The organism is Sphingomonas sp. PAMC26645 (genome assembly GCF_004795835.1).
Classification (GTDB): domain Bacteria; phylum Pseudomonadota; class Alphaproteobacteria; order Sphingomonadales; family Sphingomonadaceae; genus Sphingomonas.
In genome coordinates this window covers 2,063,271-2,119,714 of sequence record NZ_CP039249.1, presented here as the reverse complement: position 1 = coordinate 2,119,714, position 56,444 = coordinate 2,063,271, and the positions used below count along the sequence as shown (strand labels likewise).

Sequence of the window (56,444 nt, the reverse complement as noted above, 5' to 3'; positions counted from 1 at the left end):
TCGCGGTACTTGTCGTTCCACTCGGCGAAACCGGGGGGGAAGTTGCCGAGCTGGTAGCCGCCGGGGCCGATGTCCCAGGGCTCGGTGATGAGCTTCAGCCTGCCGAGTACCGGGTCTTGGCGGAGCACGTCAAAGAAGCCTGCGCCGGGATCGAAGCCGGTATCCGTACGGCCGAGCGTCAGCCCGAGATCGAAGCGGAAGCCGTCGATCCCGAAGCTGGTCGCCCAGTAACGGAGCGAGTCCGCGACCATCTGGATGACGCGCGCTTTGGTCAGGTTCAACGTGTTGCCGGTACCGGTGTCGTTAATTGAATAGCGGGGGTCGTCCTTGACGAGGCGGTAGTAGCTCGCGTTGTCCAGGCCGCGCCACGAGAGCGTCGGGCCTTGTTCGGAGCCTTCGCAGGTGTGGTTGTAGACGACGTCGAGGATCACCTCGATCCCGGCCGCGTGGAGGCGGCGGATCGAGCGGCGGAGTTCGTCGTGGCTGTCGGTCGCGAAGAACGAGCGCTCCGGCGTGAAGAAGTTGAGGGTGTTGTAGCCCCAATAATTGCGCAGGCCCTTCTCCTGAAGGAAGCGGTCCTGGATGTAGGTGTGGATCGGCAACAGCTCGATCGCGGTGACGCCAAGGCGCTTGAGGTGATCGATGACCTTGGGGTTGCCGAGCGCCGCGAAGGTGCCGCGTTCGGAGGGCTGGACCTCCTCGAACAGCTTGGTCAGGCCCTTGGTATGCGCCTCGTAGATCACCGTCTCGGACCAGGGCGTGTTAGGGCGCACGTCGCGCGACCAGTCGAAATGGCTGTCGGTCACGACGCCCTTGGGCATCGTCAGCGCGCTGTCGCGCTTGTCGAAGCTCAGGTCCGCGCGCGGCGACTTCACCTGATAGCCGTACATCGCGTCGGTCCAGCGAAGTTCGCCGATCATCTGCTTGGCGTACGGGTCGAGCAGCAGCTTGTTCGGGTTGAAGCGGTGGCCTTCCTCGGGCGCGTACCGGCCGTGGGCGCGGTAGCCGTAGACGAGGCCGGGTTGCGCGTCGGGGAGGTAGCCGTGCCAGACTTCATCGGTCCATTCGGGGAGCGGGTAGCGCTTCAGCTCGCGGCGGCCGGTCTCGTCATAGACGCAGAGTTCGATCTTCTCGGCATTGGCGGAATACACCGCGAAATTGACGCCGAGGCCGTCGAAGGTCGCGCCGAGGGGATAGGCCGAGCCGGCGTCGAGCGTGTCGGGCAGTAGATGCAATGCGAGGACCCTTTTCGTGTCGCCGACCGAGCTTTATCGCGGTGCAGCATTCCTTGCCGTGAAACCCGCCCGCCCGTTCCTATGTTCCGCAAGCAGCAGCGAGTTTTCGCCGCACCTTCTCACAGATCAAGGGACACGCGCATGCCTTCCACCATCCGATCGATCGCCGCATGAGCGGGCCGAAACTGTTCGAGCCGCTCAAGGTCGGCAACCTGACGCTCGCCAACCGGATCGTGATCGCGCCGATGTGCCAGTATTCGGCGACCAACGGCTGCATGAACGACTGGCACCATATCCACCTAGGGCAGCTCGCGCTGTCGGGCGCGGCGCTGCTGACGATCGAGGCGAGCGCGGTGCTGCCCGAGGGGCGGATCACGCATGGCGACGTCGGGCTGTACGACGACGCGACCGAGGCGGCGATGGCGGGCGTGATCGAGAGCGTGCGGCGTTGGTCGGACATGCCGATCGCGATCCAGTTGTCGCATGCCGGGCGCAAGGCGTCGTGCGAGGTACCTTGGAAGGGTGGGCTGCAGATCGCACCGGGTGAGCCGAACGGGTGGCAGACCGAGGGGCCTTCGACGGTGCCGTTCCTGCCGGAGGAGAATGCTCCGGTCGCGCTCGACCGCGACGGGCTAACGCGCGTCCGCGATGCGTTCGTGGCCGCGACGGTGCGCGCGGCGCGGCTCGGGATCGACGCGGTGCAGTTGCATGCGGCGCATGGGTATCTGCTGCACGAGTTCCTGTCGCCGCTGTCGAACCGGCGCGAGGACGAATATGGCGGCAGTCTCGAGAACCGGATGCGCTTCCCGCTTGAGGTGTATGACGCCGTCCGCGCGGCATTCCCGGCGGAGCGCGCGGTGACGATGCGCGTGTCGGGGACCGACTGGGTCGAGGGCGGCTGGGATTCCGACCAGACGGTGGCGTTCGCGAAGGCGCTGGAAGCGCGGGGTTGCAGTGCGATCCACGTGTCGAGCGGTGGGATCACGCCCGCCCAGCAGATCCCGGTCGGGCCGAGCTATCAGGTGCCGCTCGCGCGGGCGGTGAAGCAGGCGGTGTCGATCCCGGTCGTCGCGGTCGGGCTGATCACCGATTTCGAGCAGGCCGAGGCGATCGTCGGGACGGGCGATGCGGACATGATCGCGCTGGCGCGGACGATCCTGTACGATCCGCGCTGGCCTTGGCATGCGGCCGCGCATCTTGGGGGTAAGGTGAAGGCGCCGAAGCAGTATCTCAGGTCGCAGCCGCGGCAGTTTAAGGACTTGTTCGAGGGGTAAGGGCCTGCTTCTGCAATCCTCCCCCGGCAGGGGGAGGTGGCGCGGAGCGACGGAGGGGGAGGAACACGCAACATCGGTTGCACCTGCCTCCCCCTCCGTCAGGCAAGTGCCTGCCACCTCCCCCTGGCGGGGGAGGATTTCTTAGTTACGCGCTGGCGACGCCTGAGCGTTTACCCTGCCACCGTCATCACCGAGCCAGAATCGACCCGAATATCCGCGCCGTTGATGAAGCTCGCCCGCTCCGAGCACAGGAACACGATCGCCGACGCGACCTCTTCCGCCGTCCCGCGACGCTTCAAGGTCATCCCCGGGCGCTCCTCCTCAAGGAACGTCTCGATCGCCTCGTCGAAGCTCGTGCCCTTCTCGTCGGCGCGTTTCTGCATCATCTTGTCGGTCATCGGCGTCGCGATGAACGCGGGCGAGACGGTGTTCACCAGCACGTTGTCACAGCCATAAGCCTTGGACAGCCCCTTCGAGAGGCTTGAGATCCCCGCCTTCGACGCGCAATAGGCGAGCTCGTCGACATAGGGCTGCACCGCATCCTCCGAGCTCATCAGCACGATGCGGCCCCATTTCGCGGCGCGCATCGCCGGGATCGCCTCGCGGCAGACGCGCACCGCGCCCATCAGGTTGATGTCGATCGTCGACTGCCATCCGGCATCGTCGACGTCGAGGAAGTCGCCGGTCGCGCCGGTCACGCCCGCGCAATTGACGAGGATGTCGGGTTCGCCGAGCTGTTCGCGGACCTTGGCGAACAGGGCCTTCACGTCGTCGAGCTTGGTCAGATCCGCCTCGACCGCGATCACTTCGCCGTGCGCCGTCAGCTCCTCGACACTCGCGTCGAGGTCGCCGCCGGGCTGGTCGGTAATCGCGACGCGGACGCCTTCCTGGAGCAGCATCCGGGCGGTTTCCTTGCCCATGCCGCTGTCCGCGCCGGTGATGAGCGCGATCTTGCCTGTGATATCGAGGTTCATGCTGTCGTCCTTACGTCAGTGAAAAAGGTCATGCCCATTCCCGCGGACCGTCGCTGTCGAGCGCACGGTCGAGGTAGAAGGCCGCGCTGATCAGCGCCAAATGGCTGAAGCCTTGCGGGAAATTGCCGAGGAAGCTGCCGTCCTGCGCGATCTCCTCGGCGAACAGGCCGAGATGGTTGCCATGCGCGAGCAGCTTCTCGAAGTTCAGCCGCGCCTCGTCGAGGCGCCCTGCTCGCGCGAGGCATTCGACGTACCAGAACGAGCAGGCGACGAACGTCCCCTCCTGCCCCGGCAGGCCGTCGTCGATCCGGTAGCGATAGACCTGCCCATCGTCGGACAGATCCTCGCCAATCGCCTCCAGCGTCGCGAGCCACTTGGGATCGGTCGCGCCGACGAAGCGGACCAGCGGCATCATCAGCAACGCGCCGTCGACCGCCAGATCCTCGGGCGCCTCGCCAATCGCGCGGACGAAGCGGCCGAGATCGTCGTTCCAGAAGTTTGCCCAGATATCGTCATGGATCGCCGTCCGCGTCTCGGACCAACGGACCAGCGGCGCGGGGAGCGAGCGTTTCTGCGCCAGCCGCACCGCGCGGTCGACCGCGACCCAGCTCATCAGGCGCGAGTGGAGGTAATGCTTCTTCGGTCCGCGGACCTCCCAGATGCCCGAGTCCGGCGTGTCCCACGTCTCGCAGACCTGATCGACGATCCGCCCGATCGCGACCCACGAGTCATGCGCGATCGGCTCGCCATATTTGCTGCCGAGATAGGTCGCATCGAGCAGCGCGCCGTAGATGTCGTGCTGCGTCTGGTCCTTCGCCTCGTTGCCGACCACGATCGGGGTCGCGCCCTCGAACCCGGCAAGGTCGAGCTTGCGTTCGTCGGCAATCTCGCCGCCATCGAGCGCGTACATGACGCCGAGATGGCCCTTCGAACAGGCCTGCGCGCGGTCCATCGCCCAGTGGAGGAAGCCGACTGCCTCGCCCTGATAGCCGAGCCGGAGCAAGGCATAGACGATGAAGGATGAGTCGCGGACCCACGTCGCGCGGTAATCCCAGTTGCGGACGCCGCCATGCGCTTCGGGCAGGCCAAAGGTGGCGGCGGCGGCGATCGAGCCGTGCTTGCGCGAAGTGAGCAGCTTTAGTGCCATTGCCGAGCGCTCGACCGTCTCGCGCCAGCGGCCGCGGTAGCGCGACTTGCGGCTCCATGCGCGCCAATAGTTTAGGTCCTTCTCGACGATCGCGTCGAGCGCTTCGGTGTCGAGTGAGACGTCGTCGGGGTTGCTGAGGATCAGCGAGACGGTGTCGCCTTCCTCCAGGTGGATCTCGACGGTCAGGTCGCAGCCGTCCGCGACCAGCGTTGCCGCGCCGTGAACTGCGAGCGCGAGCCCGCTCTCGTGATCGAACCGCCCGCGCGATACGTCCGCCCCCGACGTCGTGACGGAGGCCGTGCGGCCCATCACGCCATAGTCGAACCGCGGGGCGCAGCGGACCCGGACCGTCGCCGACCCGCGCGTGCAGGTCAGCCGCCGGACCAGCCGCGACGGCGCGTCGTCCTTGTCGTTGCCGACCGGCATGAGGTCGACCAGATCGACGCTCGCCGCGTTCGCCATCCAGCGGGTCAGCAGGATGTTGGTCTCGGGCAGGTACATCTGGACGATGTTCGCGTCGGGCAGATCGGGCTCGACCGAGAAATGGCCGCCCTTGTCGCCGTCGAGCAACCGCGCGAAGACCGACGCGCTGTCAAGGCATGGCCAGCAGAGATAGTCGATCGTCCCGGCGGTATCGACCAGCGCGATCGTCTCCAGATTACCGATCGCGCCGTGGTCCGCGATCGATATGCCCTGCTTATCCATTATCGCGGAAGCCGGGATACAGGCTCATGCCGCCATCGATCGTCAGCGTCGAACCGACGATATAGTCCGCCGCATCCGACACGAGGAACAGCGCGGCGCGCGCGACATCTTCGGGGTCGCCGATCCGGCCGTAGGGGATCAGTTCGAGCAGCTTGTCTCGGTCCGCGGTCGCGTCCTCGTTGATCTCGGTCGCGATCGCACCGGGGGCGATGCCGTTCACGCGGATGCGGTCGCCGGCGATTTCCTGTGCGAGCGTCCGCATCAGCATCCCGCTGCCGCCCTTCGACGCGGCGTAATTGGCGTGGCCCGCCCAAGGGATGACTTCGTGCACCGAACTCATGAACAGGATCTTCCCGATCGACCGGCTAAACCCGCGGTTACCCTGCTTGCGGAACCGGCGGACGGCCTCGCGCGAGACGAGGAACTGGCCGGTCAGGTTGACGTCGATGACGCGCTTCCAGTCCTCCAGCGTCAGGTCGGCATAGGCCGCGTCCTTCTGCATGCCGGCGTTGGCGAAGACGATGTCGACCCCGCCGAAGCGCTCGACCGTCTCGTCGAACAGTTTGAGCACCGCTGCCTCGTCCGACGTATCCGCCTCGCAGGCGAACGCCTCGCCGCCGGCCTGCTCGATCGCCTCGACCACCTCGCGCGCCTTGTCGGCGCTGCTGTTGTAGTTGACTGCCACCTTCGCGCCGGCCTTGGCAAAGGCGATGGCGGAGGCGCGGCCGAGTCCGGAACTCGCGCCGGTGACGATCGCGGCCTGGCCCGTCAGGTCGATGTGCATGGCTGGTCTTTCGCTGGGGATTGTCGCGGCTTAACGCGCGCCCTCCTGCATTTCTCCCTGCCCCCGCCCTCCCCCCGCAATCTTGCTGATCTGCGTTAAGTCACCGTTTCCGGTGCAACTCTTAGCCCGCCCCGCGCGCTGTGGGTCCTGAGAAGCTACGAGGACGGCACATGACCAAGACCATCGCCAAGGATACCGGCACACCACCGCAGGGCTCCAAATTCGAAACGCAGGTCGGCGAAGGCGGCGAACTCCATCAGGTCGCCAGCGGCGACGGCGACGTGCTGACGACGCAGCAGGGCATCCCGGTGTTCGACGACCAGAATTCGCTCAAGGTTGGCGATCGCGGGCCGACTCTGCTCGAGGATTTCCACTTCCGCGAGAAGATCTTCCACTTCGATCACGAGCGTATCCCCGAGCGCGTCGTCCATGCGCGCGGCTATGGCGCGCACGGCACGTTCACGCTGACCGAGAGCCTGGAAGAGTTCACCAGCGCCGGCATCCTGACCGAAGTCGGCGAGCAGACGCCGATGTTCCTGCGTTTCTCGACGGTCGCGGGCAACAAGGGCTCGGCCGATCTCGCACGCGACGTACGCGGCTTCGCGGTGAAGTTCTACACCAAGGAAGGCAATTGGGACGTCGTCGGGAATAATATCCCGGTGTTCTTCATCCAGGACGCGATCAAGTTCCCCGACCTGATCCATGCCGCCAAGCAGGAGCCCGACCGCGGTTTCCCGCAGGCGCAGACCGCGCATGACAATTTCTGGGACTTCATCAGTCTGACCCCGGAATCGATGCACATGGTCATGTGGATCATGTCCGACCGCACCATCCCGCGCGGCTTCCGCTTCGTCGAGGGCTTCGGCGTGCACACGTTCCGCCTCGTCAATGCCGAGGGCAAGGGCACCTACGTCAAGTTCCACTTCAAGCCGAAGCTGGGTCTCCAGTCGGTCGCGTGGAACGAAGCGGTCAAGATCAACGGTGCCGATCCCGACTTCCATCGTCGCGATCTTTGGGACTCAATCGACCAGGGCAACTTCCCAGAGTGGGACATGGGCGTCCAGCTGTTCGACGACGAGTTCGCCGACAATTTCGAGTTCGACGTGCTCGATGCGACCAAGGTCATTCCCGAGGAGCAGATCCCGGTCCGCATCATCGGCAGCTTCAAGCTCGATCGCCTGGTCGACAATTTCTTCGCCGAGACCGAACAGGTCGCGTTCTGCACGCAGAACATCGTGCCCGGCATCGGCTTCACCAACGATCCGTTGCTGCAGGGCCGCAACTTCTCGTATCTCGATACGCAGTTGAAGCGCCTCGGCAGCCCCAATTTCACGCATATCCCGATCAATGCGCCGAAGATCCCGGTGAACAATTACCAGCAGGACGGTCACATGGCGATGCATGCCCGCAAGGGTCGTGCGAACTATGAGCCGAACAGCTGGGCCGGTACGCCGCGCGAGAGCCCATCGAAGGGCTACAAGCACTTCCCGTCGCAGGAGACAGGGCGCAAGGCACAGGTGCGGTCTGCCACGTTCGCCGATCACTACAGCCAGGCGCGGCAGTTCTTCATCAGCCAGACCGCAATCGAGCAGAAGCACATCGGCGATGCGCTGACGTTCGAGCTGTCGAAGGTCGAGCGCGTCGACATCCGCGAACTGATGGTCGGGCATCTGCTCAACATCGACGAGAAGCTGGCGAAGACGGTTGCGACCGGTCTCGGGCTCAAGGCGATGCCGCCAAAGGCCAAGGCTGCGGTCGAGACGCGGACCGACCTGCCAGCTTCGGACGCGCTCAGCATCCTGAAGAACACCAGCGGCAGCTTCGAGGGTCGCAAGCTCGGCATTCTCGTCACCGACGGTGCTCCAGCAACAATCGTGCAGGCTCTGGTCGACGGGATCGTAGCGGCGAAGGCCACGTACGAGATCATCGCACCGAAGGTTGCCGGTGCGACGCTCGACGACGGGACGCTCGCGGAAGGCAAGCAGAAGATCGATGGCGCGCCGTCGGTGCTCTACGATGCCGTCGCGGTCATCGTGTCGGCGGACGGCGCGAAGAAGCTCGGCAAGGACAAGACCGCGAAGGACTTCGTCAGCGACGCGTTCGGGCATGCCAAGTTCATCGGCTTCAACGCCGACGCGAAGCCGTTCCTCGAAAGGGCCGGCATCGAGGACGAGGACATGGACGACGGCGTGATCGCGCTGGGCGGCAAAGGCGACGTCGACGCGTTCCTCAAGACGCTCGGCAAGCTCCGCATCTGGGAGCGCGAACTGAACGTCGACCTCGACGCGCCAGCGTTCGAAAACCCCGAGGCGGCTTGATCGCTTCGTTCAAACCCGGGTCGTCGCCACCACACGCTCAGCGTGCGGTGGCGATCGCCATTCCGGTCAAGAACGAAGACCAGTATCTGCTTGGCTGCCTCGACGCGCTGGATCGTGCGGCGGGGCGCTACGGCGGCAAGGTCGTCATCGTTGCGATGGCGAACGACTGCACCGACGGCACGATCGATATCCTGACGAACTGGCGGCCGACGCATGCGACGATCGCATGGTCGGCCGTTTCGCTTCTTCCAGGCGCGCGTCATGCCGGCTGGGCCCGGCGGCTAGCGCTCGACGCTGGTGCCGCGCTACTTACGCATCATACCGATCTGCTGCTGTCGACCGATGCGGACACGAACGTCTCCGCGGACTGGATCGTGCGGATCGCCGCGCATGTCGATGCGGGCAACGACGCCGTGGCGGGTCGCGCGCTGACGCTTCGGTCCGACCGTGCGAGCCTTGGCGCCGCGGCACGACGGCGGCTCGATCAGCTCGGGCGTTATTACACCGCTCTGGATTATCTCCGCGCGCGCGCCGAGACCGAAGCGCATGATCCCTGGCCCCGCCATTTCTATGAAGGCGGCGCGAGTATCGCGGTGACCCATGCGATGTACCGCCGGATCGGTGGCGCCCCTACCCCGCCCGTTGCCGAAGACCGCGCGCTGTTCGATCGGATCCGGGCGCATGGCGGGCAGGTTCGCCACCCGCTAGACGTCCGCGTCTTCACCTCATGCAGGATTTCGGGCCGTGCGCCAGGCGGCATGGCGGACACGGTCGCGCGGTGGATCGACCAGCCGGTCGACGCACCGCTGCACGAGACCTACGCGGTGACGGCGGCGCTAAACCCCGCCTCCGCGAACCCCAGCGACCAGCTCAGCTTCGCAACGTTGCCCGCTGCGATCCACGAGGCGCAGGCGCTCATCCGTCTAACGCGCGTCTTCCAGCCGCCAGAGGTCGAGCCGATACGCTTCGTGCCGATCGCTGCGAACGACCGTGACGCAGGGCCCGAGCGCAGCGTGCAGTTCGGCAACGGCATCGTCCCCGCTTTTGGGATAGTCGGTCTCGCCGATCCAGTGGACCAGCATCACATACCCGCCTGACGCCGCCGCCGAGCGGACGTATGCGGCCAACCGGACGATGTCGGCGCTGTCCCAGTAGTAGACTACCTCCGACAGCAGGATCAGGTCGAACGTCCCTGCGGGAGCGTCTTCGGGAAGCCGGCGCTGCTCGATGCGAACATGGGGTTGGTCCGCGCACCGTTGGCGCGCCGCTGCGACCGCGGTTTCGGAGACGTCGAGCGCGAGCAATGCATCGCATCGACCCCCGAGCCGTGCGGTCAGGACACCGTTCGCGCAGCCGACTTCCAGCGCACTCTCGAACCGCTCCTTCGGCAACGCGGCCAGTGTCTCGTCATACTTCGCCGCCTCGTACGGACTGGTCTCGAACTCCCAGGGGTCGCCCTTGTCCTTGTAGAGCGCCTCGAAATATTCGGGTGCGATCGAGTGTTCACGGCGCATGGGGAGTCTCCAACAACAACGTGTTCGGTCGGTCCATCAGACGCATCATCGCGTCGGGCAGCCGGAAGTTCTCGCGCGCGCCGACGATTCGCCCGCCGCGCTGGCTGCGATGGCACGCCATCGCGCGACGCTGTCTGGGCCGTCCGAATGCGGTGACGATCGAGACTATGCGCGCACCGCGCAGGCGCTCGGTCAGGTCGGGGACAGTCCAGCCCCAGACGAGATACTGGAAGAGACAGCAATGCGAGCGCCGTGCCACTGCCTCGGCTAAGGCGGCTGCGGCTTCGTGGTCGCAATGCGGTTCTCCGGACCATGTCACGGCGATCTGGCGGACGCCGCGGGCTTTGCACCATGCGGCTAGTCGGTCGACACTTCGCCCGAACAGCGGATCGCCCTTCGAAGCGGGCGACGCGTCGGGCCAATCGAGATAAAGCGCGTCCTGCTCGCCGCCCAGCGCCTTCAACGCCGCTCGAGCCTCGCCGCGCCGTAGCCCCGCGATCCGCTTGCCGCTCCAGCCCGGCGCATCGGGATGCGATCCTGCGCCATCGGTCAGGAACGCGGTATGCACCCGGCCGCCGGCCGCCGTTACCGAAGCAATGAACGCGCCGCAGCCGAGCGTCTCGTCATCGGGATGCGGCGCCAGCACGAGCCAGGGGCCCTGCCCCGCCGCCGTCCTGGCCGACATCCGCCGTGCACGCCGCGTAAGGTTGCTCCAGGCCTTGCCGCCCGGTGCTACCACCACCGATCGTCGCCCCAGCAATCATCCTCCAGCCACGCCGCCGCCGCCCTATCACGCGCCTGATCCGGGACCGGCTGGCGCAGGTAGAGCCCGAGATCGCGCGTGATCCGGTCGATCCGGCTGGCCGCGAAGAACGACGCGGTGCCGACCGAGCGCGCCGCCGCTTCCATCGTCTTCAAGCCCGCTTCCTCGACCACGCCGCGTGTCATCAACACCAGCGGGATGGCGTCGCTCGCCTGCGCCTCCGCCAGATGCGCCGCCTGGCGCACCCACAAGCCTGCGCTCCGCGTCTCGGTCAGGCAGGCGGCAAACCGCGCGCGCTGGATCGGGCCCGCCCCCTTTCCGGTCGTGACGAGGTGATCGCGCAGATGCCGGACGAGCGCCTCGACCGCGCCGAGCTGGACCGCCGTGAACCGCCACGCGCCCGCGCTGAAGCGTGGCTCACGTTCATAGTCGTTCGGCGCACCGATCACGCCCTCGCGGCCGATCTCCATACCTGTGAAGTCGAACCGCCCGCTGCACGTGCCGCGCATCCCGCGCACCTGCCAACCGGAATTGTCGGTCCGCGCGGTCTCGCCCGCGATCGGGACCAGCACGAGTTGCTTGTCGCCGTTCGCATCGCGCGCCGTCACCAGGATGCGATCGAGATGCCCGGCCCCGGTCGCAAAGCTCTTCGCACCGTCAAGCGTCCAGCGACCGTCGCCAGCAGCGTGGATCGCGAGTCCCGGCGCCGGTTCGGTATTCCAGACTCCGAAGACCTTGCCCGCCGCGAGATCCGCATCGAGCGCCTTGCGCTGCGCGTCGTTGCCGTAGGTCGCGACGAGCTGGACGGCATTCACATGCCCTTCGAACACGCGCCCAAGGCTGAGATCGGCGCCCCCGATCGCGCGCAGAACGTCGAGCAGCGCGTCGGTCTGCACGCCCGTGCCAAGCGTCTTGAACGCGGCCAGCGCGCCCGCGCCGTGGAGGTCGGCTATCCGCTCCGCCGGGAATGTCTCGTGCGAATTGTCCTGATCCCATGCCGCGGCGAGGTGCCGGACGGTCTCCAGGACGGTCCAGCCGGTTGGATATGTGGTCAGTGGCCGACTCCCCGTGAAACCCATGGCGGTACGCCAGCTTCGTCACACAGAACGCGGGACAGGCGCCAGCGTTGCGTATCGCCATCATGGAGCGCGGAACTAATTTACGCGTCCGACACCGCAGCCGAACCTTTGGTTAATGCTTGGCCGGCATACTCCCATCCAACGGAAAGGATCGGACTCGATGGCACGCAAACAGGATGTCTTCACGCTGCTCGGCAAGCGTATGCAGATCGACCAGCCGTCGCTTCGCGGGCGTCGTTGCGATAGCGACATGCCGCCGATCGCGGACCTGATCCGGCGGATCGACCGTGCGCTGCTGGAGCGCCGCGCGGCCTGACCATTAGTCGTCCGCGCCGGCTGCCCCGATCGCGGAGGCATACATCTGTGCCGCCCGCTGTTCCCGCGGATCCTTGAACGCCCGCATAGGGTCGGGCGCATCGCCGGTCGCGCGCAACACGGCCCAAAGCGCGAACCGCCGCCCAGCATCCCGCTCGGTGCCGAACGCGATCGACACGCGCTCGCGACCGGCCTCCAGAGCCCCCGAGCTCAGCGTATCGATGTCGGTCGTGCCGAAGAAGTGGTGCGAAATAGCGTCTAGGTCCATCGCCGCCCCATGCCGGTATGGGGACGCAAACGCAAACTGACCCCGACGTAGCGCCGCCCCAAACCATATGGTTGCGATCCGACGAACCACCGCTTAGATGCGCGTCGAGCAAGCATCCGGACGGGTGGCCGAGTGGTTTAAGGCAACGGTCTTGAAAACCGTCGTAGGGGTAACTCTACCGTGGGTTCGAATCCCACCCCGTCCGCCATTCCATACAACCCGAACGCACTCGGAGATCAGTTCGCCTTCCCCGGCGGAATAATCGGCATGGGGAGCGGGGCGACCGGAACACCTTCGTCGACCAGCGCCTTCGCCTCTGCGAGGCTGGCCTGACCGTGGATGGTCGCCTGTTTCTCGTCCCCGAGATGCATCGCGCGGGCGCGGTCGGCGAACGCGGTGCCAACCCATTCCGAGGATTCCAGCGCCTTGGCCTGCCGGGTGGCTAGCATCTTCATTGCCGCCTTGACCGCTTCCGGGGTCGGCGGCGCCGGCTTGCTATTGCCCTTGGCCGGGATCGCAGGCGCCATCACCGCCTTGGAGATCGTGTCGTCATCGCAGACCGGACAGCGGACATGGCCCGCCGCGCGCTGACTTTCATAGGCTGTGCTCGATCCAAACCACGCCTCGAACACATGGCCACTACCGCACTTCAGGTCGAAGACGATCACTCCACGATCGAGACGGGCGGAATTGTCCGGCGGTGCGCGAGGACCGGAATACGCGACCGCACCTGCTCGATCCGAGCGAGATCGATCTGCGCGAACGCCAGCCCTGCGCCTTCATCCATGTCGAGCAGCACATCGCCCCATGGATCGATCACAAGCGAATGGCCGTGGGTTTCGCGTCCGTCCTCGTGAACGCCGGTCTGCGCCGCTGCAACGACGAACGCGCCTGCTTCGATCGCCCGCCCGCGCAGAAGGATTTCCCAATGCGCTGAGCCAGTCGGTCGCGTGAACGCGGCTGGGACCGACAGGATAGTGGCGCCCGCATCGCTCAACGCGCGATAGAGGTCGGCAAACCGGAGATCGTAGCAGATCGACGTACCGAGCTTGCCCGCGGGCGTATCGACGACCGTCGCCGTCTCGCCCGCGACATAGGCTGACGATTCCCGCCAGCTTTCACCGGACGGGAGGTCGACGTCGAACAGATGAAGCTTGTCGTAGCGCGCGCGGATCGCGCCGCTCGGGTCGATCACGAACCCACGGTTGGCGAATTTGCCGTCCACGCGTCGTACCGCAAGCGATCCAAGGTGGACCCAAATGCCGGCCGATGCCGCACCGTCACGGACGGCCGCCAGCACCGGGTCATTATCCTCGGCGACGATCGAGTTGGCAGCGCGAGCCCGATCGCGATCGATCAGACCCGACATTTCGGGCGTGAACAGCATTTCCGCGCCCGCCGCTGCGGCGTCCCTGATCGCGTCGACCAGAGTCGCGGCGTTGACGGCGGGATCGATCCCGCTCGTCATCTGGAGGACGCCGATCTTCGCCATCAGGCGAGCAGTGCGTCGAGGCCGCCCTTTGCGTCGAGTGCCGCCAGATCGTCCGACCCGCCGATGTGCTTTCCGTCGATGAAGACCTGCGGCATCGTCATGCGACCACCCGACCGCTCGACCATCTCGGCCTTTTTCGGGCCCCCCATCGTGACGTCGAACTGTTCGGGCTCGACCCCCTTCGATGCGAGGAGCTTCAGCGCGCGCGTGCAATACGGACAGAACGCCTTGGTGTAGATTTCGACTTTAGCCATGCAGCGGGAAATGTGGTCTCGGTTTGCCGTTGTCAATCGTCCGACGCCGGCAAGACCCGCGCCCAGCATAGGATCACGACCGATCGCGCGCCCGCCTTGAGCAGCACGCGCGTGCACGCGTCGGCGGTCGCGCCACTGGTGTAGACGTCGTCCACCAACGCGATCGCCTTGCCCCGCACGCGGTCGCGCGACGGGACCGCGAACGCGCCCGACACCGCCTTTGCTCGCTGTCGTCCGCCGAGCCCGCGCAACAGGATCGTCCGCCGGGGCCGCGTCAGAACGGTGCGATCGTGCCCTACTCCCGACAGCTTCGCGATGGCGTCGGCGATCAGCGCCGCCTGGTTGAAGCCGCGCGACCATATTCGCCAGCGGTGCAGCGGCACCGGCACCAGCAAGTCGACCTCGTCCGGCAACAAGCGCCGCATCTGTCGCGCCATCGTCTCCGCAAAGGCGATACGCCCCCCATACTTCAGGCGCAGCGCCAGCGTCCGCGCGATCGGACCGTACGCGACGGCAGCGCGGACGCCGGCATGGCGCGGCGGATCGGCGAGGCATGCCGCACATCGTGCGTCGTCACCGCGGTCGAATGCGAAAGGTTGGTTGCAGCCGGCGCACCAGGGCGGCCCCAGGAACCGCAATCCCGTCCAGCAAATCGCGCAAAACCGGTGATCCTCGGCAACCGGCGTGCCGCAACCGGCGCACCGCGGCGGCAAGGCGATCCCGGCGATGAAGCGGAACGGGGCGAGTATCTTCATCCAGCCCCCCATGAGTGCCAGCCCTTGTCGGAGGCGACCGACCACGGCACAAGCGAAGACGTGTCCGATATCGTTTCAGAAAACTCCGCCCCCGAGATCTTCGACCGCGCCGCGCGCCGTGTCCGCCGGGACCGCGCCGCGCCGGGCTATGCCGAGCATGACTTTCTGCGCGCGACTATGCTCGACGGGATCGGCGAACGGCTGGATGCGGTGACGCGAGACTTTACCGACATCCTCGATCTCGGCTGCTTCGACGGCGCCTTCACCCCGCCGCCGGGTGCCCGCGTGGCACGCTGCGATGCGGGGTTCGCGTTTGCTGCCACGCCAGGCGGCGTGCAGGCTGACGAGGATAGCCTTCCGTTCGCCGATGCGTCGTTCGATCTCGTGGTAAGCGCCGGCGTGCTCGATCAGGTCAACGACCTGCCCGGCGCGCTGGCCTTGATCCGCCGCGTGCTGCGTCCTGATGGCCTGTTTCTCGGTGCGTTCGTCGGCGCCGGGAGCCTGCCCGCCCTGCGCAGCGCACTGAGGTCCGCGGAAAGCGAGCGGCCCGCCGCGCGTCTCCACCCGCAGATCGACGTGCGATCCGCCGGCGACCTGCTGATGCGCGCAGGGTTCGCCTTGCCCGTCGCCGATGTGGAGACGCTCAACGTCGGGTACCGCGATCTCGGCCGGCTGTTCGGTGATCTGCGCGGAATGGCGGCGGGTAACATCCTGGCCCAGCGCCAGCCTCTCGTGTCGGCGACGGTGGGACGGACCGCCGCTGCCTTCGCTAGCGCATCCGACGATCGTGGCCGGACCCACGAGACATTCCAGATCGTGTTCCTGACCGGCTGGTCGCCAGACCCGTCTCAGCCCAAGCCAGCGAAACGCGGCAGCGCGACTGCATCGCTCGGCGCGGCGCTCGGGCGCCACGGTCAAAGCGACGCCTAGACGATCAGGCCGTCGCCGTCCGCGCCCCGTGCCAGGATCATACCCATCGCGTCGAACAGTGAATCCATCGCGACCGGCTTGAAAATAACGTCGTCTGCACCCGCCGTCAGACAGCGCTCCCGCAGATCTGGCGCGATATCAGCGGTCACGACGATGATCGGCACCTTGGCTTTGGCGTCGCCCCGGGCACGGATATGCTGGATCGCCGTGATGCCATCCATGCCCGGCATCCGCAGATCGACAAGGATCATCGCGAACTCATGTTCATCGAGGATCTCGAGACCGCGTTCCGCGCTTTCCGCCTCGACCATCGATACGCCGGCAACGTCGAGCATATCCTTGACGACGCGGCGGTTCATCCGGTCGTCCTCGATGAACAAAACGTTCACCGCACCCCCCGCTTAACATAGATCAAAGGAGGATATATCGTGGCCATATGGCCGCCTCTACGCCTCATGCAGCATGCGATACAAGGTCCGGATTCACGCCATTGGTCGATACCGATCCATCGAACATTCTCGCAATCAGCGTGCCTCCGCTCACCGGCTTCGCGACGACCCGCGTGATCCCCGTACCCAGCAGTTCCTTACGCTCTTCCTCTGCGGCAACTGGCCAGAGCAACGTCGTTTCGGCACGCGAAATATACGCCGCCTCGGCAATCCGCGACAGCCCGCCCAGCGCGTCGTCGCTGGCGCGCACCGACGCATCGTCGATCAACACGCGTGCGATGTCGCCATCGGCAAGACGCGTGACCGCTTCGTCGACCGACGCCGCGAAGGCGATCGGGCCGCCGTGCGGTGCAAGCAAGGTCTTGAACATGCTGCGCGTGATCGGGTTGCGATCGACGATGAGCGTACCCGGTCGCGTATCCGTTTCGACGATATCGACCACCTTCGAGTCCGCACGGACCAACGGCAGGACGAGCGTGAAGGTCGCCCCCTGCCCCACGATGCTGCTGACGGACACGTCACCGCCCATGGCACGCGCCAGATTGCGACAGATCGACAGTCCCAAACCAGTACCACCGAATTGCCGTGTCGTCCCGGCATCGGCTTGGCGGAACGATTCGAAGATTTCCTCGATCTTGTCGGCGGGAATACCGATGCCGGAATCGGTGACGCCAACGCGCAACCGGTCGTCGTCGCCGACTTGGATGCTCAGTGCGACATGGCCCGTCTTGGTGAACTTCAGCGCGTTCGACAGGAGATTGAAGACGATCTGCCGAACCCGTGCGGCGTCGCCCATGATCATCGCAGGGCAACCGCCGACATCGACGGTGAAGGAGAGGCCTTTTGCGCGCGCCTGCTCTTCCCACATCCGCGCCGCGTCCTTCACTGTCGCGCAGACGTCGAACGCAGCAGCCTCGATCGTAAGGTTGCCGGTTTCCATCTTGGCGATGTCCAGGATGTCATTGACGAGCGCACGCATCGTGATCCCGGCGCCATGCACCACCCCAAGCCGATCGCGCAAGTCCGCCGGCAGCGTCGGGTCCGCCAGCATCACCTGAGTCATGCCCAGGATACCGTTAAGCGGCGTCCGGATTTCATGACTGGTCGTCGCAAGGAACTCGGTCTTCGCGGCCAGTGCCTTGCTCAACGCGCTGTTCGTCACCGCGAGATCGTCGTTCGCGGCGCGGACCTGATCCCGGCTGCGGCGGATCGTAACCAACCCGATCGCCAACAGCGCGATAACGACCGCGACCGCCGCGCCCGTCGCGATGAAAATATTTCGCTGCGTGCGCGCCTGTGTGCGCTCGAACGCAATGCTGCGCTGCAATTCGCTGGCCTTGAGTTGGCTGATCCGCAACTCCTGATTGGCGAAATCGAATCGCGCCGCCATCAGCGCGGTCTTCGTGTCGGTGGCGAGCTTGGTGCCTGCGTCGTCGAGGCGCTTGAGGGCTTGGAGATGGACGAGCGCTGCTGGTGAGTCGCCTGCCGCCGTAAAGATATCATAGGCCGTCAGGTGAGCATCGCGGTACGCCGTGTCCGTTGTCGTCGGATTGATCCCCGCGAATGCGCTTTCGATCAGCCGTTGCGCGCGCGGTACGTCACCGTGCTGCAGCGCAGATTGTGCGGCGGTTGCGGTAAGACGTCCAGCAAGTCTGGTATCGGCAGGGTCGGCAATCGCCCGTCCACTCGCAATGGCACGGTCCGCTATCGTCAAATTTCCGAGTGCGAGCTGCACACGCGCGATATTCATGTGGATAAGTTCTAGCAGGTTCTTGCTATTCAATTGCGTTGCTAAATCGAGCGATTTCTTGAATTGAACAGCCGCCTTCTTGTACTGCTTATCCTGAGCAAGCACCAAAGCCCTGTTATTGTAAATCGATACGGCGATATTTGCATCAGCGTGATAGATTTCCAGAGCTTGCTGATAATATCTATCCGCCGTGTCCGGATCTTTAGCCTCGGTATACAGCATTGCAATGAAGACCAAGGTACGGGATTGTCCACGCGCATCCCCGAGCCTGCGATAAATCGCAAACGCCCGTTGGTAATCGATCAAGGCGCTGCCGGCGCGGCCTTGCGAACTGTCGAGCCAGCCCATCGAAATCAACAAGTCGGCGTGCAGCTTTGATTGTGGTTGAAACGTCTTTACCGCGGCAAGCGCACTTCGGATCGGTGCGTCGGCCTTGTCGGTATCGTTCGTCCGGAGATACGATTCCCCCTGGAGCCATTGCGCCTTCGCGATCGCGATACCACGGGCCTTCTGGTCGGTGATCGTCGCAGCAAGGTGTTCGGCAGCCACCGCTTTTGGCAATGCCTTGGCAGGATCGATCAACATCGTAGCATTCACGTCGGCGACGGTAGCTTCGTACCTGACGGCAACGGTATCGCCATCCTGACCCGCGGTGGATTGCCCGGATACCGCCGGTCCGATCACCGCGAAAACTACGGCAGCAACAGCTACGATCCAGCGTTGCGCCATTGCGGTCAGGCACGCTTCCAGACGGTCGCGAGCCGATTGAACGGCGCGCGCATGTCCGCCGCAATAGCCTGATACTTTCCATCATCGAGAAAGTGGATCAGCGCATCAAGATTGATCGGTCGGCTGATGAGGAAGCCCTGGATCATGTCGCAGCCCATCACCGACAACAATGCCATCGCCGCCTGGCTCTCTACACCCTCAGCGACGACTTCCATCTCGAGCGCGTGCGCGAGATCGATCGTCGACCGGACGATCAATGGGTCGCGATTCGAGCTGGCGAGTTGCGTGACGAACAGCTTGTCGATCTTCAGTTCGCGTGCCGGCAGCTGCTTCAGATACGCCAGCGACGACAGGCCTGCCCCATAGTCGTCGATCGCGATGATGATCCCGATATCCGCAAAGATCTTGAGATTGGCGATCGCACTTTCCGGATCGCGGATCACCGACGTTTCGGTGATCTCGAACCCGAGTTGTGCGCCACTTGTCTGAACCAGCGCACAGGCGCGGCGAACGAACCGCTTGTCCGCGAGCAACGCCCCCGCAATATTGATGAAGATGCGCAGGTCGTGACCACTGGCGGCGAGCGCCTTCTGGTCCGCGATTGAACGACGGATCGTCCACAGCGTCAGCGCGACGATATCCCGAGATTCCTCGGCCAAGGGTATAAAGTCGTTAGGCAATACGAGCCCGCGTGTCGGGTGGTTCCAGCGGACCAGTGCCTCGACACTCGTGACTTCCTGACGACGTAAGTGAACCTTAGGCTGATATTGAAGGAACAACTCCTCCTTTTCGATCGCACGCGTCAGATCCAGCGACAGCTCCGCACGATCCATCGCCGCTGGGGTGCCGGTCACATCGCGCGCGATTGCGATGCGTTCGTCGCGGGCTTCTCGCAACGCGTGTTCGGCCTCCTCGATCAGCAGCACTTCGTCGCGGTGCGCAGACGCGGCGGCGGCGCCTAGCTGAACGTGAATGACATAGGATTCGCCGTCGATGTCGAACGGTTCTTCGAACGCGACCTCCAGTGCGGCGATCGCGACGTCCAAGGCCAGCCGTGCCTCGCTCTCGAAGACGATTTCCGCCGTGTCGCGTCCCGCGACCATAATCCGCGCGTCCGGCAATGTATCAGCGATTCGCGCCGCCACGTCGACGATCAAGGTGTCCGCTCTTGAGCGTCCCAAGTGACGGCGCAACACGGAAAAATTCGAGATCTCGGCAAGCACGAGGAACCGCCACGAAGCTTGCGATGCCTTGAAAATGGCGTTGCGCGTACGCTCGACCGACGAGTCGACGTCCAGCAGACGCATGGCCGCAAAGTGCGGGCTGCCTTCGAACTGACCGTGCGGAATGTCCCTCATTCCTGACCCAATAGCCCGGACGCATAAACATACCCTTAAGCACGTAGCATGCACGAGCCCGACAAAGATGGTTAACAAATTACAAATGTTATTGTTTAACGTCTCGTTAACCTATAATCCCGTGAAGCACCTCATGGTGCCAATTAGGGAGAAAAACATGCTGAAGTTTCTTATCTCGCTGGTTTACGGCGAGAACATTCGCCCCTGGTGAATGCCGAATCGGCTCGAACACTGACGCGTTGAATAAGAACGCGTTTCGGTGTTCGAGCCGACACTTTAAGGTAGCAGTGCTTTAGCAACGCGACACCGCTGCCGTGGCTCGTCGATCGACACTCAGTCGCTGCGAGATCCCCGAGCGTCACGACCTGACGAACCTAGGCTTACGGATACGGTCGATGCCGTTTGGCACTACGCTGATCGCGGATGCCGGCCTGCAAGATTTCCATCAGGCGGTAACGTCCTCCCGCCGTGCCGGAGCCCGCACCGGGTTCGAGAACCGCATCGCATCATCGATCGAGCCGAACTTGAGCGCAAGCACGTCCAGGGCGTAATTCTGGTTCAGCTTCCACGGCTTGCGCTCTCCCTGCGTCGGTAAAGCCGCAGCGGCGCGCTGCACGTACCCCGATGTGAAATCGAGGAACGACTCGCTCTTCATCGTCGGATCATTGTTGAACGGCATCGCCTGACGCAGGCCGCGCTTCTTCATCGTATTCAACAGCCGGCACATGTAGATCGCCGTCAGGTCCGCCTTCAGCGTCCACGACGCGTTGGTGTAGCCGAAGGTCGAGGACAGGTTCGGCACGCCGTCGAACATCATGCCCTTGTACTGGAGTCGCCCGGCGAGTTCGATCGGCTTGCCGTCGAGGCTGAACGCGACCCCGCTCATCAGTTGCAGTTCGAGGCCCGTCGCGGTGACGATCACGTCGGCAGGCAGGTCCTTCCCCGAATCAAGATGGATGCCGTCAGGCGTGATCCGCGCGATCGTGTCGGTGACGATCGAGGCTGTGCCGGCATTGATCGCGGTGAACAAGTCGCCGTCGGGAACCAGGCAGACACGCTGGTCCCACGGGTTGTAGCGCGGGGTGAAGTGTGTCGCGACGTCGTAGTCCGGGCCGAGATGATCGCGGACCATGCCGATCATCCGCTCCTTCACGACAGCCGGCTTCTTACGTGCCATCCGATAGAAGAACATACCCATCAGCACGTTCTTCCACCGCGTGATGCCGTAGGCGGCCTTGGCCGGCAGCTTGCCACGCAGCCAGTTCGCCACGCCGTCCTCGCCGGGCCGCGCGACGATATAGGTCGGCGAGCGCTGGAGCATCGTCACGTGCGCCGCGGTCTTCGCCATCGTCGGCACAAGCGTCACCGCCGTCGCGCCGCTGCCAATCACGACGACTCGCTTGCCGCTATAGTCGAGATCCTCGGGCCAGAATTGCGGGTGGACGATCTGCCCGGCAAAGCTGTCCGCGCCCTCGAACTCGGGCGAATAGGCCTTGGCGTAATTATAATAGCCCGCACACATCGAGAGGAAGTTGCAGGTCATCGTGACCGGGCCATCGGGGCCGGTAGCCTCGACCGTCCAGCGCGCGTCCTCGGTCGACCATGCGGCGGACTTGACGTGGTGGCCGTAGCGGATCTTTCGGTCGATTCCGTACGCGTTCGCGGTTTCCTCGACATAAGCGCGGATCGAGGGGCCGTCGGCGATCGACTTAGCCGCGGTCCACGGGTGGAAGACGAATCCCAGCGTGTGCATGTCCGAGTCGGAGCGGATGCCGGGATAGCGGAACAGGTCCCACGTCCCGCCCATCGACTGCCGGCCCTCGAGGATCATGTAGCTGCGGTCGGGGCAGCGCGTCTGGAGGTGGTAGCCGGTGCCGATCCCGGAAATGCCGGCGCCCACCACGATCACGTCGACATGTTCGGTCATGCTGCATCCTCGCGCCCCGGCGTTACGCCGTAGGTTTCATAACCGAACCTATCCTGTTGTGATCTTTACTCAATAGTCCTTCGTATATTTCACGCTCGCGCTCTGCCCGCCGCTCGATCCCGCGGCCGACAACAGGCTGAGCGCTTTGGTCAGCGCGATCTCGAGTTGCGTCGAGGTGAAGCCCTTCGCGTCGGTCACGATCTCAACATAGATGTTCTTCGTGATGTACTTGCCGGCTGCGAGGCTGGTGCCACGCCCGGTCGCCTGATCGGCGCCGAGCACGCGCAGCCGATCGAACCCGGTCGCCGAGCGGAGCTTGCCGAGCGGATTCAGACCGCCGCCGCCCGATCCGCGCAGCGAGTTCAGTGCGGACGCCAGCTGGATCGCCTCGGTCGCCGACAGATTGGCCGGGCTCGACCCGAACAACAGGCGGCTGAGCACTTCGTCCTGCGGCAGTACCGGGGTCGACGTGAACGCGATCTGAGGCTTCTGGCCGGTCCCGGTGACGTTGATGACGACCGTGATGTCGCTGGTCGTGGTGGTCGCCTGGATGTTGATATCCGGATCGGTCAGCGCGCCGCCACGGAAGCGGATCTGGCCCTTGTTGACCTCGAACCGCTTGCCCGAGAACGAATAGGTGCCGCGGACGATGTCGAGCCCACCCGTCACGATCGGCGCGGCCGACGTACCGCCGATGTGCATGTCCATCTCCCATTCGGACTCGAGGCCCATGCCCGAGACGAACAGCTGGTTCGGCGCCCGGACACGGAGATCCAGCTTGAACTTTCCTACCTCGGGCACCTGCGAGCGATCGGTCGAAAGCGGCGTGCGAATGTCGCTCTTGCGGCGGACGCCGGTCAGTTCGGGCACCTCGGCCTGGCCCTGGCGGATGATCTGGTAGCGTGCCTCGGGGATCTGGAGATCGCCCTGGATCAGGCCGCCATCGCGTCCATTAGTCAGGTGGACTGTACCCGTCGTGGTCGCGCTGATCGCGTCGCTCTTGGCAAGCTGCGCATTGTTCAGCGTCGCGCGCAGATCGATTGGGAAGCCACTGTCCGCCGCGAACCCTATCGTGCCCTGCGCCTGTACGGTACCGTCGCCAGCCTTCGCAGTCAGCTGCGTCAGTTGCAAATCGGTGTTCGAGAACCGCCCGGCAATCCGCATCTGCGACAGGCGCGTACCATAGGTCTCATTGTCGTAGGTCAGGTTGTCGGCGCGGACGACGCCGTTCAGCTGCGGCGCCTGAAGACGCCCGGAGAAGTCCGCGGCGACTGCGATCGGCCCCGACAATTGCTGGTTCGGGATCGCAGCGAAGCTGAACAGCACTGCCGATGGGCCGTTGTACCGAATCCCGCCCGACAGTGGCGCGGCCATCAAGCGCGTGCTCCACGAACCGTTGCCCGCCGGCAGCGGCCGCAGATTGGCGACCATGCGGCCGATCACCGATGTCCCGCGACGGACCAGCGCACGACCTGTCGCGCCCTCGCCGCCAAGCGTCCCGGCGAACACGATGTCGACGGGGTCGGAGACGGCGGCGAGACCCGAGCGCGTGAAGTTGGTGACGGTCACACGTGCGTCGGCGGTCGGCAGAGCGGCCGAGTTCGCCTGCGAGAAGTCGAGGCTACCGGTCGCCTTGCCACCGATCCCAAGGTTCGGGACCAGCGCGGAGAGCGTCGACAGGTCGAGGCGATCCAGCCGGACCTGCGCGTTCGTGCCGCGGCCATAGCTGCCCGCCAGGCGCGCCGAGCCGCCGCCTGCGCCACCGAAGTCGATCCGGGTCGGCGACAGGCGATATTCGCCCTTCACCGCTTGGATGCGTGCCGGGTTGACGGTGCGGAAGTCGATGCCGTTTGCCTGGCCCTGTGCGGCGACGAGGTAATTGTTGGGGCTGAGCTTGGCGTTGACCGCGAGGCGGAACGGCACGCCGTTCGACCCGGTCAGCAGCGCCTGCGCGGTACCCTTGCCGCCGACATAGTTCACCCTTGCGCGTGCCGCCGAGAGGACGATCGCGCCGTAACGCATGTCCGCGACTTGTGCGTCGGCGACGATCTGTGGCGTCGGGGTCAGCACTGCGGTGGCGTTGACGATCGCGCGGCCGATGGTGAAGTCGACCATGCCGGGGATCTTGGCGCCGTTGGCACGTGCCGCGACATCGGCGCGCTGATAGCCGCCCTGGTTGGCGAGGCGGACATTGCCCGACAGCCCCTGCCCGGCGAACTGGAGCGCGCCCGCGAACGGGCCGGCCGCGGTCTGGACGATGCGGCCGCTGCCGACGATCCCGGCGAACACCACGCGGCGCACGTCGACCGCGAGTTGCACGCCCGGCCTGACCAGCACGTCGGCGGTGAACGGCCCGTAATTGGTGCCGCCGCTCGCGGTGACCGCATAGGCGCCGCCACGACCGACGATACGCGCGTTGAGGTTGACGAGGCCGACGCCGACACCCGGACGCGGTGCGCGAAGGACGACGACCGGAGCCGTCGCACTGCCCGTGACGCGGGCGGACAATGGGCCGTAGGCGGTCGAATATGCATCGGCGTTCACCAGCACGGCGCCGGTGGCCGGATCGAACCGACCTTCGCCGCGCGTGACGCGGAACTGTGGCGCGTTCATCCGGAGATTGCCGAAGGTGACGATGCCTTCGGGGCTGTAGCCGATGTCCGAGCGGACGATCGCGTTGCCGCCGAGGAAGCTGCGCGCGCCTTCGTTGAAGATCTGCGAGGTCTGCGCGACGACGCGGCCGGTGATCCCGAAGCCGCCCTTGGGTCCCGGCACCAGCTTGGCGCCGGTCGTCAGGTTGACGATGCCGATCCCGTCGACGCGATAATTGTTGATCCGCCCCTTCAACGCGCCGGTGTAGCGCCCGGTCGACAGGTTCGCGACGACCACCGCGGTCGCGTCGATCTTGTCCGAGCGGATCTTGAGGTTGTCGGAGAGGACGTTTACGCCGGAGATCGCGAAGTCGCCGTCGATCGCGACGTTGGTCGCGAGCCCTCCGACGGCGGCGTTGAGCCCCGTCACGCGACGCGCCCGCGCCTTGATCGGTACGAGGATACGGTCCGAGTTCACGCGTGCGAGACCCTCGGCGTAAAGGTTTTCGACGCCCATGTCGCCGAACGCGATCGTTGCCGCGCGAACCTTGTAGTCGACCGTCGGCGTCGCGAACGCGCCGTCCAGCACGACGCGTGCCGTGACGTCACGACCGCTAAGGTTCGGCAGGATCGCGCCCGGGGTCAGCAGCTTCGCGTTGACCGCGAAATTGCCGAAACGGCTGTTGGCGAGATCGATCAGACCACCCGCGTCGACCGCCAGCGCGTCCGACTTCAGCGTCATCCGCGTGTCGGCCTTGCGGTCGTTGAGCGTGGTATCGATCGCCACGTCCAACTGCGGCGACGTCAGGCGCTCGACCGGACCTTCGAGATACAGGCCGGGACGCGTCGAACCGCGCACTTCGATATGGCCGTTCTTCGCAGTCAGCCCGAGGTTGGCGAGTTGCCCGCCGCCGAGCGTTGCGACGGCGCGCCCCTGCCACGAGGCCCAGCTGCCGCGGCCATCGACGGTCGCGGTCAACGGTGCCTTGAACGACCCCATCGTCGACACGACGCCGCCGACCGGAGCGGTCAGCTTCAAATTCACGTCGAGCTTGTTCTGTTCGGGCACCGCGTCGAGCTTGAGTACGAGGCGGTCGCCGCCGGCGATGCCGGGGCCGGTCAGCGCGGTCGCGTTGGTGGTTAGCTGCGCGCGCTTGTCGGCGATGTGGACCGCACCATCGATCTTGACGATATGCGTCTGGCCGGTGACCGGCTTGGCGATCAGGAAGCGATCGATCACCAGACGGTTCACGTCGATGTCGAGATCGGGCAGCAGCGGCGCGTTGGGATCGGTCGGCGTCGCGTTGAGCACCGGACGGCGCTGCAGCGTGACAAGCGGCGTGGTCAGCGAGCGGACGTGGACATGGTTCTTGGCGAACGCGAACGGACGCCAGTCGACGGCGAGCTTCGGGCTCGTAAGGAACACGCCCTTTGGATCGGACACGCGCACGTCGCTGAGCGTCATCGCGCCGTAGATCGAGCCGTCGATCCGACCGACCTTGATGTTCAGCCCCGATGCGGTGGTGTAGCCGCCGATCTGGTCCGCAACGAGGCGCCGGCCCGGATCGGTGTTGATCCCGAACAGCACGATCAGGACGAGTGCGACGAGGCCGACGACCAGGATCGCCAGCCATTTCAGGATGCGCTGCCACAAGGGGCGACGTTCGACGATGATAGTTTCGTGCGTCGTCTCGACGTGCGGAGTGCCGTTTTCGGCCATCAGAATGCCTGCCCGATCGAGATGTAGAGGGCGATCTTGCCGTCGCCCTCGCGTGGGTTCAGCGGCGTCGCGACATCGAAACGCATCGGGCCGAAGCTGGTATAGAAGCGCCCGCCGATGCCCGCGCCGTAGCGCAGGGACGACAGGTTCGGCGTGCTGCTCTCATAGCTGTTGCCGGCATCGATGAACGGCACGATGCCGAAATCGCCGAACCGGTAGCGGGCCTCGAGTGCGAATTCGTTGAGCGAGCGCCCGCCGACCGGATCGCCGTTGGGATCGAACGGCCCGAGCCGCTGATAGCCATAGCCGCGGACCGATCCGCCGCCGCCGCCGTAATAGCGCCGCGATGGTGCAAGATCGTCGCGGGAGACGCCCTGGATCGAGCCCGCCTTGGCGCGCCCGGCGATGACGATGCTGCTGGAGACGGGATAGTAGAACGTCCCCTCGATCATCGTCCGGATGTACGGCTTGACCGAACCCTGGACCGACGTCTCGGGGCTGAGGTTCAGCGTCAGGCGATAGCCCTTGGTCGGGTTGAGCAGGCTGTCCGAACGATCGAACTTCACCTGGCCCGGCAACGCGACGATGCCGTAGGTGCGGCGGACGTTCTCGCCGCGACCGAAATCATAGACGCTTTCGTTCGTGCCGACGAGTTCGCCACCGTAATAATAGGTCAGCGGCTTCTGCCAGATCGGCGTGGAATCGTAGCTCCAGCGGACGCCGACGCTGGTCGTGAACGCGTCGTACGCGTCGTAATTCGAATGGTTCGCGCCCGCCGTCAGGCTGAACGTGCGATCGCGGCGGCCTGCGTTGGCGCGGCGGAACGTGCCCGACAGGCCCTGCTCCTGCGTACCCGCGATCACCGACGCGATCAGCGCGCCCTCGTACGGGAACAGGTTGCGGTGCTGCCATGTACCTTCCGCGCGGAAGCCCTGCCCGGTCGAGAACCCGACATTGCCGCCGAGCGAGCGCGGCTTGCCCTCGCTCTGGCGCACCAGCAGGTCGACCTGCTCGGTGCCGTCGGGGTTGATCGCGCCGGTGCGGACCGGCTCGACCGACACCGTCGAAAACAGCGACGTCGCGACCAGCGCATCGCGCAGGTCGTCGGTCATCCGGTTGTCGTAGAGTTCGCCTGCCTTGAACCGCGGAAACAGGTTCAGATGCTCGAGATTGAAGACCTGATCGCCCTCGGTGCGAAGCTGGCCGAACGACGACCGCGGGCCGGTATCCACGGGAAGCGTGTACGCGCCGGTCGGGGTCTGGTCGTCGAGCAGGATGTCGCGCTCGCCGACCTTGACGAACGGATAGCCCTGCTGCGGCAGCGTCAGGCTGACATTCGCCTCCGCGCCCTGGATCCGCGCGGCCTCGATCGGATCGCCGACCTTCAGCGGCAATTGCGTACGGACCAGATCGGGCGGGGTCGTCGCGTCAGCCTTCACGGTGATCGACGACAGCGAATAGAGCCGGCCGGGTTGCGCGCTGACGGTCGCCTTCAGCCGCGCGGGCTTGGTCTTGTCGGCGTCGGGGATCGTCTCGATCGTCGAGATCGCGGTCGCATCGTAGTAGCCGAGTGACTTCAGCAGCCGCACCGCCAGCGCCTCATCCTCGCGCGCACGCGCTGCGACCTGCGTGGCGTTCGCCGCCTTGCCCTTGCCCTCGGCGAGCGCGGACAGCGCCTTGTATTCGCCTTCGAGCCCGTCGCCAGCCTTATCGAGACCCTTGGTCGCGGTCTCGTACCGGATGTCGGGCGCATCCTTGTCCTTGATATCCGCCGCGGTCTGGAGCGGGGTCGTGTCGAAGCTCGACAGCGGCGTCAGCGGTTGCGCGAGTTGTGGGTCGCTCGGGCCGGTCGGCGGCAGGACGTCGCCGGCCAGCGTCGTGGCGGGGGTCGTCGCGGTGGCGGGAGTCGCGGGTGCCTGCGCAGACGGAGCGGGCAGCGGTGCCATCGCCTCCAACGGTGCATTCAGGTCGCCGCTCAACGGCGGCAGAGCGCTGTCGAACTCGGCGTCCGGCACGATCGGCGCGTCGGCACGCGGATCGTTCGACTGCGGTTGATCGCTGGGCTTGGGCGCATCGGGGCCCTTCGCCGGGGCAGTGCCCGGCTTCACCAACTGCGCGGAACCGACGCCCGCGAATCCCGTTGTCGACGCTACCAACGCCAGAGCGAGCCAATAATGCCGGCTGTTAGAAGCTGTCACACGATCCCCTTTACGGGCAGCGATCGTGCTCGATTCACCCCCATCTTCGTCCACGTAACGCACATAGGACGGCTTGGTTTCACAAAAATTAACCTCAGACACAGCCGATTAGGCCACCGACCGGCATGACCACGGTATCGCGCCCGGGGCGGTCGATCCGTAGCGTCGCGGACGTCACGGTCGCGCCCGCCGAGATGTCGGCGCGCACGGCGACGGCCATGTCGAGCGTCGCGGTCACGTCGCCGCCGCGATATTGCGTGACGCCGCCAAAGCCGAAGCCGATCGCGGGCGACTGGGTCGTCATCGCGAAGTCGGTCGTCTTGCCATCGATCGCGAGACGGATCTGCTCAGGGTCCGCGGTCGCCATCGCGACGAGCTGCCGGCCGGCGTCCATGCTCCAGAGATACGCGGCGCACCCCTTGGCGGGGAGCTTCTGCTGGCCGATCGCACCGAGGGGACCCGGACCTGAATTGGCAGCTGGCGCAGGCGTCGCGGCTTGCAGCGCGAGCATAAGAGCGAGCGATATCATGGCGTCACGCCTATCATGAACAGCCAAGCGGGATAAGCCGCGATCGCCAGCAAAGCGCCGAACGGAAGCGCGGTGTCCGCCGCCATGCTGCGTCCCTTGAGGTGCGCGGCAAGGACAACGCCGAGTCCGATCATGCTCGCGATTAGCAGGACGGCGGGCAACATCTGCCACCCGAGCCACAGTCCGATCGCCCCGAACAGCTTGGGATCGCCGCCGCCCATCCCGTCGCGGCCACGTATGCGCCGATAGCCGACCGCGACCAGCCACAGCGTCCCGAACCCGGCGAGTCCGCCAATCAGCCGTTCCTGAAGCGGCGGGTCGATACCAAGCGCGGCGCCAACGAGCCCGGTCGCAGCCAGCAGGATCGTCAGCCGATCGGGCAGCCAGAATGCGACGAGGTCTAGGCTTGCCAACGCCAGCAACAGCCATCCGAAAACCGCGCCTGCTATGCCGACCGTCCCCGGCGCAACGAACCCCGCGGCCGAGCCGATCACCAACCCCGCCAACTCGATCCGCCAATGCACCGGACTGATCGCGACGCCGCACCCTTTACACCGGCCGTGCAGGACGAGCGCGCTAAACAGCGGCACCAGCTCGACCGCGCGGAGTGTCCGCCCGCAGCCATCGCACGCCGATCGCCCCTGCATCACCGATCGCCCGTCGGGCCAGCGCATGACCAGCGCCGCGACGAAGCTGCCGATGATCGCCCCGAGCACCCCCAACAACACCGCCCAGAACGCAGCCTCAGACACCCGTTTTCCGCACGAGGTAGCGATACACGCCGAGGAGGTTGATCCCGAACAACACGATGTTCTGCGTGCCCAGCGCCCAGTCCCCGGTCAAGGCCGCACCGCTCAGCCACGCGATCGACGAGCCGACGAACAGCACGAACCCCCACCCCGTCACGCGCCGCCCAAAATCGAGCGATACCATGAAGGCGGCGATCACCCCCGACCCTGCTGCACACCATTTGAGCGTCGCGATGAGTGTTTCCATGATGGGGGGTCTAGGCGCATCCCGCAGTGCTTTGTATTGCCGCACATCAACCCCAGATACGGGGGCAGAAGAATATATGGAGAGTGAAGTGGCCGCCGATCGAGATCCCATCGTCATCCTGTCCTACGCGCGCACGCCGATGGGATCGTTCCAGGGCGCGCTTGCGGGCGCCACCGCGACGCAGCTTGGCGCCGATGCGGTGCGTGGTGCGGTCGAGCGCTCGGGCGTTTCGGCGGCCGAGATCGAGCGGATCTACATGGGCTGCGTGCTTCCCGCCGGGCTAGGCCAGGCGCCGGCGCGACAGGCTGCGATCAACGCCGGGCTCGGCGACCATGTCGAGGCGACGACGGTCAACAAGATGTGCGGTTCGGGGATGCAGGCGGCGATCCTTGCTGCAGACGCACTGGCGGCCGGGTCGGTCGACCTGCTCGTCGCGGGCGGCATGGAGAGCATGACCAACGCGCCGTACCTATCGAAGAGCCACCGCGGCGGCGCGCGGATCGGCCATGACCGGATGTACGACCACATGTATCTCGACGGGCTCGAGGACGCGTACGAACCCGGCAAGCTGATGGGCAACTTCGCCGAGGACACCGCGCACGAATACCAGTTCACGCGCAAGCAGATGGACGACTACGCGATCGAATCGCTGCACCGGGCGCAAGCCGCGCAGAAGTCCGGCGCGTTCGACCGCGAGATCATCTCCGTCGATATCGCCGGTCGTAAGGGCACGACCACGGTCTCGCTCGACGAGCAGCCGGCGAAGGGCGACGTCGCCAAGATCCCGACGCTGAAGCCCGCCTTCTCGAAGGACGGCACGATCACCGCCGCCAACGCCTCGTCGATCTCCGACGGTGCTGCGGCCTTGGTGATGACGCGTGCGAGCGTTGCGGACCGGCTCGGCATCAAGCCGATCGCACGGGTCGTGGCGCATGCCGCACATGCCCACGCGCCGTCGCTGTTCACGACCGCGCCGGTGTTCGCTATGCGGAAAGCGATGGAGAAGGCCGGCTGGTCGGCATCGGACATCGACCTGTTCGAGGTTAACGAAGCCTTCGCCGTCGTCGCGATGATCGCTATGCGCGACCTTGGTTTGCCGCATGACAAGGTGAACATTCACGGGGGGGCTTGTGCGCTGGGCCACCCGATCGGCGCGAGCGGTGCGCGGATTTTGGCGACGTTGCTTTCGGCGTTGGAGACGACTGGCCAAAAACGTGGCCTAGCCTCGCTCTGCATCGGCGGTGGCGAAGCGACCGCGATGGCAGTGGAACTAATGAACTGATCCGCTGACTTCCCCCCTCCCTGAAAGGGAGGGGCCGGGGGTGGGTTGCCCTCCACGACTCCCGGGCGCAGTCCGGAGGGATGCCGCGCGTTCCTCCCGATATGACGCGGCGCGCTCGCAACCTACGCAACCACCCGACCGATGCCGAGATCGCGATCTGGCATAAGGTCGCGTATTTTCGCCCGCGGTTCACGCGGCAGTTGGTCGTCGAAAGGTTTATCGTCGATCTGGCTTGTCGGGAGGTGCGCCTCGCGGTGGAGTTCGACGGCAGCCAACACATCGACTCGGTTCGGGACCGTTCGAGGACGCGGCGGTTGGAAGATCTCGGTTGGACGGTGATCCGGTTCTGGAACTCCGACGTCGCTCGAAACCCAGACGGCGTGGCGGAAACGATCCTGGCAAGCGTCCTCCGTCTTCAGCGGCCGACCCACCCCCAACCCCTCCCTTCCAGGGAGGGGAGCTAGAAGGGTAGTCGGCGACCGGGGGACGTTACCCTCTTCTTACTCCCCTCCCTGGAAGGGAGGGGATGGGGGTGGGTCGGTTTCCGCATCACGCGACGCCTCCAACAAACCATCCCCTAAAGCCTCAAGGCAAAACCTCACCAGCCTCGACCCCCCAAAGCCCCCCAACGGCAACAAACCCCGCCTGCCCCTTAACATCCATCCGGCACCAGCCATTGCCACACTGGCTCAGCCGCCCGACCACGCCCGGCGCCGCACGCCACAGCACTTTGGCGGACGAGACGGGCTTCTCGCGCATTTCCACGGGCCCCGAACCCCGCACGATCGCCGTCCGCGTACCGCTCAGCAAATTCGCCTGCATCCACCCCTCGGTCCCGTCAGGATCAGCGACCTTGCGCCATTCCTTGAAGATCGCGACCACCTTGATCGGCAGATCCTGGCGTTGATACAGCCAGCTCGCCGGATACGTCCGCGCCGGCCCGGTCCGCATCCGCGCGCGCGATGCCGAGATCGACGCGTAATAGGGTACGGTCTTCTTCGTCGCGTCGGCCGCGGTCGCCGGGTCGGGCACCAGCGCGGTGACAACAAGAACGGAAAGCGCGGCGGCGAGAATGCGCATGGTCATGTCCTAACTGGCGAGCCGAACTCCTATCGCGACGAACCGCTTTCCTCAACCGAAGTTGCGGTGTCAACGTTGACGCGCTTGAGCGCCTTCGCCAAGCCATCCGCATGATCGACACACGCCGCTGTCCGAACCCCAAGGTCGTCGTCACCCGCGAGCTGGCCGATACGCTGATGGATCGGATGGAGGCGCTGTTCGACACGCACAACAACCGCGCCGACGCCAAGCTCGACCGCGACCAGCTTGCCGCGGCGATGGCCGATTGTGACGTGTTCGTACCGACCGTGACCGACGATGTCGACGCGGCGCTGATCGCCGGCGCGGGCGACCGCCTGAAGCTGATCGCGAACTACGGTGCGGGCGTGAACCACATCGACCTGAAGGCGGCGCGCGCGCGCGGGATCATCGTCACCAACACGCCGGGGGTGCTCACCGAGGACACCGCCGACATGACGATGGCGCTGATCCTGTCGGTCCCGCGGCGGCTGGCGGAGGGCGAGAAGCTGGTGCGGTCGGGCCAGTGGAACGGCTGGAGCCCGGGCGGGATGCTCGGCCACCGGATCGGCGGCAAGGCGCTCGGGATCGTCGGGATGGGGCGGATCGGCCAGGCGGTCGCGCTGAGGGCACGCGCATTCGGGCTGACGATCCATTATCATAACCGCACCCGCCTCCCCGCGGTCCGCGAGGCGCAACTCGCCGCCACCTTCCATGCATCGCTCGACGACATGCTCGGGGCGGTCGACATCGTCACGATCCACACGCCCTTGAACGCCGACAGCCGCGACCTGATCGACGCCCGTCGGATCGCGCTGATGCGGCCGCACGTGTACCTTATTAACGCGGCGCGCGGCGGGATCGTCGACGAGGGTGCGCTGGTCGACGCGCTGGAGGCGGGCAGGCTCGCCGGCGCAGGTCTCGACGTCTGGGCGCACGAGCCGGCGATCGATCCGCGGCTGCTCGCGCTGCCCAACGTCGTGATGCTGCCGCACATGGGCTCGGCGACACTCGAAGGGCGGATGGCATCGGGCGAGCGCGTCATCCAGAATATCCGGATGTGGGCGGATGGCCATCGCCCGCCGGATCAGGTGCTCGACGGCTGGATCTGAGTCCGCCGATACGATCTGCGTCAATATTTCGGAACTGATGCCGCGATGCAGCATTTGTTGGATACCCCCGGAGAGACAGGAGTATCCAAGATGAAGAAGTTTGCCGTTTCCGCCCTGCTGGTCGTATCTGCCGTCTCGATAAGCGCATGCTCCACGCTCAAGGGCGCAGGCATCGGTGCTGCGGGTGGCGCAGGCGTTGCCGCCGCGACCGGTGGCAGCGTCGAGAAGGGTGCGGCCGTTGGCGGCGCTGGTGGTGCCGTCGTCGGCACGGTCGCCGATTGATCGGGCCGGACACCACGCGAAATGGTGGCGGCTATACCGCCCGCCCTTGTTTCGTTCGCCAGTTAATCCTCCCCCGCTAGGGGGAGGTGGCACCGACGGTGACGGAGGGGGAGGAAAGCGAAACATACGTTCCGTGTCCTCCCCCTCCGACCGGCAAGCGTCAGCCACCTCCCCCTGGCAGGGGAGGATTTAGACTTCAGTCAGACCGCACGCATCCAATGCGTCCGCGCGACGTTCCCGGTCATCACCTTCGACCCAAACGCCTTGATGATCTTTGCCGCATCCGCGCTGTTCATCAGCACGACGCGCGTGCCACCTGATGGCAGCGTCTCGATCGCACTGATGATCGCGTCATGCTTCTTGCACATCGCCACTACCTGAGGCTGTTCGACGCTGACGTTGACGGCGCGCGAGATCGGCACGACCGTTTCGGTGCCCGTCGTCACGATGCGGCCCCTGAGATCACGAAGAAAGAATAGATCGTCATGCGGCATTCCCGGCTCGGAGCGGGAGCGCAAAGCATCTCTCAGTCGCAGCCTGCCCGTACGAAGCGCCGCGATAACCAATCTATGCGCGCTATCGCCCCGAACGGCAATGGCGCTCCGGCCCCCGCTATGCCCGCACCCGCAGCAAAGCGAGACCGAACCCGACGAAGATCGCACCCGTCACGCGGTCGAACGCGCGTCGCAATGCAGGACGCGTAAGATAGCGCGCGAGCGTCCGCCCACCGGCTGCATACACGCCGTACCAGAAGCTCTCGACCGCCGCGAAAGTCACCACGAGTATCGCGAACTGCGGCGCCTGCGCTGACGCGCGGTCGACGAACTGCGGCAGGAAGGCGGCGGCGAACAGCAACAACTTTGGGTTGCTAATGCCGATCACGAACCCGCCGCGAAACAGACGTCGCGCCGACACGGTCGGGGGGAGTGCCACCGGTGTGGTATCGTCGCCGACGTCGATCGGAGACCCCGCCCCGCGCCACGCCTTGATCCCGAGGAATATGAGGTACGCGACGCCGGCATAGCGCAGCGCGTCGAACACCCGGGGCCATGCCGCCAGCAACGCCGACACGCCCGCCGCCGACGCCGCCAGCACGAGCACCAGCGCGGTCAGGCACCCCGCCATCGCCGCGACGCTGCGCCGCGCGCCGAAGGCGATGCTGCGCGTCATCACGTGCAGCATGTTTGGTCCGGGAGTCCCGCATAACAGGAACACCGCGACTACGAACAACCACCAGGCGTGTAGCGTCATAGGTATTCCCTATTCCTAGTCGCCGACTTGTTCAGTGCGGCTCTTGTCGAAGCAGGACGGCCGCATTCGAACGACGGCCTGCTCTTCCTTGTTCTCCCGCGAAGGCGGGAGCCCAGACTGGGTCCCCGCCTTCGCGGGGAAACAAGCTTCGGTTGGTTCCAACCGATAAGCGCCGATCTGTCCCAGGGCACGAGGTGTAGCACAACCTATACTATCGAAAGCACGACATCATCGACGCACAACGCCCCTCGCCTCAATCCCCCGTCAAAATCCGATCGACCAACTGCCCGACACTCGGCACGAACCCGTTCGAGTAGAACGGATCCTTCTTGAAATTATACGCCGCATGCCCCGCGAACATCAGGTTCTGGTCGATGTCTCCGCCGTGCGCGATGTCCTGCAACGTCTTCTGAATGCAGAAGCTGCGCGGGTCGGCGAGGCGTCCGGTCGAGTTGGTCTCGGTATCCGCCCAGCTCGAGAACGAGCATTGCGACAGGCAGCCCATGCAGTCGGCCTGGTCCTTGCGGATCATGCCCTTCTCGGTCGGGCTGACGAACACCAGCGTGTTGTCCGGCGTCTTGAGCGCATCGGTATAGCCCTCGCCGAACCACTGCCGCGCACGCAGCAGGTCGTTGCGCGTGACCCAGAAGTTCTTGCCCTTCACGCCAACGTCGAGCTGGAACACATGATCGCCAGCCTCCTGCGTCGAGAACGCGATCTGACGCTCGGACCGAGCCTCCAACGAGCGCAGGAACGGATTGCGCACCGCGGACGAATAGAAGCCGGTCGGCGAGAACTTGTGCAGCAGCACGTCGCCTTCCTCGATCCGCGTCAACGCGTCCTTCCACCCCTGCGGGATAGGGCTCTCGCGCGTCAGCAAGGGCCGCGTGCCGAACTGGAACGCGATCGTGCCGAGCTCCGGATTGTCGATCCAGTCGTTCCAGTCGCGCAGATACCAAACGCCGCCAGCCATGACGATCGGCACGTCGTCCGAGATGCCGCCTTCGCGCATAACGTCGCGGAGTTCCTTCACGCGCGGATACGGGTCCTGCGGCTTCAACGGATCCTCGGCATTCGACAAGCCGTTATGCCCGCCTGCGAGCCACGGATCCTCGTACACCACCGCAGCAAGCCACTCGGCCGCCTTCGAATAGGCGCGCTTCCACAGCGCCCGGAAGGCGCGGCCGGAGCTGACGATCGGCAGGTAGCTCACGCCGTAGGAGGCGGTGATCTCGGACAGCTTGTACGGCATGCCCGCACCGCAGGTGACGCCGGCAACCTTCCCCCGCGTGCGCTCGAGAACGCCGTGCAGAATCCGCTGCGCGCCGCCCATTTCCCACAGCACGTTGATGTTGATCGCGCCCTTGCCGTCGGCGATCTCGTAGGCGCGCTCGACCTGCTGGACCGCGCCTTCGATGGCGTACTGAACGAGCTCCTCGTGACGGTCGCGCCGGGTCAGGGCCGCATAGACCTGCGGGATGATCTTGCCCTCGGGATCGTAGCTGTCCGCGTTGACCGCCGAGACGGTGCCGATGCCCCCGGCCGCAGCCCAGGCGCCGGCCGACGCGTGGTTGGTCGCGGCGACGCCCTTGCCGCCCTCAACCAGAGGCCAGACTTCCCGACCGTTATAGACGATAGGCTTCAGGCCCTTGAACACGACGTCACCTCTCCCGGAAAATACGGCCCCCTATATCGCAAGGACGCAACGCGCGAGCAATATTACGACCTAGGTTAGTAGTTCGCCTAGTACGCCAGGCCGACCGAGTGCATCCTCGTACAGCGCACGATAGCGAGCGATCATAACCGCTTCGTCGAATTCAGCCCGCGCCTTGGCCTGGTTCGCGGCGCCGACCGAGGCGCGCAACGCCGGATCGGCGACCAGCGCCTGCAACGCGTCGCGTAACCGCACTTCGCCGGGGAGTTCAGTCACGAACGGCAAATTCTCCGCCGAGACCATCCGCCTGATATCGCCGACCGGGTAGCTCGCGATCGGCAAGCCGGCCGCCATCGCCTCGACCACCGAGATCGGAAACTGCTCGCTCCGCGACGACAGCGCCAGCATGTCGAAATGGCCGATATAGCGGTACGGCCGATCGAGGAATCCGGGCAGTACCAGCTTGTCCGCCATCCCCATCGCCGCGGCGGCCTGCAGTATGTTCGCGCGCTCCGGCCCCTCCCCGACGATCACGAGGCGAACCCGCCCGGAAACGCCACCGACCGCACGCACCAGCGCAGTCAGGTCCTTCACCTCGCGCAAGCCCACCAGCGCGCCGATCACGACTTCCTTGGCGTTGGGCGTAAACCCCGGAATCGCCTTGGGTTCGGGCCTTTGCGCGTAATAGGCGGTGCCGATCCCGTTGACGATCCGGTGGACCCGCTCGCGCGGCTGCTTCCACGTCTTCAGCGCGATGCCTTCCAGCACCTCGGACGGCACCGCCAGCGCATGCGCCGCGCCCAGCGCGAGCCGCCGGTAGATGTTGCGCTCGATCTTGAGCCCGCCCGCTTCGTCCGCGTTGAACCCGTCCTCGTGATGCACCAGCGGCGGCGCGCCCTTGGCGAACGCCCGTCGCGCCATCGCCCCGTCGATCGCACCCCAGTTGTACGTCAGCACCAGGTCGAACCGCCGCATATACTGCGCTATCGCCTCGTAGCGCGCGACCGAAGGCTTGCCCGTCAGCGGCGGCGGGTTCTGCGCGATCTCGTAGCGCACCCCCTTCGCGATCGAGTCCCGCGCGCTTAGCGCATCGGGCACGCCCGACACGATGGTGTGTTTCGCGCGATCGCCGAACGCATTCATGAGCCGAACCGCGCGCGCCTCCTTCCCTCCTAGGTCGAACGAGGAGTGGAGGTGGAGGATGTTGACGGGAGCGGCCATGGCCGACGCGATGCCGATTTTCGCGAGCGCTTTCAAGGGCGCGTGCGGACTTACCGTGCGTCAGCGCTGGCAACACAATCGGCATCGGTACAGTATTCCCGTCGAATCGGACCATTCATCCAAGTCTTTGCATCGATAGCCAAGCGAAACGGACAATGTTCGCGTTGAGCCTTATGCGACCTAGCCCGTAAAACAGCTGGACCGAAATACCGGCAATAAAAGGATGACCGTTATGGCTGCCTATGATTTCGACCCAAAACAGATTCAGAGTGCTCTCGACGCCGCTGCGCAACATGCAAAGTCGGCCAATATTGCTTCGGTTAGTGCGGAGACCGACGTTTCCAATGGCGGTGCATTGGTACTGGCCGGCGGGTGTATCAGCGTCACGGTTAACAACGGACAGGTCTGCGTCAATCTGCCACTAGGGTTCGGCTCGATCTGCCTGCCCATTCCGTCGATCTTCCCCAGCGGAACCGCAGCGCAGGCTTGCCTCGACATCTGCACGACATGGGGCATCCCTACCGGCGTGAAGGTCACGATCTCGGTCGCCGGCCATGTCGTCGTTTCGAAGTCGTTCGGCCGCTGCTGATCCGACTTTCCAGGAGGGAGGCCGCGCGCTGCGTCCTCCCTCCTGGCTAGCACTCAGCCTGCGAACACGGCCTTCGCGATATGCGTGATCCGGCATGCCAGATCCGCCTCACCACTAGCCACCACGTAGAAGTCGCCCGCGTCGGCGATGCCCGTCGTGAAGACGACGTTGTCGAGGTACATGCTGTCCTTCAATGGCTCGGTCAGCGTCGGGTTCGGCTCCAGCAGCGCTGTATGCTCGGTCGCCACGGTGATCGAGGGATCGTCCTTGTCTAGGATCGACCAGTACGTCCGGTAAATCCCGACCACGCCCGATGGCTCCACCCCGTGCCACAGCGTCAGCCAGCCACGATCGGTCAAGATCGGAGGCGCGCCGCCACCCATCCGCGCGGTCGCGACGGTGGCAGCATGGGGGCGGATGCCGGGCTTGTCGTGCGGCTTCCAATGCAGCGCATCGGGTGAGCGCGACAGGTTGATCGACGGCCCGCTGCGCCATTCGCTACCCGGCGGATACGCGAAATACAGATCGCCGAGCGGGCGGGTCTGTGCCCAATACTGCCCACCGATCAGACCCTCGAAGATCAGCATGTCCTTGTTCTGATGGTCGAGGACGATCCCCTCGAGCTGCCAGTCGAGCGCATCAGCGGACGAATATAGCGTCGTCGAATGCCGCTCCGGGCTTACGGAACAGGTGGTCATCAGATACCGATCGCCGACCTTCGAGATCCGCGCATCCTCGACGCCGTAGCATTGGTACGAGGTGCGCGGCGCGATCGCCTTGTCGTAATGCACCGCGACCACCGAGCGGCCCTCAGGCTCGAGCTCGACCGGCAACAGCCACGACAGCGACGTCAGCGCCATCACCTTCCACCCGCCGCCGGGGATCAGGAATTTGCGCGGATCCTTGGTGTCCACCATCTGCAACGGCCACGCATCGAGCAGGTACGCACCGTCCTGCCAACGGATTGCGTGGACGTTGCCGTTCTTGACCGGCTGCTTGAGCGCCTCGGCGACGCGCACCATCAGCATTAGATTGCCGTTCGCCAGCCGCGTCATCCCGGGATTGAACGCGCCGAGCACATAAGTTTCGGCGCCGACCTTCCCCGCCAGCGGCGAGCGCGACAGGTCGATGTCGGCGGGGGTGAAGACGAGCTGATCGAACATGCTATTCTCCTTGGTAAGTATGCCGTGTTCCCCCGCGAAAGCGGGGGCCCAGGGTCACGAATGCCGCCCTATGGTATCCTGGGCTACCGCCTTCGCGGGAGAACTAGGAGGAAAGATCATTCTCCCTCAAGCGCCCGCGGGACGATGACGATCTGCTGGATTACCGATCGCGTCGGCTGGGTAAGCAGGAACTCGACCCCCGCCGCGATGTCCTCGCCGCGCAGCATCTGCTCAGCCTCGATCATCTGGCGCTGCTTGTCGTCGGGCACGTCAGGATACTGCATGTCCGACCCGACCTTGCCCGGCTCGACCAGCGATACACGAATACCCTTCGGCCCCAGTTCGCGCCGCAACGCCTCCGAAAACCCCGCGATGCCAGACTTGATCCCGGCATACACGGTCGAGCTTGGCCCGAGGATATGCGCGCTCAGCGAGCCGATGATGACCATGTCGCCGATCGGCGTCATCCGGTGCGCCGCATGATGCGCGCTGAGCAGGTACGCTGTGAAATCGACCGCGATCGCGTAGCGAAGCTCGTCCTCGGTCATCTGGGTCAACCCGCCCGCCGCGACCGCCGCGTTGATGACAGTGATATCGAAGCCGCCAAGATACGCTTCGCCCGCATCGAAGAACGCGCGGACCTTGTCGGGGTCGGCGAGTTCGGTGATCATCCCGTCGCCCTCGCCGACTTCGCGGATGTGCGTCAGCGCATCGGCCAAATACCGTTCGTCGCGCCCACAAATATAGACCTTCACGCCGTTAGCGGCGAGCATGACCGCGATCGCCCGGCCGATCCCGGTCGTGCCCCCGGTAATGATCGCGCGGCGGCCCCTGAGCGGGCGGGCAGTCGTGTGGAGGTCGGCGCGTTCGGTCATCGAGTTTCCCGGCTTGTCAGTAAGGTCGACGCCAAACGCGCAGTCCCAGCCGGATGTCCCTAAGCGCGGATCGCCGCCCCCTCAAGCGCGCGCGCCAGCAACCGGTCGATCGGCCCCTGCAGCATCGTCTCGCTCAGAGTCGGCGCATGGCCGACACCCGGCACCGTCACCAGTTCGGCCTGATCGAGCGATGCCGCCATCCGCTCGGCCGTCGCCGCCGACAGCAGGTCCGAGCGTCCGCCGCGCACGATCAACGTCGGCACCTCACGGAGCGAGCCCAGCGCCTGCCACATGTCCGGCCCCGCCTCGTTCCCTGGCACACGGAACGGCTCGGCGATCTTGAGGTCGTAATCGAGCACGATCCGCCCCGAGCTATTGAGTCGGTACAGCCGCTTGGCCATCGCCAGCCAGTCCTCGATCTGCCAGTCGGGATAGACGTCGGCGTTGTTCTCCGAAACGCAGCGCGCTGCATGCATCCAGGTCGGGAAGACGCTCGCCTTGCCGACATAGCCGCGGATTCTCGACAGGCCCTGCGCGTCGATCTCCGGACCGACGTCGTTGAGCAGCGCCGCCATCATTCGACCGCGCGATGGCCCCGCCATCAGCATCGTCACGATCCCGCCGAGCGACGTGCCGAACGCGATGTACCGATCGATACCCTGATCGGTCAGCAATGCCTCCACGTCCTGCACGTACGTCAGCGGCACATACGACATCGGGTCCTTCGCGTAGGCGCTCTCGCCCCGCCCGCGAAAGTCCACCGCGATCAGGCGCCAGCGCCCCGCCAGCCTGGCCGCCAACGCATCGAAATCGCGCGCATTCCGCGTAAGCCCCGCCATGCAAATGATTGGCGGCTGGCCTTCCGCGCCGCCCGGATAGTCCCTCGCGTGCAGTCTCAGCCCGTCGTTGGACCACCAATAGAGGTTTTCGTAAGCGGCCATGGTTGCGTCCTTCGGGTAGCGGCCACCATATCGCCGCATGCCCATCTCCCCGCAAGCCTATCGCCCCGAAGCAAAGCTCCTCGACCTCGGCGATGGCTTCTTCGATCCCGTCGCGCCCGCCAACTTCCCCGAGACGCGAACCCGTTTCCGCAACGATCGCGCCGCCGCGCAAATCGGTCTCGACGCGCTGACCGACGACGAGTGGACGCGTCATTTCGGCCGGTTCGAGCCGCTCCCCGGCACGCTCCCCCAGCCGTTCGCGCTCCGCTACCACGGCCATCAGTTTCGCAACTACAACCCCGATCTCGGCGACGGCCGCGGCTTCACCTTCGCGCAGATGCGGGATGACCGAGGCCGGTTGATGGACCTAGGTACCAAGGGATCCGGCCAGACGCCGTGGAGCCGCGCGGGCGACGGCCGCCTCACACTCAAGGGCGGTGTCCGCGAAATCCTCGCGACGGAGATGCTCGAAGCGCTCAACGTCCCCACCTCGCGCACGCTGTCGCTAGTCGAGACCGGCGAAGAACTTCAACGTGGCGATGAGCCTAGCCCGACGCGCTCGGCGGTCCTCGTCCGCCTCAACCACAGCCACGTCCGCATCGGCAGTTTCCAGCGCCTCGCCTACCACCGCGACGAAGCGGGCTTGCGCAAGCTCGTCGGCTACACGCTGCGCAACCTCTACGACGAGGACAACGACGATCCGGTCCGCCTGCTCGACCTCGTCGTCGCCCGCACAGCGCGTCTCGCGGCCCGCTACATGGCGGCGGGTTTCGTCCACGGCGTGCTCAATTCGGACAACATCAACGTCACCGGAGAAAGCTTCGACTACGGGCCGTGGCGCTTCGCCCCGACCTGGGACCCGGCCTTCACCGCCGCCTATTTCGACCATCAGAGGCTCTACGCGTTCGGTCGCCAGCCCGAGGCGATCCACTGGGACGTGATGCAACTCGCCGTTGCGCTCCGCCAGATCGCCGAGAGCGACCCGTTGGTGGCCGCGCTCGACCAGTTCGGTCCGCGCTACCAACCCGAGGTCACGCAGGCGATCCTCTGGCGCCTCGGCGTCCGCTCGCGCGATCCGGATACCGACCGCGACCTCGTCCAGGCCACCGAACGCGCGCTCCGCACCTCCGGCGTCGGGATCGACCGGTTCTTCTTCGACGCGTTCGGTGGGGATTTGCCCAGCGCCTACGACGAACCCTGGGCCGAAGTCCGCGCCGCACTCGCGTCCTACGAACCCCGGAAAGACCGCTCGCACCCCTATTGGTCGGGCGAGCCATGCAGCATGCTCATCGACGAGGTCGAAGCGATTTGGGCCCCGATCGCCGAGCACGACGACTGGACAGCACTAAATGCAAAAGTGGCCGTGATCCGCGACATGAGCCAGGCACTGGCCGATTAATTGGAATCAAACCCGATTTGGGGCAAGAGCGGCACCATGTCCGACGAGATCATCTCCTACGAACCTGCCACCGGTGCGGTCCTCTGGCGCCACCCGATCGGCGACGTCGACGCCGAAGTCGCCTGCGCGCGTGCCGGCTGGTCGAGCTGGGCGTCGAAACCGCTCGCCTTCCGGATCGAGACGATGCGGCGCTTCAGCAACATCGTCCGCCAGCGCAACGACGCGTTCACCGACCTGATCGCACGCGAGACCGGCAAGCCGATCTGGGAAGCGCGCGGCGAGGTCGAGACGGTCATCGCCAAGGTCGACATCTCGGTCAGTGCCTATGCCGATCGCACCGCGCAGCGCCGCCTCGAAGCGACGATGGGATCGCGGATCGCCGTCCGCCACAAGCCGCACGGCGTGCTGGCCGTGCTCGGGCCGTACAACTTCCCCGCGCATCTGCCCAACGGCCACATCGTCCCCGCGCTGATCGCCGGCAACGCGGTCGTCTTCAAGCCATCCGAAAAGACCCCCGCCGTCGGCGCGTTCCTCGTCGAGTGCTTCCGCGCCGCCGGTGTCCCGCCCGAGTGTATCCGCCTCGTCATCGGTGGCCCCAACGAGGGTAAGGCGCTCGCCGCGCACCCCGATATCGACGGGCTGCTGTTCACCGGCTCGGCGCGTACCGGCCTAGCGCTCAATCGCGCGTTCGCCGACAAGCCCGAGAAAATCCTCGCGCTCGAGATGGGCGGCAACAATCCGATCGTCGTATGGGACGCGCCCGACCTGCACACCGCCGCCGTGCTCATCATCCAGTCGGCCTTCACCACCGCCGGCCAGCGTTGCACCGCCGCGCGCCGGTTGATCGTCGACACGAAGCTGTATGACCCGCTGGTCGCCACGCTCGACAAGATGGTCGGCCGGATCATCGTCGGCGAACCGCACGCGAACCCGGCGCCGTTCATGGGCCCGGTGATCGACAACGAAGCGGCCGAGCAACTGACCGAGAGCTTCCTCGAACTGCTCACGCGCGGTGGTAGCCCGATCCGCCATCTCGAACGCCCGGTCGAGGACCTGCCGTTCCTGAAGCCCGCACTGATCGACGTCACGGACATCGCCGACCGCCCCGATATCGAGCTGTTCGGCCCGATCCTGCAGGTCGTCCGCGTCGACGATTTCGACGCCGCGATCGCCGAGGCGAACAACACGCGCTACGGCCTGTCCGCCTCGCTGATCAGCCAGACCCCCGCGCTCTACGACCGCTTCTGGGCGAACATCCGCGCCGGCATCGTCAACTGGAACAAGCCCACCAATGGTGCCTCGTCAGGCGCGCCGTTCGGCGGCATCGGCTGGTCGGGCAATCACCGGCCAAGCGCTTATTATGCAGCCGACTACTGCGCCTACCCGGTCGTCAGCAGCGAATCCGAAAGCGCGCGCGCGTCAATCGGGATCGGCCTAGCCGACGGCTGAGACCTTCGATCCTCCCCCGCCAGGGGGAGGTGGCTGGCCCTTGCCAGACGGAGGGGGCGGTAAGAGACGACTTTGGTTCCGTGTCCTCCCCCTCCGTCGCTACGCGCCACCTCCCCCTGGCGGGGGAGGATCGTCCGGTTCGGCGACAGCCACCTTGATCTACTTAGCGCAAAAGCAATCCTACCTCCCGCCAAAGCATCATTCGGTTGCAGCACAGCGCCCATCCGCCCATCTCCGGTCGCATGGCAAGCCTCCTAGACCCCACCGCCCGCGGGCGCGTCATCCTCGTCGGGGCGGGCCCGGGCGATCCCGGCCTCCTCACCGTCCGCGCGGTCGAGGCGCTGAAGACCGCCGACGTCGTCGTGCACGACGGACTGATTGACCCGCGCGTGCTGGACATCGCGCCGCCGTCCGCACAGCGCATCTCGGTCGCCAAGCAGCGCGCGCGCCACACTTTGCCGCAGGAAGCGATCAACGCGCTGATCATCGCGCACGTTAAGACCGGCGCGATCGTCATCCGGCTCAAGGGCGGTGACCCGTTCGTCTTCGGCCGCGGCGGCGAGGAAGTCGAAGCGGTCCGCGCGGCCGGACTGCCCGTCGAAGTGATCCCCGGCGTATCGGCCGCACTCGGTTGCGCTGCCGAGGCGATGCTGCCGTTGACGCACCGCGATCATTCGAGCGCGGTCAGCTTCGTCGCGGGCCAGTGCAAGGGCCTGACCGAACAGGACTGGTCCGGGCTCGCCGGCCAAGGCCGCACGCTGGTCATCTACATGGGCATCGCCACCGCGACCGAGATCGCCGACAAGCTGATGGCCGACGGCGTCGCGCCCGACATGCCCGTCGCCGTGCTCGAACGCGGCACGCTCAAGGGCAGCCGTGCGATCCGAACGCTGCTTGCCGATCTCGGCGCGATGGTCACGCGCGAGGCGGTGAAAAGCCCCGCGATCATCGTCGTCGGCGAAGTCGTCGAGCTGTCGGACGCCGAAGACAAACTCGCCCGCTGGGCTCGCGTAGCAGAGGACGCCGCCGCATGAAGCTGTTGACCGGAAACGACCTTCCCACCGGCGATGTCGTCTGGTGGACCGGAAATGGCTGGTCGCGCCATATCGAGGATGCGGCCGACGTCGGCGTCGCGGGCGAAGCGATCCTCCAGGCGGAGGAAGGCGCACGCCGCGTCAACGTGCCGTATCTGATCGAGGCGACGCAGACCGACGAAGGCCCCCGCCCCGCCCACATCAAGGACCGCATCCGCGCCTTGGGCCCGACGATGCGGCCCGACCTGACTCTCAAACCCGCCGACCCCAACGCCGGCAGCTGGGTAATCTGATATGTATAAATACGACGAATACGACCAGGCGATCGTCGACCAGCGCGTCGATGAGTTCCGCGACCAGGTCCGCCGCCGCCTCTCGGGTGAGCTGACCGAGGACCAGTTCAAGCCGCTCCGGCTGATGAACGGCCTGTACCTCCAGCTGCATGCGTACATGCTGCGCGTCGCGGTGCCGTACGGGACGCTGGACGGGCGCCGGATGCGGATGCTCGGGCATATCGCGCGGAAATACGATCGCGGCTACGGCCACTTCACCACGCGGCAGAACATCCAGTTCAACTGGATCCAGCTCGACCAGACCCCGGACATCCTCCAGGAGCTGGCGACGGTCGAGATGCATGCCATCCAGACGTCGGGTAACTGCATCCGCAACATCAGCTCCGACCAGTTCGCCGGCGCCGCCGCGGACGAAGTCGCCGACCCGCGCCCCTGGGCCGAGCTGATCCGCCAATGGTCGACGTTCCACCCGGAATTCACCTACCTACCGCGCAAATTCAAGATCTGCGTGATCGCGGCGGACGAGGATCGCGCGGCGATGCGGCTGCACGATATCGGCATCGGGCTGCACGTCCGCGACGGTGAGCTCGGCGCGAAGATCTTCGTCGGCGGCGGCATGGGCCGCACGCCAATGATCAGCCACGAGATCCGCGATTTCGTCCCCGCCGACGACCTGATGAGCTATCTCGAGGCGTGCCTGCGCGTCTACAATCGCTACGGTAGGCGCGACAATATCTACAAGGCGCGGATCAAGATACTGCTCCACGAGATTGGCCCCGACGAATATCGCCGCCAGGTAGAGGAGGAGTTCGCCGCGGTGAAGGGCCTCGGCCTCGATCCTCCGCGCGCGGAACTGGAGCGCATCACGAGCCACTTCGGCGCGCCGGAGTTCGACGCCAATGCCTCGACCGACATCGACCGCAGCGATCCCGACTTCGCGGTCTGGCTCGACCAGAACGTGAAGGCCCACAAGCAGCCGGGCTATGCGATCGTCAACATCAGCCTCAAGCCGATCGGCGGCATCCCCGGCGACGCATCGGCGGATCAGATCGGCGTGATGGCGGATCTCGGCACGCGCTACAGCTTTGACGAACTGCGCGTCACGCATGCGCAGAACATCGTCCTGCCACACGTCCGCATCGCCGACCTGCATGCGGTGTGGTCGGCGCTGAACGACGCCGGGCTTGCTGAAGCCAATCTCGACCTGATCAGCGATATCATCGCCTGCCCCGGTCTCGATTATTGCAGCCTCGCCAACGCGCGCTCGATCCCGCTCGCGCAGAAGATCGCGACGCGGTTCGGCAGCCTCGATCGCCAGCGCGATCTCGGCGAACTGAAGCTCAAGATCAGTGGCTGCATCAACGCGTGCGGGCACCATCACGCCGGTCACATCGGCATCCTCGGCGTCGACAAGAAGGGCACCGAGAATTACCAGCTCTCGCTCGGCGGCTCGGGCGCGGAGGACGTGAGCCTTGCGAAGATCACCGGCCCCGGTTTCTCCGAGGATGGCGTGGTCGACGCGATCGAGCGCGTCACCGACCGGTATTTGCAGGTCCGCGACCCCGGCGAGCGCTTCCTCGACACCTACCGCCGCGTCGGCTTCGAGACGTTCAAGGAGGCGATCTATGGTTGAGTATCCGGACCAGACGCTGCTCCGCTTCCGCGACGACGAGCCGCATGACGAGCCGGCGGTGACGCTCGATTCGTTCATCGGCCAGAGCAACGCGGCGGCCGTGCGCCTGGAGGCAGGTGACGACGCACGAGCGCTGTTGCCGCAGATCGACCAGCTCGCGCTGATCGAGGTGAGCTTCCCCGGCTATCGCGACGGGCGCGGCTATTCGTCCGCGCGGATCCTGCGCGAGGCGGGCTATACTGGCGAACTGCGCGCGCAAGGCGACGTGCTGGTGGACCAGATTCCGCTGATGCGGCGCTGCGGGTTCGACAGCTTCGCACCCCAGGCGCCGATCGATATCGACGTGCTGCGCGCGAGCCTGGAACGCTACGATACGCCGTACCAGAAGGCGGCGGACAGCGCGGTGCCGGTGTGGAAGCTGCGCCATGGGTGAGCCCGCGCGCCAACTCGACATGATCGACGTCACGCCGGCGTTCACGCGCGCCGACGCGATGGCGATGCAGGAGCGGTTCGGGGGCGTCTCCGCGCAGGAGATGCTGTTCGAGCTGCTCGTCGGCGAGTTGCGCGGGCGGATCGCGGCGGTGTCGTCGTTCGGCGCCGAGTCGGCGGTGCTGCTCCACATGGTTTCGCAGGTCGATGTCGATGTGCCGGTGGTGTTTACGAATACGCAGAAGATGTTCGGCGAGACCTTGGCGTACCGTGACGAGCTGGCGGAGAGACTGGGGTTCACCGACCTGCGCGTGTTCCGTCCCGATCCGCGGTTGCTCGCGATCAAGGACAAGACGGGGTTGCGGTGGTCGTATGATCCCGACGGCTGTTGCGATCTGCGGAAGGTGGAGCCGTTGCGGCGGGCGCTGGCGCCGTTCGATGCGTGGATTTCGGGGCGGAAAGGGTTCCAGTCGGGCACCCGTACCGCTCTCCCCCGCTTCGAAGAAGACGAGGGCCGCCTGAAGATCAACCCGCTGGCAGATTGGGACAAGGCCAAGCTCGACGCGTATTTCGCCGAGCATGAGTTGCCGCGGCATCCGCTGGAGGCGCAGGGCTATCTCTCGATCGGATGCGCGCCCTGCACCACGAAGGTAGCGCCGGGCGAAGACCCGCGCGCAGGCCGCTGGCGCAGTTTCGACAAGGTCGAATGCGGCATCCACGCCCCCACCGATTACGATCCGATGATTTGATCCAATTCCCTCGCCCCTACGGGGAGAGGGAGGGAGGAGCCACTTGGCGACGGAAGGGAGAGGGGCGTTGGGGTGCAACGCCCTGAGCCTCACTCCCCTCTCCCTTCCCACGGCCAAGTGGCCGCGGGCCCCTTCCCTCTCCCCGGAGGGGCGAGGGAGACGATGGGATCAATACTCGGCGAGATCCGAGAACTTCGTAATCGTCGGATCGAACTTCATCCGCACCTTGCCGGTCGCACCGTGGCGCTGCTTGGCGATGATGAGTTCCGCCAGGCCGTAGACCCGTTCCATCTCCGCCGCCCACGACGCGTGATCCTCGAAGATCTTCGAACTGTCGCCTTCCGCCGGGCGTTTGGGCTCCTTCGACGCGACGTAATAATCCTCGCGGTACACGAACCAGACCATGTCGGCGTCCTGCTCGATCGACCCCGACTCGCGAAGGTCCGACAGCATCGGCGTCTTGTCCTCGCGCGATTCGACCGCACGCGACAGCTGCGACAGCGCCAGCACGGGCACGTTGAGGTCCTTCGCCAGCGTCTTCAGCCCACGCGAGATCTCGGAGATTTCCTGGACGCGGTTGCCGTCCTTGCTCTTGCCCGACCCCGACAATAGCTGGAGGTAGTCGACCACCACCAGCCCGATCTCGTTGTTGTGCCGACGCTGCAACCGGCGCACCCGCGTATGCAGCGCGCCGATCGAGAGACCGCCGGTATCGTCGATGAACAGCGGCAAATTCTCAAGCTCGGCAGCAGCAGCCGCGAGCTGGGCGAACTCGGTGCGGCTGATCTTGCCCATGCGGAGCGATTCGGACGAAATCTGCGACTGCTCGGCGAGAATGCGCGTCGCGAGCTGATCCGCGGACATTTCCAGCGAGAAGAACGCGACCTTCGCGCCGACCGAGTCCTTCGGGGCGATCCCGTCGGCCATGTCGCGCATCCAGCGCCGCGCGGCGTTGAACGCGATGTTGGTGGCGAGCGACGTCTTGCCCATGCCCGGACGACCGGCGAGGATCATGAGATCGCTGTGATGCATGCCGCCGATCTTCGCGTTGATCGAATCGATGCCGGTGGTGACGCCCGACAGGTTGCCGCCCGAGTTCAGCGCGCGCTCAGCCATCTTGACCGCCGCGGTCGTCGCCTGCGCGAACGACTTCACCGTGTTCTCGGATCCGCCATCCGCCGCAACCTTGAACAGCTCTTCCTCGGCGAGCTCGATCTGCGCGCGCGGATTGACCTCCTCGGAGGTGTCCATCGCGCGATCGACCAGCGTGCGGCCGACCGACACGAGCGCACGCAACATCGCGAGGTCGTAGATCTGCTGCGCGAACTGGCGCGCACCGATCAGGCCCGCACCGCTGCCCGTCAGCCCAGCCAGATACGCCGGCCCGCCCAACTCGCGCATACCCTCGTCCGCATCGAACATCGGCCGCAGCGTCACCGGCGTCACCAGCATGTCGTTGCCGCGCAGCGTCTTGATCGCCGCGAAGATGCGCCCGTGGACCGGCTCGAAGAAATGCCCCGGTTCGAGCTTGTCGACCAGATCGTCCGCGAGGCGGTTGTCGATCATCATCGCGCCGAGCATCGCGGCCTCGGCTTCGACGTTGCGGGGAAGTTGCTGCGGTTCGGGGACCGCGGGAACGGGGAATGCGAGAGTTGCCATCCCCTGCACCTACGCGATGGACGGGTCCTCGTCCAAGCTATCGCGCCGGAATGCTGGGGATAAGTGACAGGGCGAATGTCCCCCGCTATCGAACCGGTATGGCCGACCCGCGGATCATCGACGTGCAACTCGACGAGACCAGTCTCGGCTGGCGCTCGCCCGACGTCGAGCAGGAGCGGCGGATCGCGATTTTCGACCTGATCGAGGGCAATCACTTCGCCCCGCAGCGTGCCTATGCCGATGGCTATGCGGGGCCGTACAAGATCAAGCTCCAGTCGGAGGAAGGACGCCTCGGCATCCATATCCACCGCGAGGACGACACGCATCTCGAGACTTTGGTCCTCGCGCTTGGACGATTCCGCCGGCCGATCCGCGACTATTTCGCGATCTGCGACAGCTATTACCAGGCGATCCGGCAATCCTCCCCGGCGCAGATCGAGACGGTCGACATGGCGCGCCGGGGCGTCCACAACGAGGCCGCCGAGCTGCTGAAAGAGCGCCTCGACGGCAAGATCGAGGTCGATTTCGACACCGCGCGACGGCTGTTCACGCTGATCTGCGTCCTCCACATCCGCAACTAGAAGACCCATGGCTCACGCACTTTTGAAATTCGCGGCCGCGCTGGCCGCGACCGGCTTCGTCGGCATCTGCGGCTGGACCGCCGCGACCGGCTGGCACCCCGACGTCAAGCACTACCCGTTGCAGGGCATCGACCTCGCCGAGAACCCCGGCCCGGTCGAATGGGGTACGGTGCGCGCGAGCGGTGCCGACTTCGCCTACATCGTCGCGACGTCGGGGACCGACCGCCGCGATCCGGCGTTCGAGGCGAACTGGGCCGCGTTGCCCGACGCCGGCCTGCGACGCGGCGCGGTGCACATCTATTCCTTGTGTCAGCGTGCGGACGAGCAGGCGAACGCGTTCAACACCTTCGTGCCGCGGACTTCGGACGCGTTGCCGACCGCGGTCGACATCGCGTTCCACGACGACTGCACGGCACGGCCGGATCGCGCGACGCTGATCGCCGACATCGCGCAGTTCGTGACGATGGTCGAGACGCACACCCGCCAGCCGGTGATGCTGCGGATCAGCAAGGCGGTGGATTCGAAATACACGCTGTCGGACGCCGTGCCGCGGCCGCTATGGGCGGTAGAGAATATCCTCAAGCCCGACTACACCGCGCGGCCGTGGCGGATGTGGCGCGCGAGCGATTTCCGCCGCATCGATGGGATCAAGGGACCGGTGAACTGGGACGTGGTGGCATCATGACTGAACAAGCAACGCAACTCGTGGCGGCAGCACGCGACGCCGCGCGCAACGCCCACGCGCCCTATTCGCGGTTCGCGGTCGGTGCCGCGGTGCTACTCGACGACGGTACGGTAATCACCGGCGCAAACTTCGAGAATGCGAGCTACGGCCTGTCGCTGTGTGCGGAAACAGTCGCGATCGCCACCGCGAGCGCGGAGGGCAGGCTCCGCGATATCGTCGCGATCGGCGTGATCGGCGGTGCGATGGATGCGGACGGCCGCGCGACCGGCACGTCCCCCGTCAGCCCATGCGGCCGCTGCCGACAAATCATTAACGAGGCGGCGCAGATGGGCGGCCGCGACCTGCCGGTGCATTGCGGCGCGGCGGAAGGCGATGCGATCCGCACTTATGTCGTATCGGAATTGCTGCCTGACGCGTTCGGCCCGGCGGACCTGGGGATCAGCTAAGCCGCGCGTCCCACGGGGCCGCCGCCAGCCGTTCGCGTACGCCGTTGGGCTGCGTGATATTCGACGCGGCCAAACAACACATCAAGGTCTTCGCGACTGACGTCGAGCGTTTCGCCGAGATCGGCGAGCGCCTTGTCGAGGTCCTCGGCCCGGAGCGCGGCTTCGATCGGCACGGACGCCGCAACGGGCACCTTGTGCGGATAACTATGCCCTGAAAACCGGTGGAACAGGATTCCGCACGCCGTCAGTATGATGGCGTTCAGCGCGATCGGGACAAGTACGAACGCGAATCCTGCGTCGACAACGGCCGGGCCGCCGACGACTGCGGTCAACGCGACCGCACCGGCGGGCGGATGCAGCGACCGGGTCAGCGACATCATCAGGATCGCCGCGCCGACTGCGATCGGCGCCGCGAGTTCGGGCGCCGGTACGAGCATCCTGACCGTGACCCCGACCAGCGCGGCGATGATATTGCCGCCAATGACCGACCAGGGCTGTGCCAGCGGGCTCGCCGGTACCGCGAACACGAGGACGGCCGCGGCGCCCATCGGCGCGGCGATCAGCAGGAACGCGCCGTGCGGGTGAACGACCGCCGCACTGATCGCGCTGGTCAGGCCGATGCCCAGCAGCGCGCCCAGGCAGGCCCGGAGTCGATCCCTGAGGTTTCCCCCTGCGAGAATAGGATCGAAGAGTTTGCGCATGCGAGACACCCGGTGGACGATGCCTGGTTCATATGGCGAGACCGCCGGCAAGTCACGGCGGCGGTCGGTCGCGAGGTGGACCGATTACTCCTGTGCGGGCATTTCGTAGAAGCCGCGGAACCGCTTGCTCGGCGCGAAGGCGCTTGTCTGGCCGATCACGGTTTCGCCCGCCCCCATGACCAGCACGCCGCCCGGCTTCATCGCCTTGGCGATCTTCGGAAACACCTCTGCCTTGGTGTCGGTGGACAGGTACAACAGCACGTTACGGCACAGGACGACGTCGAACTGTCCGGGCGGCGCTGGGTCGGATACCAGGTTCATCCGGCGAAACGCGACCATGCCGAGCAGGTCGGGCTTCGCGACCCAGTCGCTGCCGGTCGTGTCGAACCAGCGGATCATGCGTCGCACAGGCAGTCCGCGCTGGATTTCGAACTGCGAGAAGCGACCGGATCGCGCGCGGGCGACGGCGGCATCGGATACGTCGGTGGCGACGATCTCGGGCATGGGGACGCCACCCGTCTCGCGCCGTTCGGCGAACTGCATCGCGAGCGAGAGCGGCTCCTGTCCGGTCGAACAGCCCGCGCACCAGATCCGCGCGCGCCGGCCGTCACGCTCGGCGTCGGCAACCGCCTCGGAGAGCATCTCGAACACCTGCGCGTCGCGGAAGAACGAGGTCTCCTGATTGACGAGCGCGTCGACGATCGAGTCGCCGATCGAACGGTCGCTTCCCTGCAGCAACTGGGTCACCAACTGGTCGAGCGTGTCGAGCTTGCGCGCGCGCAGCAGGGGTTTCAGCGCGGTGTCGAGCCGCCATGAGCGATAGGCGGCGATCTGTTGACCGGTACGTGCCTCGAGCAACGCGGTGAGGACGTTGATCGTGGCCTGCGACGCGGCGGGTGCGGGAGCGGCGCGGGCCGTCATGGTCGTCGTCGCGTCGCCGCGAGGCGACCGATCGCCTCAGGGGCCAGCACCGCGTCGGCGATGCCCGAGGCGGCGATAGCCCCCGGCATGCCCCACACCACCGAGCTTTGCTGATCTTGCACAACGACGCACCCGCCGCTGTCGTGGACGCGCCGCGCGCCCTCCGCTCCGTCGCGCCCCATGCCGCTGAGCACGACCGCAAGCAGGCGAGGACCATAGACGTCGGCAAGCGAGGCCAGCATCGGGTCGACCGACGGCATGCACCCGCTCGACACGACCTCGTGCGTCAGGCGAAAGGCCGCGCCGCCCTCGGACAGTCTCACGGCCTTGAGATGCGCGTCGCCGGGTGCGATGATGATCCGGCCCGGACGGATCCGCATCCGGTCGACCGCGACATCGCACGGGCGTCCGGCAAGCACTGCGATCTGCGCGGCGAAATAGGGCATGAACGACGCGGGCAGATGCTGAGTGATGACGATCGGCAGGCGGAACCCGGCGGGCATCTGACCGAACATCTGGCTCAACGCATGGATGCCGCCGGTCGAGGCGCCGATCGCGACGATGTCATAGTCGTCGCTCGTCGAGACCGGACGGATCGGCAGCGGCGGGTCCGCGGGCGGCGTCGGCGAGACGGGTGAGCGCACGACCAGCGCAGGCGGCACCTGCGTCGGATACTCGCACAGCATCTCGAGCTTGTTGCACAGTGCCGAACCGAACCGCGTCGACAGGGCACTCGTCGATGGCTTGATCAGCGTCTCGGCCGCGCCGAGTGCCATCGCCCGCAAGGCGATAGCCCCGCCCTCGTCCGCGCTGGACGACACGATCAGGACCTTCGCGCCCTGCCCCGCCGCGATCAGGTCGGGCAATGCGCTGAGCCCGTCGATCCCCGGCATCTCGATATCGAGCAGAACGAAGTCGACCGTCGCGCGCTTCAGGAACGCCAAGGCCGCAGCGACGTTGCCGACCGCGCCGACGACCGAAAACCGGTCGCTCGCATCGATCAGCCGCGCGATCACTGCGCGGACGACCACCGAGTCGTCCACGATCAAGACCCGAGCCGAGTCAAGCCCGTCGCAGTCCGCATGCCGCTCGGCAGAGTGGGTCCGGGTCGTCACGGCTAGGCCTGGATCAGGCCATGCCGACGATCTGGAGCTTCGATTCGAGCGTATCGCGGTCGAACGGCTTCATCACATACTCGTCCGCGCCTGCCTCGATTGCGGCGCGGATATAGGCCATCCCGTTCTCGGTGGTGCAGAACACGACCTTGGGGCGGCGCGGCACGTCTGCCTCCCGCAGCGCGCGGAGGAAATCCATGCCACTCATCACGGGCATGTTCCAGTCGAGTAGGATCACGTCGGGGATCGACGCCATGCAGGAGGCCAACGCCTCGCGACCATCGCACGCTTCGGTGACGGTAAAGTCGAGCGTCTCGAGAATGTGGCGCGCGACTTTTCGGATCACTTTCGAATCGTCGACGACAAGACAGGTCTTCATGCAAAGCCTTCCGGGAAATCGTGCGACCGTCCTAGATCGCAAACAGTAAGGAGGGAGTTAAGCGTCGGAACTTTGGTGCAAAACGTCACGCCGCTAGCGGCGACGTCGGCAGGACGACAGCGAGATCGATGATCAGCAAGGGCTCGCCGTCGCGCTCGACGATTCCGGTGCCCACGGACTCCCAGCCGCCTCGCAGTGCGAGGCCCGACGACAGCGGCAACCGGACAAACGGCGCAACGTCCTCGACCGAATCGACCAGGATCGCATAATGATGGCCATCGACGATCGTGATGACCGCGCGACGCATCGTATCGGGGGTAGGTGCGAGTCCAAGCGCAATCCCCGTGTCGATCACGGTCACGACGCGGCTGCGCAACGCCGCCAGGCCGCGAACGAACGGCTCGGCGCGAGGCACCGCGACGATCTCGCCGATATCGACCACCGAATCGACTTGCGCCGCGTCGATCGCGACCCCGCGACCGGCGATATGCGCAATCAGGAACAGGTCGCTCACAATCCCCTCCGCGCGGCGATTGCTGCGATCAGCGCAGGGCGGTCATAGCGATATATGCTCGGGTCATCGTTGCCGTCCGCAACGCGCGAGCGGCGCAGCGTCACCACCGGCGCATGCGTGGGAGAGACCGGCGCATCCTCCATCGCCAGCGCGACCGCCGCCGTCTCGCCCGCCGCCAGCGCGGTGACGCAGCGATAGCCCGAGGCCTCCAGCGCAGGTTTCAGGAAGGTTTCCATCCATCCCGATCCATCGACCTGCAACAGGCATAGCGGCGGAGTCGCGATCTCGACCGGCTCGCCAGCGAACAAGGCATGCGGATCGACCACTTCGACCTGCTCGCCGGCGATCAGCACGACACCCGCGATCGGAGCGCATGCATCCGTTCCGCCACGCCGCGCCGGCGCCATATCTGCGGGCAACGCGACGATTTCGATCGCTTCGGCGATCGCATAGGCCATCTCGCTCTCGCCGTCAGTGAGCCGCAACACCGCGATCTCGGTCCGATCGCCGAACCCGCCGACCGCATGAACCGGGATGATCGTGTTGCCGATCGTCAGCCGCATCGCCCCAGCGGTCCGGCGGATCGCGTCGACCGGTACAGGCTCGACGCGGTCGATCACCGCGAGCGCGATCGCACGCCGCTGCCCGTCGAGATCGTCGAAAAGCAGCGCCGGGATGCCGGGAACAGCGACCTCCTCGACCGAGTCGTTCACCGCCACCGGGGCGAACCGCAGGCCGGCGACGGTCGCGATCCCCGCCGCGTCGAGCAACAGCATCGGCAAGCCATTGTCGGGCAACGTCATGCCAGCATACACACCCGTCGCCATGATCGCGGGCGACGCCGGCTTCACGACGAGTTCCTCGGTATCGATCACGGTGTCGACGCCCAGCGCGTAATCGCCCTCACGAGTCGACACGATCACCAGCGTCGGCGGCGGTTCCGATCCAAGCCCGAA

The 56,444-nt window shown here is 65.8% G+C and carries 55 protein-coding genes, 1 tRNA gene and 1 pseudogene (2 of these 57 cut by a window edge); 21 read left to right on the top strand and 36 right to left on the bottom strand.

The window, feature by feature from the left end:
• On the bottom strand, positions 1-1,235 hold the 5' portion of the coding sequence (gene glgX / locus E5673_RS10075) for a glycogen debranching protein GlgX (RefSeq protein ID WP_136189886.1). It extends 865 nt beyond the left edge of the window; only the first 1,235 of its 2,100 coding nucleotides appear in the window; it begins with the start codon at positions 1,233-1,235; the stop codon falls past the left edge of the window.
• Between the two features lie 170 nt (positions 1,236-1,405).
• Between glgX and E5673_RS10070 the strand changes: the two genes are divergently transcribed.
• Complete coding sequence (locus tag E5673_RS10070) at positions 1,406-2,509, top strand: NADH:flavin oxidoreductase/NADH oxidase (protein WP_136189885.1); 1,104 nt, start codon at positions 1,406-1,408, stop codon at positions 2,507-2,509.
• 170 nt (positions 2,510-2,679) lie between these two features.
• On the opposite strand, the gene E5673_RS10065 is transcribed toward E5673_RS10070, so the two are convergent.
• The 3 genes from E5673_RS10065 to E5673_RS10055 are packed head-to-tail and all read right to left on the bottom strand — an operon-like array spanning position 2,680 to position 6,119.
• Positions 2,680-3,483, bottom strand: a complete 804-nt coding sequence (locus E5673_RS10065) for an SDR family oxidoreductase (RefSeq protein WP_136189884.1) — start codon at positions 3,481-3,483, stop codon at positions 2,680-2,682.
• Positions 3,484-3,511: 28 nt separating this feature from the next.
• A complete protein-coding gene (locus E5673_RS10060) occupies positions 3,512-5,335 on the bottom strand; it encodes a glycoside hydrolase family 15 protein (protein WP_136189883.1) in 1,824 nt (607 codons plus the stop codon).
• On the bottom strand, positions 5,328-6,119 hold the full coding sequence (locus E5673_RS10055) for a glucose 1-dehydrogenase (RefSeq protein ID WP_136189882.1): 792 nt from the start codon (positions 6,117-6,119) through the stop codon (positions 5,328-5,330). The genes E5673_RS10060 and E5673_RS10055 overlap by 8 nt, the downstream gene beginning before the upstream one ends.
• A gap of 170 nt (positions 6,120-6,289) precedes the next feature.
• Between E5673_RS10055 and E5673_RS10050 the strand changes: the two genes are divergently transcribed.
• Positions 6,290-8,437, top strand: coding sequence for a catalase (locus tag E5673_RS10050; protein ID WP_136189881.1), 2,148 nt, complete (start codon positions 6,290-6,292; stop codon positions 8,435-8,437).
• 47 nt (positions 8,438-8,484) lie between these two features.
• Positions 8,485-8,850, top strand: a pseudogene (locus E5673_RS19980) (glycosyltransferase); the annotation flags it as partial.
• Positions 8,851-9,360: 510 nt separating this feature from the next.
• Here the strand turns inward: E5673_RS19980 and E5673_RS10040 are convergent.
• The 3 genes from E5673_RS10040 to E5673_RS10030 are packed head-to-tail and all read right to left on the bottom strand — an operon-like array spanning position 9,361 to position 11,793.
• Positions 9,361-9,951, bottom strand: a complete 591-nt coding sequence (locus E5673_RS10040) for an SAM-dependent methyltransferase (protein ID WP_136189879.1) — start codon at positions 9,949-9,951, stop codon at positions 9,361-9,363.
• A complete protein-coding gene (locus E5673_RS10035; RefSeq protein WP_136189878.1) occupies positions 9,941-10,693 on the bottom strand; it encodes a PIG-L family deacetylase in 753 nt (250 codons plus the stop codon). The genes E5673_RS10040 and E5673_RS10035 overlap by 11 nt, the downstream gene beginning before the upstream one ends.
• The gene (locus E5673_RS10030) at positions 10,684-11,793 is read right to left on the bottom strand and encodes an acyl-CoA dehydrogenase (RefSeq protein WP_136189877.1); all 1,110 of its coding nucleotides are present in this window, start codon (positions 11,791-11,793) and stop codon (positions 10,684-10,686) included. The genes E5673_RS10035 and E5673_RS10030 overlap by 10 nt, the downstream gene beginning before the upstream one ends.
• Before the next feature lie 160 nt (positions 11,794-11,953).
• Between E5673_RS10030 and E5673_RS19660 the strand changes: the two genes are divergently transcribed.
• Positions 11,954-12,109 (top strand): hypothetical protein, encoded by a 156-nt coding sequence (locus E5673_RS19660; protein WP_168711596.1) that lies wholly within the window; start codon positions 11,954-11,956, stop codon positions 12,107-12,109.
• 3 nt (positions 12,110-12,112) lie between these two features.
• On the opposite strand, the gene E5673_RS10025 is transcribed toward E5673_RS19660, so the two are convergent.
• The gene (locus tag E5673_RS10025) at positions 12,113-12,376 is read right to left on the bottom strand and encodes a hypothetical protein (protein ID WP_136189876.1); all 264 of its coding nucleotides are present in this window, start codon (positions 12,374-12,376) and stop codon (positions 12,113-12,115) included.
• Between the two features lie 118 nt (positions 12,377-12,494).
• Between E5673_RS10025 and E5673_RS10020 the strand changes: the two genes are divergently transcribed.
• Positions 12,495-12,584 (top strand) — tRNA-Ser (locus tag E5673_RS10020).
• A 28-nt stretch (positions 12,585-12,612) separates the two neighbouring features.
• Here the strand turns inward: E5673_RS10020 and E5673_RS10015 are convergent.
• The 4 genes from E5673_RS10015 to E5673_RS10000 are packed head-to-tail and all read right to left on the bottom strand — an operon-like array spanning position 12,613 to position 14,877.
• Positions 12,613-13,044 carry a DUF1178 family protein gene (locus E5673_RS10015; RefSeq protein ID WP_136189875.1) on the bottom strand — a complete coding sequence of 144 codons (432 nt, stop codon included), beginning with the start codon at positions 13,042-13,044 and terminating at the stop codon, positions 12,613-12,615.
• A complete protein-coding gene (locus tag E5673_RS10010) occupies positions 13,041-13,868 on the bottom strand; it encodes a carbon-nitrogen hydrolase family protein (RefSeq protein ID WP_136189874.1) in 828 nt (275 codons plus the stop codon). Before E5673_RS10010 ends, E5673_RS10015 begins: the two co-directional genes overlap by 4 nt.
• On the bottom strand, positions 13,868-14,122 hold the full coding sequence (gene grxC, locus E5673_RS10005) for a glutaredoxin 3 (protein WP_056063132.1): 255 nt from the start codon (positions 14,120-14,122) through the stop codon (positions 13,868-13,870). The genes E5673_RS10010 and grxC overlap by 1 nt, the downstream gene beginning before the upstream one ends.
• 32 nt (positions 14,123-14,154) lie before the next feature.
• A complete protein-coding gene (locus E5673_RS10000; RefSeq protein ID WP_136189873.1) occupies positions 14,155-14,877 on the bottom strand; it encodes a ComF family protein in 723 nt (240 codons plus the stop codon).
• A gap of 69 nt (positions 14,878-14,946) precedes the next feature.
• On the opposite strand from E5673_RS10000, the gene E5673_RS09995 reads away from it, so the two are divergent.
• On the top strand, positions 14,947-15,807 hold the full coding sequence (locus E5673_RS09995; protein ID WP_136191439.1) for a class I SAM-dependent methyltransferase: 861 nt from the start codon (positions 14,947-14,949) through the stop codon (positions 15,805-15,807).
• Here the strand turns inward: E5673_RS09995 and E5673_RS09990 are convergent.
• The 9 genes from E5673_RS09990 to E5673_RS09950 all read right to left on the bottom strand — a co-directional run bounded on the left by E5673_RS09990 (position 15,804) and on the right by E5673_RS09950 (position 30,054).
• On the bottom strand, positions 15,804-16,196 hold the full coding sequence (locus E5673_RS09990) for a response regulator (RefSeq protein ID WP_136189872.1): 393 nt from the start codon (positions 16,194-16,196) through the stop codon (positions 15,804-15,806). The genes E5673_RS09995 and E5673_RS09990 overlap by 4 nt on opposite strands.
• Positions 16,197-16,260: 64 nt before the next feature.
• On the bottom strand, positions 16,261-18,735 hold the full coding sequence (locus tag E5673_RS09985) for an ATP-binding protein (RefSeq protein WP_136189871.1): 2,475 nt from the start codon (positions 18,733-18,735) through the stop codon (positions 16,261-16,263).
• A 5-nt stretch (positions 18,736-18,740) separates the two neighbouring features.
• Positions 18,741-20,093 (bottom strand): EAL domain-containing protein, encoded by a 1,353-nt coding sequence (locus E5673_RS09980; protein WP_247599651.1) that lies wholly within the window; start codon positions 20,091-20,093, stop codon positions 18,741-18,743.
• 445 nt (positions 20,094-20,538) lie between these two features.
• Positions 20,539-22,020 (bottom strand): NAD(P)/FAD-dependent oxidoreductase, encoded by a 1,482-nt coding sequence (locus tag E5673_RS09975; protein WP_136189870.1) that lies wholly within the window; start codon positions 22,018-22,020, stop codon positions 20,539-20,541.
• Positions 22,021-22,089: 69 nt separating this feature from the next.
• The gene (locus E5673_RS09970; RefSeq protein ID WP_136189869.1) at positions 22,090-26,331 is read right to left on the bottom strand and encodes a translocation/assembly module TamB domain-containing protein; all 4,242 of its coding nucleotides are present in this window, start codon (positions 26,329-26,331) and stop codon (positions 22,090-22,092) included.
• Positions 26,331-28,529 (bottom strand): BamA/TamA family outer membrane protein, encoded by a 2,199-nt coding sequence (locus tag E5673_RS09965; RefSeq protein WP_247599650.1) that lies wholly within the window; start codon positions 28,527-28,529, stop codon positions 26,331-26,333. The genes E5673_RS09970 and E5673_RS09965 overlap by 1 nt, the downstream gene beginning before the upstream one ends.
• A 94-nt stretch (positions 28,530-28,623) precedes the next feature.
• On the bottom strand, positions 28,624-29,058 hold the full coding sequence (locus tag E5673_RS09960; protein WP_136189868.1) for a hypothetical protein: 435 nt from the start codon (positions 29,056-29,058) through the stop codon (positions 28,624-28,626).
• Positions 29,055-29,810, bottom strand: coding sequence for an A24 family peptidase (locus tag E5673_RS09955; RefSeq protein WP_247599649.1), 756 nt, complete (start codon positions 29,808-29,810; stop codon positions 29,055-29,057). The genes E5673_RS09960 and E5673_RS09955 overlap by 4 nt, the downstream gene beginning before the upstream one ends.
• Positions 29,803-30,054 (bottom strand): hypothetical protein, encoded by a 252-nt coding sequence (locus E5673_RS09950; protein WP_165886453.1) that lies wholly within the window; start codon positions 30,052-30,054, stop codon positions 29,803-29,805. Before E5673_RS09950 ends, E5673_RS09955 begins: the two co-directional genes overlap by 8 nt.
• A 76-nt stretch (positions 30,055-30,130) precedes the next feature.
• Here E5673_RS09950 and E5673_RS09945 point away from each other — a divergent pair, with 76 nt between their 5' ends.
• Positions 30,131-31,336, top strand: coding sequence for an acetyl-CoA C-acyltransferase (locus tag E5673_RS09945; protein ID WP_136189867.1), 1,206 nt, complete (start codon positions 30,131-30,133; stop codon positions 31,334-31,336).
• Positions 31,337-31,437: 101 nt separating this feature from the next.
• Positions 31,438-31,800, top strand: a complete 363-nt coding sequence (locus E5673_RS09940; RefSeq protein WP_348769896.1) for an endonuclease domain-containing protein — start codon at positions 31,438-31,440, stop codon at positions 31,798-31,800.
• Positions 31,801-31,921: 121 nt separating this feature from the next.
• On the opposite strand, the gene E5673_RS09935 is transcribed toward E5673_RS09940, so the two are convergent.
• Positions 31,922-32,422, bottom strand: a complete 501-nt coding sequence (locus E5673_RS09935) for an SH3 domain-containing protein (RefSeq protein WP_136189865.1) — start codon at positions 32,420-32,422, stop codon at positions 31,922-31,924.
• A 104-nt stretch (positions 32,423-32,526) separates the two neighbouring features.
• On the opposite strand from E5673_RS09935, the gene E5673_RS09930 reads away from it, so the two are divergent.
• Both E5673_RS09930 and E5673_RS09925 read left to right on the top strand, forming a co-directional pair.
• A complete protein-coding gene (locus E5673_RS09930; RefSeq protein ID WP_136189864.1) occupies positions 32,527-33,525 on the top strand; it encodes a D-glycerate dehydrogenase in 999 nt (332 codons plus the stop codon).
• A 90-nt stretch (positions 33,526-33,615) separates the two neighbouring features.
• Positions 33,616-33,807, top strand: coding sequence for a hypothetical protein (locus E5673_RS09925; protein ID WP_136189863.1), 192 nt, complete (start codon positions 33,616-33,618; stop codon positions 33,805-33,807).
• Between the two features lie 200 nt (positions 33,808-34,007).
• Here E5673_RS09925 and E5673_RS09920 read toward each other — a convergent pair whose 3' ends face one another.
• The 4 genes from E5673_RS09920 to E5673_RS09905 form a co-directional block, all read right to left on the bottom strand.
• On the bottom strand, positions 34,008-34,253 hold the full coding sequence (locus E5673_RS09920; protein WP_247599648.1) for a hypothetical protein: 246 nt from the start codon (positions 34,251-34,253) through the stop codon (positions 34,008-34,010).
• 166 nt (positions 34,254-34,419) lie between these two features.
• Positions 34,420-35,058: a LysE family translocator gene (locus E5673_RS09915; protein WP_136189862.1), complete on the bottom strand. Its 639-nt coding sequence runs from the start codon at positions 35,056-35,058 to the stop codon at positions 34,420-34,422.
• A 253-nt stretch (positions 35,059-35,311) separates the two neighbouring features.
• Complete coding sequence (locus tag E5673_RS09910; protein WP_136189861.1) at positions 35,312-36,715, bottom strand: nitronate monooxygenase; 1,404 nt, start codon at positions 36,713-36,715, stop codon at positions 35,312-35,314.
• A gap of 69 nt (positions 36,716-36,784) precedes the next feature.
• Positions 36,785-37,933, bottom strand: coding sequence for a glycosyltransferase (locus E5673_RS09905; RefSeq protein WP_136189860.1), 1,149 nt, complete (start codon positions 37,931-37,933; stop codon positions 36,785-36,787).
• Positions 37,934-38,165: 232 nt separating this feature from the next.
• Here E5673_RS09905 and E5673_RS09900 point away from each other — a divergent pair, with 232 nt between their 5' ends.
• The gene (locus E5673_RS09900; RefSeq protein WP_056063078.1) at positions 38,166-38,522 is read left to right on the top strand and encodes a hypothetical protein; all 357 of its coding nucleotides are present in this window, start codon (positions 38,166-38,168) and stop codon (positions 38,520-38,522) included.
• 53 nt (positions 38,523-38,575) lie between these two features.
• On the opposite strand, the gene E5673_RS09895 is transcribed toward E5673_RS09900, so the two are convergent.
• From E5673_RS09895 to E5673_RS09885, 3 genes are all read right to left on the bottom strand, one after another.
• Positions 38,576-39,685, bottom strand: a complete 1,110-nt coding sequence (locus tag E5673_RS09895) for a glycosidase (RefSeq protein WP_136189859.1) — start codon at positions 39,683-39,685, stop codon at positions 38,576-38,578.
• 116 nt (positions 39,686-39,801) lie between these two features.
• Positions 39,802-40,560, bottom strand: coding sequence for an SDR family oxidoreductase (locus E5673_RS09890; RefSeq protein WP_136189858.1), 759 nt, complete (start codon positions 40,558-40,560; stop codon positions 39,802-39,804).
• A 59-nt stretch (positions 40,561-40,619) separates the two neighbouring features.
• On the bottom strand, positions 40,620-41,501 hold the full coding sequence (locus E5673_RS09885; protein ID WP_136189857.1) for an alpha/beta hydrolase: 882 nt from the start codon (positions 41,499-41,501) through the stop codon (positions 40,620-40,622).
• 37 nt (positions 41,502-41,538) lie between these two features.
• Here E5673_RS09885 and E5673_RS09880 point away from each other — a divergent pair, with 37 nt between their 5' ends.
• The 7 genes from E5673_RS09880 to E5673_RS09850 all read left to right on the top strand — a co-directional run bounded on the left by E5673_RS09880 (position 41,539) and on the right by E5673_RS09850 (position 48,487).
• Complete coding sequence (locus tag E5673_RS09880) at positions 41,539-42,900, top strand: protein adenylyltransferase SelO (RefSeq protein ID WP_136189856.1); 1,362 nt, start codon at positions 41,539-41,541, stop codon at positions 42,898-42,900.
• 36 nt (positions 42,901-42,936) lie between these two features.
• Complete coding sequence (gene astD, locus E5673_RS09875) at positions 42,937-44,349, top strand: succinylglutamate-semialdehyde dehydrogenase (RefSeq protein ID WP_136189855.1); 1,413 nt, start codon at positions 42,937-42,939, stop codon at positions 44,347-44,349.
• 242 nt (positions 44,350-44,591) lie between these two features.
• On the top strand, positions 44,592-45,383 hold the full coding sequence (gene cobA / locus E5673_RS09870) for a uroporphyrinogen-III C-methyltransferase (RefSeq protein WP_136189854.1): 792 nt from the start codon (positions 44,592-44,594) through the stop codon (positions 45,381-45,383).
• Complete coding sequence (locus tag E5673_RS09865) at positions 45,380-45,676, top strand: DUF2849 domain-containing protein (protein ID WP_107955139.1); 297 nt, start codon at positions 45,380-45,382, stop codon at positions 45,674-45,676. The genes cobA and E5673_RS09865 overlap by 4 nt, the downstream gene beginning before the upstream one ends.
• A gap of 1 nt (position 45,677) precedes the next feature.
• Positions 45,678-47,309, top strand: coding sequence for a nitrite/sulfite reductase (locus tag E5673_RS09860; protein ID WP_136189853.1), 1,632 nt, complete (start codon positions 45,678-45,680; stop codon positions 47,307-47,309).
• Complete coding sequence (locus tag E5673_RS09855) at positions 47,302-47,742, top strand: DUF934 domain-containing protein (RefSeq protein ID WP_136189852.1); 441 nt, start codon at positions 47,302-47,304, stop codon at positions 47,740-47,742. Before E5673_RS09860 ends, E5673_RS09855 begins: the two co-directional genes overlap by 8 nt.
• Positions 47,735-48,487: a phosphoadenylyl-sulfate reductase gene (locus tag E5673_RS09850; RefSeq protein WP_136189851.1), complete on the top strand. Its 753-nt coding sequence runs from the start codon at positions 47,735-47,737 to the stop codon at positions 48,485-48,487. The genes E5673_RS09855 and E5673_RS09850 overlap by 8 nt, the downstream gene beginning before the upstream one ends.
• 168 nt (positions 48,488-48,655) lie before the next feature.
• Here E5673_RS09850 and E5673_RS09845 read toward each other — a convergent pair whose 3' ends face one another.
• Complete coding sequence (locus E5673_RS09845; RefSeq protein ID WP_056050676.1) at positions 48,656-50,146, bottom strand: replicative DNA helicase; 1,491 nt, start codon at positions 50,144-50,146, stop codon at positions 48,656-48,658.
• A gap of 98 nt (positions 50,147-50,244) precedes the next feature.
• On the opposite strand from E5673_RS09845, the gene E5673_RS09840 reads away from it, so the two are divergent.
• The 3 genes from E5673_RS09840 to E5673_RS09830 are packed head-to-tail and all read left to right on the top strand — an operon-like array spanning position 50,245 to position 51,858.
• The gene (locus E5673_RS09840; RefSeq protein ID WP_056050677.1) at positions 50,245-50,727 is read left to right on the top strand and encodes a UPF0262 family protein; all 483 of its coding nucleotides are present in this window, start codon (positions 50,245-50,247) and stop codon (positions 50,725-50,727) included.
• A 7-nt stretch (positions 50,728-50,734) separates the two neighbouring features.
• Positions 50,735-51,412 (top strand): GH25 family lysozyme, encoded by a 678-nt coding sequence (locus E5673_RS09835; RefSeq protein WP_136189850.1) that lies wholly within the window; start codon positions 50,735-50,737, stop codon positions 51,410-51,412.
• Positions 51,409-51,858 carry a cytidine deaminase gene (locus E5673_RS09830; protein ID WP_136189849.1) on the top strand — a complete coding sequence of 150 codons (450 nt, stop codon included), beginning with the start codon at positions 51,409-51,411 and terminating at the stop codon, positions 51,856-51,858. Before E5673_RS09835 ends, E5673_RS09830 begins: the two co-directional genes overlap by 4 nt.
• Here E5673_RS09830 and E5673_RS09825 read toward each other — a convergent pair.
• The 6 genes from E5673_RS09825 to E5673_RS09800 form a co-directional block, all read right to left on the bottom strand.
• A complete protein-coding gene (locus tag E5673_RS09825) occupies positions 51,855-52,559 on the bottom strand; it encodes an HPP family protein (protein ID WP_136189848.1) in 705 nt (234 codons plus the stop codon). The genes E5673_RS09830 and E5673_RS09825 overlap by 4 nt on opposite strands.
• An 84-nt stretch (positions 52,560-52,643) precedes the next feature.
• Positions 52,644-53,480: a protein-glutamate O-methyltransferase CheR gene (locus tag E5673_RS09820; protein WP_136189847.1), complete on the bottom strand. Its 837-nt coding sequence runs from the start codon at positions 53,478-53,480 to the stop codon at positions 52,644-52,646.
• Entirely contained in the window at positions 53,477-54,523 is a 1,047-nt protein-coding gene (locus tag E5673_RS09815) for a chemotaxis protein CheB (protein WP_247599647.1), read from the bottom strand. Before E5673_RS09815 ends, E5673_RS09820 begins: the two co-directional genes overlap by 4 nt.
• Positions 54,524-54,608: 85 nt before the next feature.
• On the bottom strand, positions 54,609-54,974 hold the full coding sequence (locus E5673_RS09810) for a response regulator (RefSeq protein ID WP_055878033.1): 366 nt from the start codon (positions 54,972-54,974) through the stop codon (positions 54,609-54,611).
• Positions 54,975-55,059: 85 nt separating this feature from the next.
• Positions 55,060-55,488, bottom strand: coding sequence for a chemotaxis protein CheW (locus E5673_RS09805; protein WP_136189845.1), 429 nt, complete (start codon positions 55,486-55,488; stop codon positions 55,060-55,062).
• Positions 55,485-56,444, bottom strand: the 3' portion of a protein-coding gene (locus E5673_RS09800; RefSeq protein WP_136189844.1) for a chemotaxis protein CheA. The gene runs 1,341 nt beyond the window's last position; 960 of the gene's 2,301 nt are visible here — the last part of the coding sequence; its start codon lies beyond the right edge, outside the window — the gene reads right to left on this strand; the stop codon is at positions 55,485-55,487. Before E5673_RS09800 ends, E5673_RS09805 begins: the two co-directional genes overlap by 4 nt.

Coding starts and splice junctions, on each gene's coding strand:
- E5673_RS09810 (WP_055878033.1), bottom strand. CDS start 54,974: ATGAAGACCTGTCTTGTCGTCGACGATTCGAAAGTGATCCGAAAAGTC.
- E5673_RS09900 (WP_056063078.1), top strand. CDS start 38,166: ATGGCTGCCTATGATTTCGACCCAAAACAGATTCAGAGTGCTCTCGAC.
- E5673_RS09840 (WP_056050677.1), top strand. CDS start 50,245: ATGGCCGACCCGCGGATCATCGACGTGCAACTCGACGAGACCAGTCTC.
- E5673_RS09825 (WP_136189848.1), bottom strand. CDS start 52,559: ATGCGCAAACTCTTCGATCCTATTCTCGCAGGGGGAAACCTCAGGGAT.
- E5673_RS09830 (WP_136189849.1), top strand. CDS start 51,409: ATGACTGAACAAGCAACGCAACTCGTGGCGGCAGCACGCGACGCCGCG.
- E5673_RS10055 (WP_136189882.1), bottom strand. CDS start 6,119: ATGCACATCGACCTGACGGGCCAGGCCGCGATCGTCACCGGCGCGAGT.
- E5673_RS09855 (WP_136189852.1), top strand. CDS start 47,302: ATGGTTGAGTATCCGGACCAGACGCTGCTCCGCTTCCGCGACGACGAG.
- E5673_RS10065 (WP_136189884.1), bottom strand. CDS start 3,483: ATGAACCTCGATATCACAGGCAAGATCGCGCTCATCACCGGCGCGGAC.
- E5673_RS09835 (WP_136189850.1), top strand. CDS start 50,735: ATGGCTCACGCACTTTTGAAATTCGCGGCCGCGCTGGCCGCGACCGGC.
- E5673_RS09950 (WP_165886453.1), bottom strand. CDS start 30,054: ATGGAAACACTCATCGCGACGCTCAAATGGTGTGCAGCAGGGTCGGGG.
- astD (WP_136189855.1), top strand. CDS start 42,937: ATGTCCGACGAGATCATCTCCTACGAACCTGCCACCGGTGCGGTCCTC.
- E5673_RS10050 (WP_136189881.1), top strand. CDS start 6,290: ATGACCAAGACCATCGCCAAGGATACCGGCACACCACCGCAGGGCTCC.
- E5673_RS10030 (WP_136189877.1), bottom strand. CDS start 11,793: ATGGGTTTCACGGGGAGTCGGCCACTGACCACATATCCAACCGGCTGG.
- E5673_RS09925 (WP_136189863.1), top strand. CDS start 33,616: ATGAAGAAGTTTGCCGTTTCCGCCCTGCTGGTCGTATCTGCCGTCTCG.
- E5673_RS09945 (WP_136189867.1), top strand. CDS start 30,131: ATGGAGAGTGAAGTGGCCGCCGATCGAGATCCCATCGTCATCCTGTCC.
- E5673_RS09845 (WP_056050676.1), bottom strand. CDS start 50,146: ATGGCAACTCTCGCATTCCCCGTTCCCGCGGTCCCCGAACCGCAGCAA.
- E5673_RS19660 (WP_168711596.1), top strand. CDS start 11,954: ATGGCACGCAAACAGGATGTCTTCACGCTGCTCGGCAAGCGTATGCAG.
- E5673_RS10040 (WP_136189879.1), bottom strand. CDS start 9,951: ATGCGCCGTGAACACTCGATCGCACCCGAATATTTCGAGGCGCTCTAC.
- E5673_RS09980 (WP_247599651.1), bottom strand. CDS start 20,093: ATGAGGGACATTCCGCACGGTCAGTTCGAAGGCAGCCCGCACTTTGCG.
- E5673_RS09880 (WP_136189856.1), top strand. CDS start 41,539: ATGCCCATCTCCCCGCAAGCCTATCGCCCCGAAGCAAAGCTCCTCGAC.
- E5673_RS09940 (WP_348769896.1), top strand. CDS start 31,438: ATGACGCGGCGCGCTCGCAACCTACGCAACCACCCGACCGATGCCGAG.
- E5673_RS09905 (WP_136189860.1), bottom strand. CDS start 37,933: ATGGCCGCTCCCGTCAACATCCTCCACCTCCACTCCTCGTTCGACCTA.
- grxC (WP_056063132.1), bottom strand. CDS start 14,122: ATGGCTAAAGTCGAAATCTACACCAAGGCGTTCTGTCCGTATTGCACG.
- E5673_RS10025 (WP_136189876.1), bottom strand. CDS start 12,376: ATGGACCTAGACGCTATTTCGCACCACTTCTTCGGCACGACCGACATC.
- E5673_RS09930 (WP_136189864.1), top strand. CDS start 32,527: ATGATCGACACACGCCGCTGTCCGAACCCCAAGGTCGTCGTCACCCGC.
- E5673_RS09985 (WP_136189871.1), bottom strand. CDS start 18,735: ATGGCGCAACGCTGGATCGTAGCTGTTGCTGCCGTAGTTTTCGCGGTG.
- E5673_RS09865 (WP_107955139.1), top strand. CDS start 45,380: ATGAAGCTGTTGACCGGAAACGACCTTCCCACCGGCGATGTCGTCTGG.
- E5673_RS09935 (WP_136189865.1), bottom strand. CDS start 32,422: ATGACCATGCGCATTCTCGCCGCCGCGCTTTCCGTTCTTGTTGTCACC.
- E5673_RS09970 (WP_136189869.1), bottom strand. CDS start 26,331: ATGGCCGAAAACGGCACTCCGCACGTCGAGACGACGCACGAAACTATC.
- E5673_RS09885 (WP_136189857.1), bottom strand. CDS start 41,501: ATGGCCGCTTACGAAAACCTCTATTGGTGGTCCAACGACGGGCTGAGA.
- E5673_RS10060 (WP_136189883.1), bottom strand. CDS start 5,335: ATGGATAAGCAGGGCATATCGATCGCGGACCACGGCGCGATCGGTAAT.
- E5673_RS09890 (WP_136189858.1), bottom strand. CDS start 40,560: ATGACCGAACGCGCCGACCTCCACACGACTGCCCGCCCGCTCAGGGGC.
- E5673_RS09860 (WP_136189853.1), top strand. CDS start 45,678: ATGTATAAATACGACGAATACGACCAGGCGATCGTCGACCAGCGCGTC.
- E5673_RS10000 (WP_136189873.1), bottom strand. CDS start 14,877: ATGAAGATACTCGCCCCGTTCCGCTTCATCGCCGGGATCGCCTTGCCG.
- E5673_RS09915 (WP_136189862.1), bottom strand. CDS start 35,058: ATGACGCTACACGCCTGGTGGTTGTTCGTAGTCGCGGTGTTCCTGTTA.
- E5673_RS09895 (WP_136189859.1), bottom strand. CDS start 39,685: ATGTTCGATCAGCTCGTCTTCACCCCCGCCGACATCGACCTGTCGCGC.
- E5673_RS09975 (WP_136189870.1), bottom strand. CDS start 22,020: ATGACCGAACATGTCGACGTGATCGTGGTGGGCGCCGGCATTTCCGGG.
- E5673_RS09960 (WP_136189868.1), bottom strand. CDS start 29,058: ATGATATCGCTCGCTCTTATGCTCGCGCTGCAAGCCGCGACGCCTGCG.
- cobA (WP_136189854.1), top strand. CDS start 44,592: ATGGCAAGCCTCCTAGACCCCACCGCCCGCGGGCGCGTCATCCTCGTC.
- E5673_RS10010 (WP_136189874.1), bottom strand. CDS start 13,868: ATGGCGAAGATCGGCGTCCTCCAGATGACGAGCGGGATCGATCCCGCC.
- E5673_RS09850 (WP_136189851.1), top strand. CDS start 47,735: ATGGGTGAGCCCGCGCGCCAACTCGACATGATCGACGTCACGCCGGCG.
- E5673_RS10070 (WP_136189885.1), top strand. CDS start 1,406: ATGAGCGGGCCGAAACTGTTCGAGCCGCTCAAGGTCGGCAACCTGACG.
- E5673_RS09820 (WP_136189847.1), bottom strand. CDS start 53,480: ATGACGGCCCGCGCCGCTCCCGCACCCGCCGCGTCGCAGGCCACGATC.